Annotated in this window: 46 protein-coding genes and 3 pseudogenes (1 of these 49 running past the window's edge); 23 read left to right on the plus strand and 26 right to left on the minus strand. The window is 41.0% G+C overall.

The features are described 5' to 3' along the window. Together J2T50_RS05275 and mutY are read left to right on the plus strand one after the other, a co-directional pair. Nucleotides 1-1,622, plus strand: the 3' portion of a protein-coding gene (locus J2T50_RS05275) for an ABC transporter ATP-binding protein (RefSeq protein WP_435533067.1). It extends 151 nt beyond the left edge of the window; the window shows 1,622 of its 1,773 coding nt (coding positions 152-1,773); the start codon falls outside the window, past its left edge; it ends in the stop codon at nucleotides 1,620-1,622. A 45-nt stretch (nucleotides 1,623-1,667) separates the two neighbouring features. After that, nucleotides 1,668-2,816: an A/G-specific adenine glycosylase gene (gene mutY, locus J2T50_RS05280; RefSeq protein ID WP_253364407.1), complete on the plus strand. Its 1,149-nt coding sequence runs from the start codon at nucleotides 1,668-1,670 to the stop codon at nucleotides 2,814-2,816. A gap of 45 nt (nucleotides 2,817-2,861) precedes the next feature. Here mutY and J2T50_RS05285 read toward each other — a convergent pair whose 3' ends face one another. The 6 genes from J2T50_RS05285 to J2T50_RS05310 all read right to left on the minus strand — a co-directional run bounded on the left by J2T50_RS05285 (nucleotide 2,862) and on the right by J2T50_RS05310 (nucleotide 9,146). Beyond that, a complete protein-coding gene (locus J2T50_RS05285) occupies nucleotides 2,862-3,680 on the minus strand; it encodes a phosphate ABC transporter ATPase (RefSeq protein ID WP_253364417.1) in 819 nt (272 codons plus the stop codon). Between the two features lie 580 nt (nucleotides 3,681-4,260). Beyond that, complete coding sequence (locus J2T50_RS05290; protein ID WP_253364419.1) at nucleotides 4,261-5,976, minus strand: phospho-sugar mutase; 1,716 nt, start codon at nucleotides 5,974-5,976, stop codon at nucleotides 4,261-4,263. Nucleotides 5,977-6,065: 89 nt separating this feature from the next. Continuing rightward, nucleotides 6,066-6,635 carry an ECF transporter S component gene (locus J2T50_RS05295; protein ID WP_253364421.1) on the minus strand — a complete coding sequence of 190 codons (570 nt, stop codon included), beginning with the start codon at nucleotides 6,633-6,635 and terminating at the stop codon, nucleotides 6,066-6,068. 32 nt (nucleotides 6,636-6,667) lie between these two features. Continuing rightward, nucleotides 6,668-7,918: a threonine/serine exporter family protein gene (locus J2T50_RS05300; RefSeq protein WP_253364423.1), complete on the minus strand. Its 1,251-nt coding sequence runs from the start codon at nucleotides 7,916-7,918 to the stop codon at nucleotides 6,668-6,670. Beyond that, nucleotides 7,915-8,457, minus strand: coding sequence for a phosphopantothenoylcysteine decarboxylase (gene coaC / locus J2T50_RS05305; RefSeq protein WP_253364425.1), 543 nt, complete (start codon nucleotides 8,455-8,457; stop codon nucleotides 7,915-7,917). Before coaC ends, J2T50_RS05300 begins: the two co-directional genes overlap by 4 nt. A 2-nt stretch (nucleotides 8,458-8,459) precedes the next feature. Next, the gene (locus tag J2T50_RS05310) at nucleotides 8,460-9,146 is read right to left on the minus strand and encodes a phosphopantothenate--cysteine ligase (RefSeq protein ID WP_253364427.1); all 687 of its coding nucleotides are present in this window, start codon (nucleotides 9,144-9,146) and stop codon (nucleotides 8,460-8,462) included. 196 nt (nucleotides 9,147-9,342) lie between these two features. On the opposite strand from J2T50_RS05310, the gene J2T50_RS05315 reads away from it, so the two are divergent. The 3 genes from J2T50_RS05315 (at nucleotide 9,343) to dapA (ending at nucleotide 13,224) form a co-directional block, all read left to right on the plus strand. Next, complete coding sequence (locus J2T50_RS05315) at nucleotides 9,343-11,013, plus strand: formate--tetrahydrofolate ligase (protein WP_253364429.1); 1,671 nt, start codon at nucleotides 9,343-9,345, stop codon at nucleotides 11,011-11,013. 172 nt (nucleotides 11,014-11,185) lie between these two features. Next, the gene (locus J2T50_RS05320; RefSeq protein ID WP_253364434.1) at nucleotides 11,186-12,262 is read left to right on the plus strand and encodes an aspartate-semialdehyde dehydrogenase; all 1,077 of its coding nucleotides are present in this window, start codon (nucleotides 11,186-11,188) and stop codon (nucleotides 12,260-12,262) included. A 26-nt stretch (nucleotides 12,263-12,288) separates the two neighbouring features. Next, nucleotides 12,289-13,224, plus strand: coding sequence for a 4-hydroxy-tetrahydrodipicolinate synthase (dapA, locus tag J2T50_RS05325; protein WP_253364436.1), 936 nt, complete (start codon nucleotides 12,289-12,291; stop codon nucleotides 13,222-13,224). A 45-nt stretch (nucleotides 13,225-13,269) separates the two neighbouring features. Here the strand turns inward: dapA and pepF are convergent, their stop codons facing one another. Continuing rightward, the gene (gene pepF, locus J2T50_RS05330) at nucleotides 13,270-15,063 is read right to left on the minus strand and encodes an oligoendopeptidase F (protein ID WP_253364438.1); all 1,794 of its coding nucleotides are present in this window, start codon (nucleotides 15,061-15,063) and stop codon (nucleotides 13,270-13,272) included. A gap of 126 nt (nucleotides 15,064-15,189) precedes the next feature. On the opposite strand from pepF, the gene J2T50_RS05335 reads away from it, so the two are divergent. The 12 genes from J2T50_RS05335 (at nucleotide 15,190) to J2T50_RS05390 (ending at nucleotide 23,746) form a co-directional block, all read left to right on the plus strand. Beyond that, the gene (locus J2T50_RS05335) at nucleotides 15,190-15,528 is read left to right on the plus strand and encodes an ATP cone domain-containing protein (RefSeq protein ID WP_253364440.1); all 339 of its coding nucleotides are present in this window, start codon (nucleotides 15,190-15,192) and stop codon (nucleotides 15,526-15,528) included. 151 nt (nucleotides 15,529-15,679) lie between these two features. Next, on the plus strand, nucleotides 15,680-16,759 hold the full coding sequence (gene prfA, locus J2T50_RS05340; RefSeq protein ID WP_253364441.1) for a peptide chain release factor 1: 1,080 nt from the start codon (nucleotides 15,680-15,682) through the stop codon (nucleotides 16,757-16,759). Nucleotide 16,760: 1 nt separating this feature from the next. Further along, the gene (prmC, locus tag J2T50_RS05345) at nucleotides 16,761-17,594 is read left to right on the plus strand and encodes a peptide chain release factor N(5)-glutamine methyltransferase (protein WP_253364443.1); all 834 of its coding nucleotides are present in this window, start codon (nucleotides 16,761-16,763) and stop codon (nucleotides 17,592-17,594) included. Then, a complete protein-coding gene (locus J2T50_RS05350) occupies nucleotides 17,581-18,183 on the plus strand; it encodes an L-threonylcarbamoyladenylate synthase (protein ID WP_253364445.1) in 603 nt (200 codons plus the stop codon). Before prmC ends, J2T50_RS05350 begins: the two co-directional genes overlap by 14 nt. A 3-nt stretch (nucleotides 18,184-18,186) precedes the next feature. Beyond that, nucleotides 18,187-18,621: a GNAT family N-acetyltransferase gene (locus J2T50_RS05355; protein WP_253364448.1), complete on the plus strand. Its 435-nt coding sequence runs from the start codon at nucleotides 18,187-18,189 to the stop codon at nucleotides 18,619-18,621. Nucleotides 18,622-18,624: 3 nt separating this feature from the next. Continuing rightward, nucleotides 18,625-19,881 carry a serine hydroxymethyltransferase gene (gene glyA / locus J2T50_RS05360; RefSeq protein WP_253364450.1) on the plus strand — a complete coding sequence of 419 codons (1,257 nt, stop codon included), beginning with the start codon at nucleotides 18,625-18,627 and terminating at the stop codon, nucleotides 19,879-19,881. A gap of 3 nt (nucleotides 19,882-19,884) precedes the next feature. Continuing rightward, nucleotides 19,885-20,859: a nucleoid-associated protein gene (locus tag J2T50_RS05365; protein ID WP_253364452.1), complete on the plus strand. Its 975-nt coding sequence runs from the start codon at nucleotides 19,885-19,887 to the stop codon at nucleotides 20,857-20,859. After that, nucleotides 20,856-21,479 (plus strand): lysozyme family protein, encoded by a 624-nt coding sequence (locus J2T50_RS05370; protein ID WP_253364454.1) that lies wholly within the window; start codon nucleotides 20,856-20,858, stop codon nucleotides 21,477-21,479. Before J2T50_RS05365 ends, J2T50_RS05370 begins: the two co-directional genes overlap by 4 nt. Before the next feature lie 64 nt (nucleotides 21,480-21,543). Further along, nucleotides 21,544-21,765, plus strand: a complete 222-nt coding sequence (gene relB / locus J2T50_RS05375) for a type II toxin-antitoxin system RelB family antitoxin (protein ID WP_253364456.1) — start codon at nucleotides 21,544-21,546, stop codon at nucleotides 21,763-21,765. A 1-nt stretch (nucleotide 21,766) separates the two neighbouring features. Beyond that, the gene (locus J2T50_RS05380; RefSeq protein WP_253364458.1) at nucleotides 21,767-22,033 is read left to right on the plus strand and encodes a type II toxin-antitoxin system RelE family toxin; all 267 of its coding nucleotides are present in this window, start codon (nucleotides 21,767-21,769) and stop codon (nucleotides 22,031-22,033) included. Between the two features lie 90 nt (nucleotides 22,034-22,123). Beyond that, a complete protein-coding gene (locus J2T50_RS05385) occupies nucleotides 22,124-22,888 on the plus strand; it encodes an SDR family NAD(P)-dependent oxidoreductase (protein ID WP_253364459.1) in 765 nt (254 codons plus the stop codon). 81 nt (nucleotides 22,889-22,969) lie between these two features. After that, nucleotides 22,970-23,746, plus strand: a complete 777-nt coding sequence (locus tag J2T50_RS05390) for a DUF6287 domain-containing protein (RefSeq protein WP_253364460.1) — start codon at nucleotides 22,970-22,972, stop codon at nucleotides 23,744-23,746. A 120-nt stretch (nucleotides 23,747-23,866) separates the two neighbouring features. Here the strand turns inward: J2T50_RS05390 and guaA are convergent, their stop codons facing one another. Then, the gene (gene guaA / locus J2T50_RS05395; protein ID WP_253364461.1) at nucleotides 23,867-25,417 is read right to left on the minus strand and encodes a glutamine-hydrolyzing GMP synthase; all 1,551 of its coding nucleotides are present in this window, start codon (nucleotides 25,415-25,417) and stop codon (nucleotides 23,867-23,869) included. A gap of 133 nt (nucleotides 25,418-25,550) precedes the next feature. On the opposite strand from guaA, the gene J2T50_RS05400 reads away from it, so the two are divergent. The 4 genes from J2T50_RS05400 (at nucleotide 25,551) to xerS (ending at nucleotide 29,500) form a co-directional block, all read left to right on the plus strand. Beyond that, nucleotides 25,551-26,249, plus strand: a complete 699-nt coding sequence (locus J2T50_RS05400) for a GntR family transcriptional regulator (RefSeq protein ID WP_253364462.1) — start codon at nucleotides 25,551-25,553, stop codon at nucleotides 26,247-26,249. A gap of 93 nt (nucleotides 26,250-26,342) precedes the next feature. Beyond that, the gene (locus tag J2T50_RS05405; RefSeq protein WP_253364463.1) at nucleotides 26,343-26,675 is read left to right on the plus strand and encodes a putative DNA-binding protein; all 333 of its coding nucleotides are present in this window, start codon (nucleotides 26,343-26,345) and stop codon (nucleotides 26,673-26,675) included. A 17-nt stretch (nucleotides 26,676-26,692) separates the two neighbouring features. Next, on the plus strand, nucleotides 26,693-28,240 hold the full coding sequence (ffh, locus tag J2T50_RS05410) for a signal recognition particle protein (protein ID WP_253364464.1): 1,548 nt from the start codon (nucleotides 26,693-26,695) through the stop codon (nucleotides 28,238-28,240). Between the two features lie 189 nt (nucleotides 28,241-28,429). Then, nucleotides 28,430-29,500 carry a tyrosine recombinase XerS gene (xerS, locus tag J2T50_RS05415; RefSeq protein ID WP_253364472.1) on the plus strand — a complete coding sequence of 357 codons (1,071 nt, stop codon included), beginning with the start codon at nucleotides 28,430-28,432 and terminating at the stop codon, nucleotides 29,498-29,500. A gap of 61 nt (nucleotides 29,501-29,561) precedes the next feature. On the opposite strand, the gene J2T50_RS05420 is transcribed toward xerS, so the two are convergent. The 17 genes and pseudogenes from J2T50_RS05420 to J2T50_RS05500 all read right to left on the minus strand — a co-directional run. Next, nucleotides 29,562-30,590 carry a YeiH family protein gene (locus J2T50_RS05420; RefSeq protein WP_253364474.1) on the minus strand — a complete coding sequence of 343 codons (1,029 nt, stop codon included), beginning with the start codon at nucleotides 30,588-30,590 and terminating at the stop codon, nucleotides 29,562-29,564. Nucleotides 30,591-30,676: 86 nt separating this feature from the next. Continuing rightward, complete coding sequence (locus J2T50_RS05425) at nucleotides 30,677-31,282, minus strand: SP0191 family lipoprotein (protein WP_253364476.1); 606 nt, start codon at nucleotides 31,280-31,282, stop codon at nucleotides 30,677-30,679. Nucleotides 31,283-31,348: 66 nt separating this feature from the next. Then, a complete protein-coding gene (locus J2T50_RS05430) occupies nucleotides 31,349-32,518 on the minus strand; it encodes an ATP-grasp domain-containing protein (protein ID WP_253364478.1) in 1,170 nt (389 codons plus the stop codon). A 22-nt stretch (nucleotides 32,519-32,540) separates the two neighbouring features. Beyond that, complete coding sequence (locus J2T50_RS05435) at nucleotides 32,541-33,284, minus strand: esterase family protein (RefSeq protein WP_253364480.1); 744 nt, start codon at nucleotides 33,282-33,284, stop codon at nucleotides 32,541-32,543. Nucleotides 33,285-33,295: 11 nt separating this feature from the next. Beyond that, a complete protein-coding gene (locus tag J2T50_RS05440) occupies nucleotides 33,296-34,120 on the minus strand; it encodes an alpha/beta hydrolase (protein WP_253364482.1) in 825 nt (274 codons plus the stop codon). A gap of 114 nt (nucleotides 34,121-34,234) precedes the next feature. Next, nucleotides 34,235-35,575, minus strand: a complete 1,341-nt coding sequence (gene trmFO / locus J2T50_RS05445) for a methylenetetrahydrofolate--tRNA-(uracil(54)-C(5))-methyltransferase (FADH(2)-oxidizing) TrmFO (protein ID WP_253364484.1) — start codon at nucleotides 35,573-35,575, stop codon at nucleotides 34,235-34,237. A 101-nt stretch (nucleotides 35,576-35,676) separates the two neighbouring features. Beyond that, a complete protein-coding gene (locus J2T50_RS05450; protein WP_253364486.1) occupies nucleotides 35,677-36,162 on the minus strand; it encodes a hypothetical protein in 486 nt (161 codons plus the stop codon). 293 nt (nucleotides 36,163-36,455) lie between these two features. Then, the gene (topA, locus tag J2T50_RS05455; RefSeq protein ID WP_253364488.1) at nucleotides 36,456-38,549 is read right to left on the minus strand and encodes a type I DNA topoisomerase; all 2,094 of its coding nucleotides are present in this window, start codon (nucleotides 38,547-38,549) and stop codon (nucleotides 36,456-36,458) included. Between the two features lie 91 nt (nucleotides 38,550-38,640). Next, entirely contained in the window at nucleotides 38,641-39,483 is an 843-nt protein-coding gene (gene dprA, locus J2T50_RS05460) for a DNA-processing protein DprA (protein WP_253364490.1), read from the minus strand. 53 nt (nucleotides 39,484-39,536) lie between these two features. Next, nucleotides 39,537-40,304: a ribonuclease HII gene (gene rnhB / locus J2T50_RS05465; protein WP_253364492.1), complete on the minus strand. Its 768-nt coding sequence runs from the start codon at nucleotides 40,302-40,304 to the stop codon at nucleotides 39,537-39,539. Beyond that, complete coding sequence (gene ylqF, locus J2T50_RS05470; RefSeq protein WP_253364494.1) at nucleotides 40,291-41,139, minus strand: ribosome biogenesis GTPase YlqF; 849 nt, start codon at nucleotides 41,137-41,139, stop codon at nucleotides 40,291-40,293. The genes rnhB and ylqF overlap by 14 nt, the downstream gene beginning before the upstream one ends. A gap of 94 nt (nucleotides 41,140-41,233) precedes the next feature. Then, a complete protein-coding gene (locus J2T50_RS05475) occupies nucleotides 41,234-41,674 on the minus strand; it encodes a hypothetical protein (protein ID WP_253364496.1) in 441 nt (146 codons plus the stop codon). Nucleotides 41,675-41,741: 67 nt separating this feature from the next. Beyond that, a complete protein-coding gene (locus J2T50_RS05480) occupies nucleotides 41,742-41,975 on the minus strand; it encodes a DNA-binding protein (RefSeq protein WP_253364499.1) in 234 nt (77 codons plus the stop codon). Between the two features lie 267 nt (nucleotides 41,976-42,242). Then, the gene (locus J2T50_RS05485; RefSeq protein WP_253364501.1) at nucleotides 42,243-42,467 is read right to left on the minus strand and encodes a helix-turn-helix domain-containing protein; all 225 of its coding nucleotides are present in this window, start codon (nucleotides 42,465-42,467) and stop codon (nucleotides 42,243-42,245) included. 138 nt (nucleotides 42,468-42,605) lie between these two features. After that, nucleotides 42,606-43,445 carry an aldose 1-epimerase family protein gene (locus J2T50_RS05490; RefSeq protein ID WP_253364503.1) on the minus strand — a complete coding sequence of 280 codons (840 nt, stop codon included), beginning with the start codon at nucleotides 43,443-43,445 and terminating at the stop codon, nucleotides 42,606-42,608. Further along, a pseudogene (gene lacG / locus J2T50_RS05495) lies at nucleotides 43,375-44,685 on the minus strand (6-phospho-beta-galactosidase); the annotation flags it as partial. The pseudogene lacG and the gene J2T50_RS05490, both read right to left, overlap by 71 nt. A gap of 71 nt (nucleotides 44,686-44,756) precedes the next feature. Then, nucleotides 44,757-45,158: pseudogene (locus J2T50_RS05500) on the minus strand (lactose/cellobiose PTS transporter subunit IIB); the annotation flags it as partial. Nucleotides 45,159-45,488: 330 nt separating this feature from the next. Here J2T50_RS05500 and J2T50_RS05505 point away from each other — a divergent pair. Both J2T50_RS05505 and J2T50_RS05510 read left to right on the plus strand, forming a co-directional pair. Beyond that, nucleotides 45,489-46,079: a type IV toxin-antitoxin system AbiEi family antitoxin domain-containing protein gene (locus tag J2T50_RS05505; protein WP_253364505.1), complete on the plus strand. Its 591-nt coding sequence runs from the start codon at nucleotides 45,489-45,491 to the stop codon at nucleotides 46,077-46,079. Further along, entirely contained in the window at nucleotides 46,076-46,921 is an 846-nt protein-coding gene (locus J2T50_RS05510; protein ID WP_253364508.1) for a nucleotidyl transferase AbiEii/AbiGii toxin family protein, read from the plus strand. Before J2T50_RS05505 ends, J2T50_RS05510 begins: the two co-directional genes overlap by 4 nt. A gap of 62 nt (nucleotides 46,922-46,983) precedes the next feature. Here the strand turns inward: J2T50_RS05510 and J2T50_RS10595 are convergent. Then, a pseudogene (locus J2T50_RS10595) lies at nucleotides 46,984-47,078 on the minus strand (CHAP domain-containing protein); the annotation flags it as partial.

The following is a 47,078-nucleotide window of genomic DNA, read 5'->3' on the forward strand; positions in this document are numbered from 1 at the left end:
CCATATTGGCCGGTCAAGGACTAGCTCCTGTTATGGTTATTCTATGGAAAATGCTAGCAGTAGTAGCCGGCAATACTCTTATCCAGTGGGTAATCCCTCTACTGACCAATCAAATTATCTACGCCGTCATGGCAGACTTACGCCAGCAAGTTTTTGAGAAACTACACCAATTACCACTTAGCTACCTAGACCGTCAAAGTATTGGCGATATAGTTGCTCGGATTTCTTCAGACAGTGAACAGCTGACAAATGGTTTGGTCATGATTTTTAATCAATTTTTAGTTGGCATTTTAACCATTCTCTTTACCATTATCACAATGGCCCAGCTGGATAGCTTGATGATGCTTATCGTTGTAGCTCTGACTCCGCTCTCTCTCTTTATGGCTCGATTTATTGCCAAAAAAAGTTACCTTTATTATCGTCAGCAAACTCAGTCGCGTGGGGAGCAAACGACTTATCTGGAAGAAAGCATGGGAAATCTTTCCTTGATTCAGGCTTTCAATGCGCAAGAGCAATCTACAGCTGATTTTGAAGTTGTAAATCAACAGTATGCACAGCATTCCCAACGAGCGATCTTTGCCTCATCGACTATTAATCCAACGACTCGATTTGTCAATGCGACAATTTATGCCTTATTGACGGGTCTGGGGGCATGGCGGATTATGCAGGGGACTTTTACGGTCGGTTCTTTGACGACCTTCCTCAACTACGTCAATCAGTACACCAAGCCTTTTAATGACATTTCCTCGGTTTTATCCGAGTTACAAAGTGCCATGGCTTGTGCAGAACGCCTGTTTGATATTTTGGAGCAGCCTTCCATTCAGGAAAATAATGTCAAGGAACTGCAATTTTCAGATGTAGAGGGAGCTTTTGATTTTGAAAATGTCGCCTTTTCATACGATGCTAAAAAATCCTTGATTGAAGACCTCAACCTCACTATCCCTTCTGGGAGCACAGTAGCCATCGTAGGACCAACGGGCGCAGGTAAATCAACCTTGATTAACCTCCTCATGCGATTTTATGATACCAATCAAGGGAGAATCTTGATAGATGGCAATTCAATTACAGACTATAGTCGGGACTCGCTTCGCCGTCAAATTGGTATGGTGCTCCAAGAAACGTGGCTTAAAACAGCTACCATTCATGAAAATATCGCCTACGGTTATCCAAATGCAACCCGAGAATTAGTCGTGGAAGCAGCCAAAGCAGCCAATGCTGATTTCTTTATTCGCCAATTACCAAACGGATATGACACCTATCTAGCCGATGCAGGCGAGTCGCTCTCTCAAGGGCAACGACAATTGCTGGCTATTGCACGTATCTTTGTCAAAGTGCCGAAAATTCTAATCCTAGATGAAGCGACGTCTTCCATTGATACACGGACGGAAGTCTACATCCAAGAAGCCTTTGATAAACTGATGGACGGGCGGACTAGTTTCATCATTGCTCACCGTCTGTCAACCATTCAGTCAGCTGACATCATTTTGGTTATGGTCGACGGCAAGATTGTTGAACAAGGCAATCACGATAGCCTGATGGCAAGCAAGGGATTCTATTACCAAATGGTCCAAAGTCAGGGAACAATTCAACTGTGCGGGGGTGGGAAGACGAACTCTTTCTGATTAGTCAGAGTTCTTTCCCACTCCCTTTTATGATATACTGGATATATGTTAGATTTGAATGAGTATGGAATTGAGATGTGGCCGAATGAGAAGATTCGAGCTTTTCGTAAGGCTTTGTTGGACTGGTATGATGCCAATAAGCGTGACCTACCTTGGCGTAGAACTTCAGATCCCTATGCGATTTGGGTATCAGAAATAATGCTGCAACAGACGCGTGTAGATATTGTCATTCCCTATTACGAAAGTTTTTTGTATCGCTTGCCGACCATTTCGGACTTGGCAGCAGCAGATGAAGAAACCCTCCTCAAAGTCTGGGAGGGACTGGGATACTATTCTCGCGTGCGCAATATGCGGACAGCGGCTCAACAGATGATGGAGCATTTTGATGGACAATTTCCCACTACCTACCAAGAAATTACAAGCTTAAAAGGAATTGGTCCCTACACTGCGGGAGCTATTTCCAGTATTGCTTTTAATTTACCTGAGCCTGCGGTGGATGGCAATGTTATGCGGGTGCTAAGTCGTCTTTTTGAGGTCAATTATGATATCGGTGTTCCTAGCAATCGAAAAATTTTCCAAGCTATGATGGAGATTTTGATTGACCCTGAACGTCCGGGAGACTTTAATCAGGCTCTGATGGACTTAGGTTCTGACATTGAATCACCTGTTAATCCACGTCCAGAGGATAGCCCGGTTAAGGAGTTTAGCGCAGCTTATTTGCACGGAACCATGGACAAATATCCGATCAAAGCTCCTAAGAAGAAGCCGACGCCCGTCTATTATCAGGCCTATATCATCCGCAATCAGGCTAACCAATTTTTACTTGAAAAAAATACAGATGCAGGCCTCTTATCTGGTTTTTGGTCTTTTCCCTTGATTGAAAAATCTTCTTCCAGCACAAAAGAAATCAATCTTTTTGAAGTCGTAGAAGTAGTGGATGTCTTGGGTTTATTTGAAAAAAATTACGGACAGAAAGTTCAATGGCTGGAGCAAGAATTTCAACCGGTTCAACATATTTTTAGTCACCGAAAATGGCAAGTTGACTTGGTTGAAGGCATTGTGGAAGAAGACAAGGTGGATAAGGACCGCGAGTTACGTTGGGTTTCCGTCGAAGATTTTCATGCCTACCCCTTTGCCAAACCCCAGCAAAAAATGTGGGATTCCTATCTCAAGGGCAAAGCAAAACACAAATAAAATAAAAACAGCAGAATTGTGATAGACAAACTGCTGTTTTCTTGTTTATAAATCATTCCACTCAGTGACGGTTTGATAAACTTTTTTAGTCCAATTTTTTAATCCATCCCCATCATACTTCAGATATACTACTCTTGATTTGAGTGAATTTGGAACTATATTTTCAAATTCTGATCTATTTTGCTCTGGAATCACACAGATAAATAATAAGCCATCTAAGTCCACCTTATCTTTGATTTTAACAAGATGGTAACCATCAAAGATAAAGTTGGGCTCCTTCGCTAAATTTTCATAGAGAAAATGAAAGCTGACTCCCGGCACAAACAACTCATTGAGCTCGTTTTCCGTAGGTGCTCGATGGAGTAAGCGTTCCATTGCAAGCCTGTATCCAGATGTTACATTTGACCAGGCAAACATAATATAGTCAAAGTAATCTGCAGGATCGCTGGCTGCATTCCGAGAATCCATTACCAAATCAGTACTAGATTTTTTCAACGCTTGCACCGCAGACAATAGCTTGCCATCAGTAAAAATCTGTTTAGCTGTATCGATAGTAGTTGTGTGACTGACAAAATCCGATACTAAACAAAGGCTTTCCTCAGTATAAATCGCACTTGATTCTTTGGAGAATGGGAAAAAGGGATATTCAGGAGTATCCTGCGCGACATAGTCGGTTATCTTCTCCAAAAGTAATTTATTATTGCAAATAATCTCGGTCTTTCGATGATAGTACTTTTCATAGGCAATAAATTTACTTATCCGATCAAGTTCTGCCGGATGAATCGTCGGATAATCCTGTAAAGCTATAAAATAAGTCCCGCCCCACTGGATTGTGTAGTTTCCATTTGTAATTTCGATTTTCATGTCTTGTCTCTCATATGATTATTTTTACCTGATATTAGTTTATTATTTTTTACCAAAATTGCACACAAAAACTTGAAAGCGTTTTAAAAAAGAGATATAATGTAAGCGAAATGAGGGAGGTGCCCTCATAGGTATTACTTTTCACTCCTTGGTTTTCTGGTCGGTGCTCATCATTGTAGATTTTGGAGGAAAATATCTAGAGTAGATGATGATAGGCGAGAAAACCTTTGCTTTAAAGGAAGGTTTGTTCTCTAGTGCTCAACTAAAATTCATTTATCTATTGTTTATCATCACTTTATTAGCCTTGCTACCCTACTACATCATAAGAAAGGCTAATGCGCTCAAGTAGGCTTTACTAGGTCTATTGTTGGTATTCAAAAAAATTTGATCGACAGTTACGACTTATTTTAATCATTCATATTTTAGAGTAGGAAAGTTAGATTAGGGGTAGCTAAATACAATTTTAATTATTTATCTTGTTATAGAGAATGAACCTTCCCATTTAGAAATCCCAAAGAGGCGAAAGCCTCTTTTTTTGTGACTTATCCACCAAAAAAACCACCAAGTGGTGGTTTTCATTTTATCCAACAAATTCGTTGATTTCTTTTTCAATAGTTGCGATTTTTGTTTCAGCTTCCTCAAGTGTATCGCCAACCGTTGCAATGTAGAATTTGATTTTTGGTTCTGTACCTGAAGGGCGGACTGCAAACCAAGAATCATCTGAAAGTGTGTACTTGAGAACGTTACTTGGTGGTGTAGTAAGGCTAGTCACGCCTTGAGCAGAAGTAGCAGTTTGTTCCAAGAAGTCTTCTGTCAATGCAATTTCAGTTTGGTTAAATTGTTTTGGTGCATTACCACGGAATTTATCCATGATTTTCTTGATTTCAGCTGCACCGTCCATACCTGAAAGGGTCACAGAAATTGTCTTTTCAGCAAAGTAGCCGTATTCTTTGAAGATTTCGTCAATACCATCAGCCAATGTCAAACCACGAGAACGGTAGTAAGCAGCAATTTCAGCTACTAAGAGAACAGCTTGGATGGCATCTTTGTCACGGACAAATGGTTTAATCAGGTAGCCAAAGCTTTCTTCAAAACCAAACATGTAGGTGTGACTATTTGTATCTTCAAACTCTTGAATTTTTTCAGCGATAAATTTGAAGCCAGTCAAGACGTTAAACATGGTTGCGCCGTAACTTTCAGCAATCTTCGTCACTAATTCAGTTGAAACGATAGATTTGCAGACAGCTGCATTTTCTGGAAGAGTACCTGCTTGTTTGTGGGCTTCTAAAATGTATTTGGCCAAGAGTGCACCGATTTGGTTACCAGAGAGGTTCCAGTAAGAACCGTCTGCTTGGCGGATTTCAACACCGACACGGTCAGCATCAGGGTCAGTTGCTAGAAGGACATCGGCGTCTACTTGACGGCCAAGTTCTTCTGCCATTGCAAATGCTGCCTGGCTTTCTGGGTTTGGAGAAGCAACAGTTGAGAAATCTGGGTCAGCAGTAGCTTGCGCTTCAACCATTTGAACAGATTCAAAGCCAGCTTGTGCCAAAGCACGACGAGTCAACATTTCGCCTGTACCATGAAGTGGTGTGTAGACAATCTTCATATCACGGCCAAATTCTTTAATCAAGTCAGGATTGATGGTGATAGATTTGAGTTCTTCTAAGTAGAGGGCGTCAGTTTCTTCGCCCAAGACTTTGATAAGGCCAGATTCTTTTGCAGTTTCAAGGTCAGCTAAAACAACTTCAAATGGATTGTCAATCGCACGAATGTAGTCTGTCAAGGCATCTGCATCTGCTGGCGGCATTTGTCCACCGTCTTCACCGTAGACCTTGTAGCCGTTAAACTCTTTTGGATTGTGACTTGCAGTAACCATGATACCTGCAACAGCATTGTAGTGACGCACTGCAAATGATAATTCAGGTGTTGGACGTAGGCTTTCAAAGACATAGGATTGGATGCCGTGAGCTGCCAAGACTTGAGCAGATTCAAATGCAAACTCTGGTGAGAAGTGACGTGAGTCGTAGGCAATAGCCACACCACGTTTTTTAGCTTCCTCACCTTTAGACTCAACTAATTTTGCCAAGCCTTCTGTTGCTTGACGAACGACGTAAATATTGATGCGGTTGGTACCAGTACCGATATAGCCACGCATACCTGCTGTACCAAATTCAAGATTTGTGTAGAAGGCATCTTCTTTTGTCTTTTCGTCCATAGCCAGTAAGTCCTCGCGGAGGTAATCTGGTAAATCTGCGACGTCAAGCCATTTTTGGTAATTTTCTGTATAGGTCATGTATTTCTCCTTTTTGAAAATATCTTGTTAATCGCTTTCATTATAACATTTTCAAAAGAAAAAAGCACGCTCTCACGTGACTTATTTCCTTATTTTTTTAGTTTTAACATATTTGGCACGATGGCAAGGGTCAAAGCTGCTGAAATCACCATTTCTGCAATAGCATTTGTGCCGATAATTCCTGCCAACATCAGTTGGATATTGCCATTGTAGACGGATGAAAAGAGGATAAAAATTCCACCGAGTACAAAAACAGTATTGGTCATAGAACCAATGGCACCTGCAAGAAGAAGTCCACCTTTATTTTTAAGCATTTTATAGGTGAAGTAAGGGGTAATCCCAATTAAAACGCGAGGCACAACTGCAATAACGAGTGACCAGAAATTCCCATTTGGAACAAAAGGGGTGAAAAGATAGCTCGTCGGTAAAAACAAGATTGTATTTGTGACCATACTAATCACTCCCATAAGTCCACCCAATGTAGCGCCGATACGCGGTCCATAAAGAATAGAAGCAATAATCACCGGTACATGCACCAGGGTTGGCTTGATAGGAAATGGTAGTAGGTTAAAAATAACCGAGCTCAACAGATGGATAACCAACATAACTGCAAAGAAAATGGCAATAGTAGCTACTTGATTTGATTTATTTTGTTTCACAATATACTCCTTAAAATGAAGATAAACAGGTCTTACCCTTGTTTTTGGGCAAAAAAGCGGGGATAATTTGTCGAAAATTGCTGCACAATGCCGATAGCAATAGCGATTGTAAAGGCTGTGATGAAGCTGATGCGCAAATATTCTACAGCCAAAGTATCTGCACCAGTCAATACGAAATAAACAGCCCGGTAGAAGCTCAATCCAGGAATAAGCGGAAAAATGCTAGTAGATAAAAATAAAGTCATCGGGCATTTTTTACGCACAGCCAACCAACGGGAACAAAAGGCCACCATCAGACTGGAAAAAAAGACGGCCAGGGCATCTATGTGATGGTACTCAAAGATAAGCAAATAGACCAGCCAAGAAAGACCGCTTAAGATACCGATGTAGACTAGATAACGCTTGGGAACGTGGTAAAGTAGGGCAAATGCGACTGTACCAACTGCAGCTGTTAGGGCACGAATCACAAAATCCATTGGAGTTGCAATCGTGCTAGTAAATGCTGCGGTCATCTGCTCAGCAAAAGGAAGAGCTTCAAGCACGGTCACCACACCAACGGAAAGTGAAATACAAGATAACAAGGCAGACATGAGTAAGGTCAACCCTGTCGAATAATTGTTTTGAGAAAATTCACGGATAGAATTGACAAAAAATGCTCCTGGTATCAAGGTCATCAGTGCACCTAGTACAATTGGTCCCAAGTGCTGTCCGACATGCAAATAAAGCAATAAACTGGCAGAAAGCGTGATAACCGCACTTCCGATAATGGTATGAATAAATCCAGCATGAATTTTGGGAGAGATGAGATGATAGACAAGCCCTAAAATCAATCCTGTCATGGCAGATGCAAGTGCGTCGAGAAAACCACTTCCAAGCGCCATTGAAAATCCACCTGCACCCAAGAAATAGGCAAATAAAGTCAGTAACAAAGACTGTTTTGGAAAATGTTCAATCCTGTCTAACCGCTGTGAAATATCCTCTAAGTCAGATACCTCTCCTTTGACGATTTGGCGTGATAGAGCATTAACCGCTTCTAATTTCCCCATATGGATGGATACGTCTTTTGTAGTATAGGCCTTACCTAGATGATTGTCTTCCTTGTCCAAACCAGAAGTGATGATTCCTTGATTGACCACATAAGTTTCAAAATTTTGGATGCCAAGTCGAGCCGCAATCCGTTTCATGGTATCTTCGATACGGTAGATTTCAGCGCCGCTTTCCATGAGCAATTCTCCTACCCAAACGACAACTTCCATCGCAGTGGTTTCGGTTTTAATTCTCATTTTTGACATCGTTGTTGAACCTCGTCTAGGATGGTATCGATTGTCGCTAAAGCTCCCGTCCCAAAGTCGCCACAAGCCAGCAAGGATTCGCGTGGCTTAATTTCTTCAAAGCCATAAGAACGAAGTAGCTGTAGATTGTGTTGACTTGCAGGATTAAGGTACATGTTGGTGTTCATGGCAGGTGCAATTAATTTTGGGACACCCATTGGCAAAGCCAAGGCGACCGCCGTCACAATGTTATCTGCCATCCCATGGGCCAATTTGGCTAAGGTATTGGCAGACAAAGGTGCAACTAAAAACAAATCTGTATTTTTTGCTAAGTCAATATGCTTGATAGAAGACGGGTCTTCTTCTTGCATGATATCAGTATGAACTGGATTTTTTGTTAAAGACTGTAGAGTAAGTGGGCTGATAAATTGTGTGGCTGACCGGCTCATCAGTACAGTAACCTCATGCCCTAACTTGGTCAATTCATTACTTAAATCAGCTGCCTTATAGGCCGAAATCGATCCCGTTACAGCTAGTGTGATACGTGCCATGATTACCTCTTTTCTAAGACGAGCTTGAGGAGGAGTTGAGCGATTTCTTCTTTTGTTGAAGCCAGCTGCTCAGTTTCTTTATCAACTAAAAATGCCTTGTGACCTTCCGAATTGATGTCTCGTAAATCATTAGCAACGATATAGTCAGCCTTATTTTTCGCCAGACTCTCACGCGTCACAGCAAATAATTCTTCTTTGCTGACATCCACTAGTAACTTGAAACCAATCAGCTGAATGGCTGGATTCCATTCCTTGACTTTCGAGATGACCTTTGGTGTTTTTTTGAGAAACAGAACTTGATAGTCGTTTTGAGAAGAAATCTTGGTTTCTGTATTGGATTTGGTCAGTAAATCACGAATCTTGTTCGTCTGCTCGACTTCATCCAGACCAGTCATGTAGACTGGTGTGTAGTCAGATACAGCCATGCTATGAATGAGCACATCATGTTCTTTGACAAGTGGCTCGAGACTACTTTGTAGACTTTCCACATTGGAGATTTCTACTATATGAAGAAGTGGGTGTGGCTGCGGTTTGACGGCATGCTTGGTAGTGACCAAGGTGACAGGGAAATTTGCCTCTAGAAATGTCTCAGCAATGATCTTCCCAAGCTGGCCTGTTGAATGATTTGTAATGGCGCGAACCTGGTCGATGGATTCGTTTGTTCCGCCTGAAGTAATCAAAATTTTCATGTTCTTATTGTACAAGAATTTATGATTTTCGTAAAGTTTTAGCAACCTCTTACAAAGGCGAATAAAACAGTATGATATTTTCTTAACTTTTTACAAAAATAGGTAAAAAGCGGACGTTTTATTTTTTATATACAAAATACGTGCAATAAAAACGAATATCTGTTATGATAAGACTATCTTATTGTGAGGTGATAGAATGAAAACGGATATTGAAATCGCACAAAGTGTTCCCTTAAAGCCGATTACAGAGGTTGTAGCACCATTAGGTATTGCCTTTGATGATATTGAGCTTTACGGTAAGTACAAAGCAAAATTAACCTTTGATAAAATTAAAGCTGTTCAAAAAAATCCTGTTGGAAAACTGATTTTAGTCACAGCTATCAATCCAACGCCTGCCGGTGAAGGTAAATCTACCATGAGTATCGGCTTGGCGGACGCCCTCAATAAAATTGGCAAGAAAACCATGATTGCCCTACGGGAACCATCACTCGGTCCTGTCATGGGGATTAAGGGAGGCGCAGCTGGTGGCGGCTATGCACAAGTTCTTCCGATGGAAGACATCAATCTCCACTTTACAGGAGACATGCATGCTATCACGACAGCTCATAACGCTTTGTCAGCCTTGATTGACAATCATCTCCACCAAGGAAATGAACTTGGTATCGATCAACGACGGATTATCTGGAAACGAGTAGTTGATTTGAATGACCGCGCTCTGCGTCATGTGACCGTAGGACTTGGCGGTCCGCTAAACGGTATTCCACGTGAAGACGGTTTTGATATTACAGTGGCTTCAGAAATTATGGCCATCCTTTGCTTAGCAACGGATTTAGCTGATTTGAAGAAACGCTTGGCTAACATTGTCATTGGCTATCGTTATGACCGCAGTCCAGTTTATGTCCGAGATTTGCAAGTAGAAGGAGCCCTGACACTCATTCTAAAAGACGCTATCAAGCCAAACTTGGTGCAAACTATCTATGGAACGCCAGCATTTGTTCACGGTGGTCCTTTTGCCAATATTGCCCATGGATGTAACTCTGTCTTGGCAACTGCAACAGCTCTTCGTTTAGCAGACTATGTGGTGACAGAGGCTGGATTTGGAGCGGATCTTGGTGCAGAGAAATTCTTGGATATCAAAACACCAAATCTACCAACCACACCAGATGCCATTGTCGTAGTGGCAACCCTTCGTGCACTGAAAATGAATGGCGGTATCGTTAAGGAAGATTTGAGTCTAGAAAATGTTGCGGCTGTAAAAGAAGGTTTTGCCAACTTGGCTCAGCACGTGGAAAATATGCGCAAATACGGTGTTCCCGTTGTCGTGGCTATCAATGAATTTGTAGCAGATACCCAAGCAGAAATTGCCCAACTTCGTGAACTGTGTGCGGCTATCGATGTCCCTGTTGAATTAGCTAGCGTTTGGGCCGACGGCGCTGAAGGTGGTGTGGCGTTAGCCCAAACGGTTGTAAAAACAATTGATGCGACACCGTCAGACTACAAGCGTCTCTATGACGACTCTCAGTCAATCGAGGAAAAAATTGCGACAGTAGCGCGTGAAATCTATCGTGCTGACAAGGTCGTTTTCGAAAAGAAAGCTAAGACACAAATTGCACAAATCGTGAAAAATGGTTGGGACAACTTACCAGTTTGTATGGCTAAAACCCAATACAGTTTCTCAGACGACCCAACTCTTCTCGGTGCACCAAGAGGATTTGAAGTTACGATTCGTGAGGTCGTACCGAAGCTGGGAGCGGGCTTCATCGTTGCTCTTACTGGAGATGTCATGACCATGCCAGGACTTCCTAAAAAACCAGCCGCTCTCAATATGGATGTGGCAGAAGACGGCACAGCGCTCGGTTTATTCTAAATCAGATACAGCAAAGTTGGTTTATTCCAGCTTTGTTTTTTTATACTAAATCTAATCTGCCGAGCTATCCTCTATAAATTATAGAAATGCAGGAATTTTCTGAAAAATCCCTTTTGTTTTGAAAAAAAATATAGTATAATTGTATAAATTTAATTTTGAAAGAGGTAACCTTATGGCTTATACAGTTGCAGTTGTTGGTGCTACAGGCGCAGTTGGCGCACAGATGATTAAAATGTTGGAAGAATCAACACTTCCTATCGAAAAAGTACGTTTTTTGGCGTCTTCTCGCTCAGCTGGTAAGACATTGCAATTTAAAGGACAAGATATTGTCATCGAAGAAACGACAGAAGATACTTTTGGCGGGGTCGATATCGCGCTTTTCTCTGCTGGTGGCTCTACCTCTGCAAAATACGCTCCATATGCGGTCAAAGCAGGAGCAGTTGTCGTGGATAATACTTCTTATTTCCGTCAAAATCCTGATGTCCCTTTGGTTGTGCCTGAAGTCAACGCCCATGCACTCGATGCCCATAATGGCATTATCGCTTGTCCAAACTGTTCAACGATTCAAATGATGGTAGCTTTGGAGCCAGTTCGTCAAAAATGGGGCTTGGACCGTATCATCGTATCGACTTATCAAGCCGTATCAGGTGCTGGTATGGGTGCTATCTTGGAAACACAAGCTCAACTCCGCTCAGTCTTAAATGACGGTGTCAATCCAAAAGATGTTGAAGCAACTATTCTCCCATCAGGCGGCGACAAAAAACATTATCCAATCGCCTTCAATGCTCTTCCACAAATCGACGTCTTCACTGACAACGACTACACTTACGAAGAAATGAAAATGACAAAAGAAACCAAGAAAATTATGGAAGACGACAGCATTGCTGTATCAGCAACCTGTGTCCGCATTCCAGTTTTGTCTGCCCATTCTGAGTCTGTTTATATCGAAACAAAAGAAGTGGCACCAATTGAGGAAGTCAAAGCGGCCATTGCGGCCTTCCCAGGTGCAGTACTAGAGGACGACGTCGCTCACCAAATCTACCCTCAGGCTATCAATGCTGTTGGAAGTCGTGATACTTTTGTTGGTCGTATCCGTAAAGACCTTGATGCAGAAAAAGGAATCCACATGTGGGTCGTTTCCGACAACTTGCTAAAAGGCGCTGCTTGGAATTCTGTTCAAATCGCAGAAACTCTTCACGAACGTGGCTTAGTCCGCCCAACTACTGACTTAAAATTTGAATTAAAATAAGCGAAAGCTATTTGGAAAGGATGCCTATGTCTATCCAAGATTTACGCAATGTCAATATCATTACCGCGATGGTGACTCCCTTCAAAGCTGATGGCTCCATCAACTTTGAAGCACTGCCTAAGCTGATTGAAGAATTACTTGCCCATCATACAGAAGGCTTATTATTGGCAGGAACAACTGCTGAAAGTCCAACTTTGACCCACGAAGAAGAGTTGGAACTCTTTGATGCAGTGCAAAAAATTGTCAATGGTCGCGTTCCCCTGATTGCAGGTATCGGGACAAATGACACGCGCGACTCCGTGGAATTTGCCAAAGAAGTTGCCGAATTTGGCGGATTTGCTGCAGGTTTGGCCATTGTTCCCTACTATAATAAACCAAATCAAAAAGGTCTGTATCAGCATTTTAAAGCCATTGCAGATGCTTCTGATTTACCGATTATCATTTACAATATCCCTGGGCGCGTGGTTGTAGAAGTAGACCCTGATACCATGTTGCGTCTGGCTGAACATCCAAACATTATCGGTGTAAAAGAATGTACAACTTTGGATAATATGGCCTACCTCATCGAGCACAAACCAGACGATTTCTTGATTTTTTCTGGTGAAGATGGCGAAGCCTTTCATGCCATGAATTTGGGAGCAGATGGGCTGATTAGCGTTGCTTCTCACGTTTGTGGGGATGAAATTTTTGATATGTTCCAAGCTATCAAAGCCAGTGATATTCAAAAGGCAGCTAAAATTCAGCGTCAGTTCTTACCCAAAGTACATGCTCTCTTTTCTGTGGTTAGTCCAGCGCCTGTTAAAGCCTTGCTCAATCATCTTGGTTTTGAAGTTGGGCCATTACGTTTGCCGCTTGTTCCATGTACACCTGAAGAGTCAAAACGCATTGTCAAGGTAGTCCTAGAAGAAGACATCGAAGCGACTCGTGAGACGGTGACAGGGGTTATTCGACCTGATTATTAGAAAATAAAAACTGTGATTCAATTTCGAATCACAGTTTTTATTATGCTATTTTGTTAAGGTTTCCAACTGGTCAACCAGTGAGCCGACATAGGCAATGGTGTCTTTCAATGGTTTGTCAGTAGAGACATCCACACCAGCATGCTGTGCCAATTCTTGGGCAGAGAGGCTAGCACCGAGTGACAAGGTTTCAAACCATTTTTCAACAATTTCGGTGGGATTTTCTTCTAATTGCTTGGCCATGGCAGTACCAATCGTCAATCCAGCAGAGTAGGTGTATGGATATAGTCCCATGTAGTAGTGCGGTTGGCGCATCCAGATAAGTCCAGCGTCCTCTCCGATTTCAAACTCATCTCCCCAGAATTCTTTCATGATAGAGAGCTTGATTTTGCAGAGGATATCGCCGTTGAGGTATTCATCGTTATCCATACGCGTGTAAACTTCGCGTTGGAAGGCAGCTTCTAGAAGGTGAGTCACCATATTATGGAAATAAGTCCGGCTAATCAATTCACTAATCAAGTAGGCCTTGAAGTTAGGGTCTTCATTTTGCTTGAGAAGAGTATTACATGTCAAGACTTCGTTGGCAGTAGATGGTGCTTCAATGAAATACAGCGATGGATCATAGTTCAGAATGCTCTGTTTTTTGGCTAATTGGAAATGACCAGCATGTCCGAGTTCGTGAGCAAGAACCAGAACTTCATTCATGAGACCGGTCCAATTGAGGAGAATGTAAGATGGTCCGTCATAAAGTGTAGCACAGTATCCGCCTGTAGCCTTGCCTTCATTTTGCGCAAAGTCAATCCAGCGCTCATCAAAGGCTTGCTCAATCATCTTCACATAATCTTCACCGAGGAAACCAAGGCAATCAACTAAGAATTGTTTCGATTCTTCTGGTGTGATGCGTTGATTGAATTCAGATGGCAAACTAATCTTCAAGTCAGCATGTGTAATCTTATCCAAGCCGTGCGAAGCCGCCATCAATTTGATAAAACGACGCATGTGAGGAGCCAATTCTTTCATGATGACGTCAATTTGACGGTCAAAAAGGTCTCGAGAGATATCTTGTTGGAAAAGAAGGTAGTCGATGGTTGAGTCAAATCCGCGTAATTTGGCTTCGATTTGCTCGTTTTTCACATGAGCCAGGTAAGTTGCGGCAGTCGTGTTTTTGTATTTACGAAGAGTAGCGTAAAAACTTTCAGCTGACTTGCGACGAAGCTCAGTATCGTGGCTGATTTCATAGTCATTTTCGTAGAGGACATAACTATTTCCGTAGGATGTACCATTGGCCTCAAAGTTGTCAAAGGTCATATCTTCAAACTTGGTCGTTTCATAGTTGCTGTATGCTTGTGAGAAGGTTGGGGCAAATTTCGCCAAGAGTTCTTCTTGAAGTGGGTCTAAATTATGTGGTTTCCAACGGATGATGTGGTTGATGAAGCTCGTCCATTCAGGATGTTGAGCAATGACTTCTTCCAACAATGCTGTTTCTTGGAGACCAAGTTCAGTTGACAAGAAGGCAAGTGCTGGATAAGTTTCTGCATGAACGAGTTCAAATTCATTGGCTTGACTTGCCAATTCGGCATTCATCTTGTCCACGTCTAGATTTAAGAAGGCGTAGTGGGATAGCTTGCTTTGAACGGTTAAAATAGTTTCGTATTCTGCCAAGGCTGCAACGATAGTTTCTACCGTGTTTAACTGGTTTTTATAATTTTTTTCAAAATTTTTCGCGGTTTCTTTGAAAGCAGTCAAAGCTGTTTTGAAAGTTTGGTCATTTTCATAGATTAGGGATGTGTCCCAGGTGTCTTTGACGTCAACTTCTTGACGTTTTAGCATTGCATTTGTCATAAGAACTCCTTTTTTATTTTTCCTAAAAATCATTATACCACAGTCGTATCAAAAACTTGACAAAAGTCCTATTTCCTTAGATAATAGAAGTAATAAAAGCCTGTAAGAATGCGAAAAGGAGCTAGTATGCAAGTTATTAAAAGAAGCGGTGAAGTTGTCGAATTTGACCCTGAAAAAATTTATCAAGCCATTATCAAAGCGGCACAGACTGTCTACGTGATTGACGACACATGGAGAAAAAATCTTGCTGAAGTGACAAAAAAAGTTGTTATTGACTTAGAAGAGGCGCAGACAGAACGTCCAACTATCAGCATGGTTCAATCTCAGGTGGAGCACCGTCTCATTGATGCGGGCTATATCGCTATTGCGGAGCACTATATCTCCTACCGTCTTCAACGAGACTTGGAGCGTAACGGATACTCTGACCAAATTATTGTGCATTTACGTTTTGAGCAAACGCGTTAAGTGAAAACTAGAGCAGCCGAAAGGCTGTTTTTGTTTTTTTAAAAATTTGGATAAGAGGTGAGTTCTAGACTTTCCTTTCTCCAAATTCTTCTCATTTTATGGTATAATAGTAGGCAGAAATTTTGAAAAAGTATGAGGTTACCTTTTAGATATGAATATCTATGATCAATTACAAACAGTTGAAGATCGCTATGAAGAATTAGGCGAATTGCTCAGTGACCCAGATGTGGTTTCTGACACCAAACGTTTTATGGAATTGTCTCGTGAAGAGGCGAATACACGCGATACTGTCACAGCTTATCGTGAGTACAAGCAAGTCATTCAAAACATTGCTGACGCTGAAGAAATGATTAAAGACGCAGCGGGCGATGCCGAATTAGAGGAAATGGCTAAGGAAGAGTTAAAAGAGTCCAAAGCTGCAAAAGAAGCCTATGAAGAAAAATTAAAAATCTTGCTTCTTCCAAAAGACCCCAACGACGACAAGAACATTCTCTTGGAAATTCGTGGTGCTGCAGGCGGGGACGAGGCTGCTCTCTTTGCCGGCGATTTGTTGCAAATGTACCAAAAATTTGCTGAAGGACAAGGCTGGCGCTTTGAAGTCATGGAAGCTTCTTATAACGGCGTAGGCGGTATCAAAGAAGTGGTTGCCATGGTTTCAGGTCAAGCAGTTTATTCTAAGTTGAAGTATGAATCAGGTGCTCATCGTGTCCAACGTGTCCCTGTAACGGAAAGTCAAGGGCGTGTTCATACTTCGACAGCCACTGTTTTGGTTATGCCAGAAGTGGAAGAAGTGGAATACGATATTGATCCAAAAGACCTTCGTGTCGATATCTATCACGCATCTGGTGCGGGTGGACAGAACGTCAATAAGGTAGCAACAGCCGTACGTATCGTTCACTTGCCAACCAATATCAAAGTCGAAATGCAAGAAGAACGTACGCAGCAGAAAAACCGTGACAAGGCCATGAAAATTATTCGCGCGCGTGTGGCTGACCACTTTGCACAAATTGCCCAAGATGAGCAAGATGCTGAACGTAAGTCAACCATCGGTACTGGTGATCGTTCAGAGCGTATCCGGACCTACAATTTCCCTCAAAACCGTGTGACAGATCACCGTATTGGATTGACACTTCAAAAATTGGACACAATCTTATCTGGGAAATTAGACGAGGTTGTCGATGCCTTGGTGCTCTATGACCAAACGCAAAAACTGGAAAAGTTGAACAAGTAATATGACCTATGGACAACTCATTAGCCAGCTAGAAAGTGAATTAGAAGTATTAGGAGAGGAAAAAGAAAGCCTCTCTTATGTCTTTAAGGAGCTGAAAAGTTGGACTTTGACGGATTTGATTCTTCATTTTCCGAGAGAGATTTCAGTGGAAGACCAGTCGCTGTTAGAAGAGATTTTTGGGCAGTTGGCACAACACATTCCTGCACAGCATATTACGGGACGGGCTTATTTTAGAGATTTGACCTTGAAAGTCAGCCCTGATGTTCTCATCCCTCGACCAGAAACGGGAGAGTTAGTGGACTTGGTTTTGTCACAAAATGAGTCTGAAAATCTTCGAGTTTTGGACATTGGCACAGGAAGTGGGGCGATCGCCTTGGCCTTGAAAAGTGCTCGACCTCATTGGGAGGTTCTGGCTTCTGACATTTCGCAGGAAGCGTTGATGATTGCGCGTGAAAATGCTGAGCTTAACAAACTTGACGTTCAATTCCTGCAGTCAGATGTCTACGAGAATATCCAAGGTCAGTTTGATATCATTATTTCAAATCCTCCTTATATTGCTTTTGAGGATACGGCTGAAGTTGCGACAAATGTCTACATGCATGAGCCGCACTCGGCGCTTTTTGCAGAGGAAAATGGTCTGGCTATCTATCGTACCATTTTGAGTGATGCTACGTCATTTTCAAATGAGAATGGGAAAATCTATTTGGAAATCGGCTACAAGCAAGGGCAAGATTTGCAGGATTTGGCAAAAACATATCTTCCGCATAAGCAGTGCCAGGTTTTAAAAGACCTTTTTGGCAAAGAACGAATGGTGGCTATCTATGGAAAATCGTAATATACGAACAATTATCCAATCTGGTGGAGCAGTTGTTTTACCGACGGAAACGGTCTATGGCCTATTTGCAGAGGCTTTAAACGAAGATGCTGTCGAAAGGGTTTATCAATTAAAACATAGACCAAAAGACAAAGCCATGAACTTAAATGTGTTAAATCTGAACGATGTCTTAAAATACAGTCGAAATGTTCCTGATTTTGTAAAAAAAGTGTATAATAGTTTTATGCCTGGTCCCTTGACCATTATTCTAGAGGCCAATGATCAAGTTCCACACTGGATTAACTCAGGACTTCCTACAGTTGGATTCCGCACCCCAAATCACCCACAAACGCTCCAAATTATTGCCGAAACTGGTCCCTTGATTGGTCCATCTGCAAATATTTCAGGGCAGGAAAGTGGCAAGAAATTCTCTGATATCATCAAGGATTTCAATCAGCAAGTGATAGGGATTGCGGATGATGAAGCGATTACTGGTCAGGATTCGACTATTCTTGATTTGTCTGGGAAAACAGCTCGTATTCTTCGCCAAGGTGCGATTACCAAGGAGGAATTACTGGCTAAAGTTCCTGAAATTCCATTTGAGGAGTAGAATATGATTCGAGCCCTAGTTGTCGAGGATATGGAGGCCATTCGTGATATTAACGAATACGCACTTGGCTATCCCAATTCGATAGAGAAAACAATGCAGCAATTTAGACGATTAACAGCCGATTCTCACCATTTCTTTCTAGGATTTGAAGATGAGGATAGTGGCTCTATAGTCGGCTATATCCATGCTGAGGTCTATGAAAGCCTCTACTCAGAGGCTGGATTTAATCTTCTAGCACTAGCTGTTCTAGAGGAATTTCAAGGAAAAGGTATTGGTAGACAACTCCTAGAAGCCATCGAAAAGGAGGCTAGGGAGCGGCAATTTCACTTTATTCGCCTAAATTCTGGTAGTCATCGTAAAAAAGCACATGCTTTTTATGAACATGCTGGTTATGACAGCGATAAAGTCCAAAAACGATTTATAAAATATGTGAGGTAAGCCATGATTTTTGACAAAGAAGATTACAAAGCATTTGACGTAGAACTATGGGATGCGATTGCAGCAGAAGAAGCACGTCAACAGGGAAATATCGAATTGATTGCTTCAGAAAATGTTGTTTCGAAAGCAGTGATGGCCGCTCAAGGTTCTATTTTGACCAATAAATATGCGGAAGGCTATCCTGGGAAACGCTATTATGGTGGTACCGAAGTCGTCGATGTCGTTGAAACTCTTGCGATTGAGCGTGCAAAAGAAATCTTTGGCGCAAAATTTGCCAATGTTCAACCACATTCGGGTAGTCAAGCCAATGCGGCGGCCTATATGGCTTTGATCCAACCGGGAGATACTGTACTCGGAATGGATTTGTCAGCTGGTGGTCACCTGACGCATGGTTCGCCAGTGAATTTCTCTGGAAAAACCTACAACTTCGTGGCCTACGGTGTCAACAAAGAAACCGAAGAACTTGATTACCAAGAAATTTTATCACGCGCTCAAGAAGTACAGCCAAGACTCATTGTTGCAGGTGCCTCAGCCTATTCACGTATCATCGATTTTGCGAAATTCCGTGAAATTGCGGATGCTGTTGGGGCTAAGCTCATGGTGGATATGGCGCATATTGCTGGTTTAGTAGCAGCTGGCTTGCATCCAAGTCCAGTACCTTATGCGGATATCACGACAACTACAACTCATAAAACACTTCGTGGTCCTCGTGGCGGACTTATTTTGACAAACGACGAAGAGCTTGCTAAGAAAATCAATTCTGCAGTCTTTCCAGGTATGCAAGGTGGACCATTGGAACACATTATTGCTGCCAAAGCCGTAGCCTTCAAAGAAAACTTGGATCCTGCTTTTAAAGAATATGCACAAAATGTCATCACAAACTGTCAAGCGATGGCTGAGGTATTTAACAAAGATGAAAACTTCCGCGTCATCTCTGGCGGAACAGACAATCATGTTTTCCTTGTAGACGTAACCAAAGTTATTGAAAACGGAAAAGAAGCACAAAACCTCTTGGACGAAGTGCACATCACTCTCAACAAAAATTCAATCCCATTTGAAACCTTGTCTCCATTTAAGACATCAGGAATTCGTCTGGGTACAGCTGCAGTGACAGCTCGTGGATTTGGTGTAGCAGAATGCCAACAAGTAGCTCATTTGATCATTAAAGCACTGAAAAATGCTGATAACGAAGCTGTTCTTGAAGAAGTTCGCCAAGAAGTCAAAGCTCTGACAGACCGTTTCCCACTTTACGAAAACTAATTTATGGATATTTATATTAAACAAGCAATTATACATCAATTTTCAGCTGATGATACCGAGTTAGTCTTATCAGACAGTCTTCTGACGATTACACCCAAGATTGAAGAATACCTTCGCAAAAAAATCGAGCGTGTTTACTCCGACGAGGCTAAAACAGGTCAACTGCCTGCTGATCATTCATTTCTCGAACTCATCTCTGATCAACTCATCGATTCTTCATGCCAGATTGCCAAAATTTGGCATGAAGAATTTTCTGTGTCTGAAAATCTCAAAACCAATGATTTAATCTTTGTACATTTTGAAAAAAATGGCATCGAGCAATTTGCCTTTCTACGAATCTCATTGCGGGAAAATCTGGCCCATGTTGGATTAGACAGCGATAGTCCTTTGAAGTTGACGCAGAACAATCTTCCAAGCGCTGGATCTGCTCCGGATGAGGCCTTTATTCTCAATTTGCAAACTCACCAGTATCTCTTGATTGAAAAGCGTATCAAGTACAATGGGGCTTTTTTAAATTATTTTTCGGACAATATTCTCAAAGAAAAACCTGCTATCTCGGCTAAAAAGTCTATCAAAGAAGTCGAGAAAACAGCTCAGAAAATCGCTGAAAATTTCAACAGAGATGATTTCCAATTTCAGACTAAGGTTAAATCAGCCATCTTTAATAATCTTGAAGAAGATAATGAGATTTCCCCTGAAAAACTAGCAGACCAGTTGTTTGAGGACAATCTGACTGCGCGGTTAACCTTTGTGGACCAGTTGAAAGAAGTCATTCCTGATAAGATTTCTTTCTCAGAAATTGACAGCAGCCGCCAACTCAAGAAATTCGAGAATCAAAAACTCTCGCTTTCTAATGGAATTGAACTCATCGTCCCAAATAATGTCTACGAAGATGCAGAGTCGGTCGAGTTTATTCAAAACGAGAATGGAACCTATTCGATTCTCATCAAAAATATAGAAGATATTCAAAATAAATGAAAAAATTAACAAGAACGATTCTCTTGGTCGTCCTTGTTTTTCTGGCTTATAAAGCGTATCAAATGCATGTAGCTGTTCAGCAAGTGATGACATACCAGCCATTGGTGGAAGAAGTTCTTGCTGAAAATGATACAACCGCTAATGAAGAGTTAGTTCTAGCCATGATTTACACGGAAACCAAGGGAAAGCAAACTGATGTCATGCAGTCTAGCGAATCTGCAACTGGCTATACAAACACCATAACGGATAGTAAAGAAAGCATTCGTCAGGGTGTCAGTTATTTGAGCCACAATCTCGAAACTGCAGAAGAAGCAAAAGTAGATGTCTGGACAGCTGTTCAAGCCTATAATTTCGGTCCGGCCTACATTCCTTACGTCGCTAAAAACGGCGGTGAAAATACGATTGCACTGTCCAAAAAATATTCTCGCGATGTCGTTGCTCCTAGTCTGGGGAATACAACTGGAGCAGAATATACCTATTATCACCCCATTGCGCTATTTTACGGCGGAAAACTCTATGTCAACGGCGGAAATATCTATTACTCGCGCCAAGTTCAGTTCAACCTATATCTGATGAAATTCTTCAACTTCCTTGATTCGGCAATTGACTCCTTTAAATAAGGAAAACTTGCCATTTAAAATAAATTGTGTTACAATGTATTACACAATTAAGGAGGAGCGGATTATGAGTACAGTATCGTTGCGCTTGAATGCGACAGAAGAAGAGTTTTTCAAAAGCTATGCCGTGTTGACAGGAAAACCCTTGTCTGAACTATTTAAGAAAGCTCTGGCAGAGCAAATCGAAGATGAGTATGACTTAAATATCTACCAGCAAGCCTACAAAGAATATGAAAAAGATACAGAAACCATTTCTCACGCTGATTTTAAGAAGGAACTAGGTTTCTAAGATGTATCGATTGGAGTATTCTAAGCAAGCTCAAAAGCAAATCAAAAAGCTGGATTGCCAGATTCAACGTCTATTATTTGCTTGGATTGATAAGAATCTGGAGGGGACGATGGACCCTCGGCAACACGGGAAAGGCTTGACTGGAGACCGTTCGAGAGAATGGCGTTACCGAATCGGTGATTATCGACTCATTTGTGATATTCAGGATGACAAGATGATTATCCTGGCCTTAGAATTTGGACACCGAAGAGACATTTACAAAAAATAAAATAGTGAAACCGTCTGAATGGCGGTTTTTTGCTACTCATATGCAGGCTTAGGGCGAAAGTGGTATAATATAAAGAAAAAGGAGGCTGTTATGACAAGAAATGTTCTTATTACAGGTGCGACAAGCGGAATCGGAAAAGCGATTGCCTATGCTTTTGCAAAATCAGGTGATAATGTCATTTTGACAGGACGTCGTTTACACTTACTGGAAGAAATTAAAGAAGACCTATATCGTCACTATCCTATTCAAGTTTGGATTTATCAAGTGGATGTGACGAAGCTGGAAGAAGTAGAAATAGTTTGTTCTCAGCTACTGCACGATGTGCCACAAATTGATATCTTGGTCAACAATGCTGGATTGGCTTTGGGGTTGGAGAAATTCCAAGAGTACGATATGGTGGACATGATGACCATGATTGATACCAATATCAAAGGGCTACTGGCTGTGACGCGCTGTATTTTACCGAATATGGTAGAAAAAAATACTGGTCATGTAATCAATATCGGCTCGACTGCTGGGATTTATGCCTATGCTGGTGCGGCAGTTTATGCAGCAACAAAGGCTGCAGTTAAGGTGTTGAGTGACGGGATTCGTATTGATACCATTGATAAAAATATCAAGGTTACGACAGTACAACCTGGTATTGTAGAAACTGATTTTAGCCAAGTACGTTTCCACGGGGATCGCGATCGTGCTGCCTCTGTCTATCAAGGAATCGATGCCTTACAAGCTGAAGATATTGCTGACATTACTCTTTATATCGCCAATCAACCGGCACATGTGCAAATTTCAGATATTACCATTATGGCAACCAAGCAAGCCACAGGCTTTATGGTACAAAAAGAAAACAACTAAACATGACATAAATGACATGTTCACCTAAGCAGGAACAGTGTATACTAGCCTTACAAAAACATTTTCTAAAGGAGAAAAGATATGAAAAAGTCAATTTACACCTCCCTAATTCTTCTCAGCACCGCTAGCCTTCTAGTTGCTTGTTCTAGTAAGGAAACAACTAAAACAAGTCAGACTCCTAAAACGAGCCAAGTCAGCAAAGCATCATCATCCACTAAGGTAGATTCCTCCACGGTTTCATCGAGCAGCAGTACTGAAGCTCCAGTTCAAACAGGGATGAATATTCAAGCAATTCAAAACGGTGATTATTCTAGCATCGCAGGTACCTGGCAAAATGCAAGCGGTGATAAGCTTGTCTTTGACCAAAGTGGCTTGATTTCAACTGGTGTGACGATGGTTAATCCTCCCAAAGAAGACCAGGGTATTCTCCAAGGCGGGATTACCTACCAATCAAGCGGAGGAGGCTTTGTACTACTGTTTGTACCTAAAAATGTTGTCATTCCACAAAGTCATTTTCATGAAGGGAAGGATAGTACGGATGGCACTCGAGACCGTCTAGTAGGAACACAGGTTGCCCTGTCAGAAACGATTTTGAATTCGGGAACTTTTTACAAGGTTTCAGATAGTACAGAAGTGGCACCTGCAAATCAAACGATCTCCTTAACGCAGGGTCAGGAAACGATCAACTATGCGACACGAATTTTAGGTGATCTAGGTTGGAAAATTATCGAAGATAACTATAACCGGGCGGAGGTCAATCCATTCAGTACCATCCAAGGAAATGATAACAGTATCTACCTTGTCTACCAAAATGGAACCATTACAACTGAAGATGGCACTGTTGTACATCAGCCATAACAATAGTAATAAGAAAACTGCTGAAATCAGTGATTTCGGCAGTTTTTATGATGATTTGAAGGCATAATGAAAACAAGCCCTCTAAAGGACTTGTTTGCTAAAATGGTCTGGGAGACTTTTTTATTCCCACTCGACCGTTGCTGGTGGTTTACTTGTAATGTCGTAGACGATGCGGTTGACGTGGTCAACTTCATTTACGATACGAGTTGAGATTTTCTTAAGTACATCCCATGGGAGTTGTGCAAAATCAGCTGTCATACCGTCGATAGAAGTGATGGCGCGAATAGCGATAGTGTAGTCGTAGGTACGACCGTCACCCATAACCCCAACAGAACGAACACCAGTATTAACTGTGAAATATTGCCATACATCACGGTCAAGCCCTGCTTTAGCGATTTCCTCACGAAGGATGGCATCAGACTCACGGACAGTTTCTAGTTTTTCCTCAGTAATTTCGCCCATAACTCGGATGGCAAGTCCTGGACCTGGGAATGGCTGGCGCCATACGACTTCATCAGGCATGCCAAGTGCAGTACCAAGCGCACGAACTTCATCTTTGAAGAGAGTATTGAGCGGCTCAATCAATTCAAACTGCATGTCTTCAGGAAGTCCCCCAACGTTGTGGTGAGATTTGATGGTTTGAGCAGTTTCAGTACCTGACTCGATGATATCAGTATAGAGAGTTCCTTGTGCGAGGAAGTCAACTCCTTTTAATTTGCTAGCTTCGTCGTCAAAGACGTAGACAAATTCATTCCCAATAATCTTACGTTTTTTCTCTGGATCGTCAACTCCGGCAAGCAGGTCTAGGAAACGTTTTGAAGCATCAACACGGATGATGTTAAGGCCAAATTTACCACCAAGCATGTCCATTACTTGGTCACCTTCATTTTTACGAAGAAGACCGTGGTCAACGAAGATACATGTCAATTGGTTACCGATGGCGCGTTGGAGCAAGACACCAACAACAGATGAGTCCACACCGCCTGAAAGACCAAGAAGAACTTTGCGATCACCAACCGTTTGGCGAATTTTGGCAATTTCCATTTCGATAAAGTTATCCATTGACCAGTCGCCGCGTCCTCCACAGATATTGATTGCGAAGTTTTTCAGCATATCATTTCCGTAGACTGAGTGACGTACTTCTGGGTGGAATTGAATACCGTAGAATTTTTTCTCTGTATTTTCCATAGCAGCAAATGGACAGTCAGCAGAATCTCCGACAAGGTGGAAACCTTCTGGAATTTCAGTTACGGCATCTCCATGGCTCATGAGAACGAGTTGTTCCTCAGGAGTTCCTGCAAAGAGAGCTGATTCTGTACGAAGTCGAAGCGTTGACTGACCGTATTCACGATTTCCAGCTTCACCAGCAGGCACAACCTTACCACCGAGCTTATGTGTAATCAATTGCATACCGTAGCAGATACCGAGAATTGGGATACCAAGTTCGAAAATTTCTTCATCAATACCGAATGCATTATCAGCATAAACTGAATTTGGGCCACCTGAAAGAACGATACCAATCGGATTGATAGCACGAATTTCTTCAGCGCTAATCTTGTGGCTCTTTAATTCAGAAAATACACCAAACTCACGGATACGACGGGCAATCAATTGGTTGTACTGGCTACCATAATCCAGAACAATAATCTTTTGAATGTCTTGAGTTGTCATTGTTTTTCCTTTCATTCTGAAAAAAAATCAGATATTACACTATATTTTAACATAAAAGCGAACATTTTGCAGTAGGAATAGTCTAAAATCTAAAATTTTGGTAGAATAGAAAGAGAACAAATGGAGTACGACAATGAAAGCAGCCTATATAACGATACACGACAAAATAAAAGAAGAAATTGATGATCAGATTTGGAAGATTGGGGAACGTCTGCCAAGTGAACGAGATTTGGCAGAGCGATTCAATGTCAGCCGAATGACTCTCCGTCAAGCTATTACCATGCTGGTAGAAGAAGGAGTGCTGGAACGAAAAGTTGGTTCTGGAACCTATGTTGCTAGCACGCGTGTACAAGAAAAAATGCGCGGGACAACCTCCTTTACAGAAATCGTTCATTCCCAAGGAAAGTCTCCATCCACCAAACTAATTTCTTATCAGAAAAAGTTGGCCAGTGAAACGGAGCGCCAGCGTCTTCAATTAGGTGCGAATGATTTGGTGATTCGGATGGAACGGATTCGCTATGCTGACAATGTTCCCTTGGTATTTGAAGTGGCATCTATCCCCGAAAAGTTAATCCGAAATTTCAATAAAACAGACATTACCAATCATTTTTTCAAAACATTGGCGGTGAATGGCTACGAAATTGGAAAAAGCCAACAGACAATCTATGCCAAAACAGCAAGCGACCGTGTAGCAGAATACTTAGAGGTGGCAAAAGGGCATGCGATTTTAGCACTGACTCAAGTTTCTTACTTTACGGATGGCCAAGCATTCGAATATGTCCGTAGTCAGTACGTAGGAGACCGTTTTGAGTTTTACTTAGAAAATAATTAACCAAAAGTTGCATAATATATATTACGCAACTTTTGGTTTTTCTTCAAAAACTTTTCCTACTAAAAATCGCTCAGATATGGTAAAATAAAGTTTATGGAAATTGAAAAAACCAATCGAATGAATGCCCTGTTTGAATTTTATGCTGCGCTTTTGACAGACAAGCAAATGAACTATATTGAGCTTTATTATGCAGATGATTATAGTTTGGCTGAAATTGCTGAAGAATTTCATGTCAGTCGTCAAGCGGTCTACGATAACATCAAGCGGACAGAAAAGATTTTAGAAGATTATGAGATGAAATTGCACATGTATTCTGATTATATTGTGCGGGGGCAAATTTTTGACCAAATTTCAGAAAAATACGCTGATGATGGCTTTTTGCAGGAAAAAATTGCTATCTTGACCAGCATTGATAACCGAGATTAAAAAGAAAAGAGAAGATTATGGCTTTTGAAAGTTTAACAGAACGTCTCCAGAGCGTTTTCAAAAATCTACGTCGCAAGGGAAAATTATCCGGAAAAGAAGTACAGGAAGTCACGAAAGAAATTCGTATGGCCCTTCTTGAGGCCGATGTTGCACTTCCAGTTGTAAAAACCTTTATCAAACGTGTTCGTGAGCGCGCTGTTGGTCATGAAATCATCGAAACACTTGATGCTTCTCAACAAATCATCAAGATTGTCAATGAAGAATTGACAGAGATTTTGGGTTCTGAGACGGCAGAAATCGAGAAATCACCTAAAATTCCAACTATTATCATGATGGTTGGTCTTCAAGGTGCAGGTAAAACGACTTTTGCAGGCAAATTAGCCAATAAATTGATTGCGGAAGAAAAGGCGCGTCCTATGATGATTGCGGCGGATATCTACCGTCCAGCAGCCATTGACCAATTAAAAACACTTGGTCAGCAAATCAATGTTCCGGTTTTTGATCTTGGAACAGAAGTTGCTGCTGTGGACATTGTCCGTCAAGGTCTTGAACTCGCCCAACAAAATAAGCATGATTATGTCTTGATCGATACAGCTGGTCGTCTGCAAATCGATGAAAAACTCATGCAAGAATTGCGAGATGTCAAAGCACTGGCTCAGCCAACTGAAATCCTCCTTGTGGTTGATTCTATGATTGGTCAGGAAGCCGCCAACGTTGCTCGTGAATTCAACGCACAACTGGATATTACCGGTGTTGTTCTCACGAAAATCGATGGGGATACCCGTGGTGGTGCGGCGCTTTCTATCCGTGAAATCACTGGCAAACCAATCAAATTCACTGGTACTGGTGAAAAAATCACTGACATTGAAACTTTCCATCCAGACCGTATGGCTAGCCGTATCTTGGGAATGGGTGACTTGCTGACTTTGATTGAGAAGGCTTCTAAGGATTACGATGAGCAAAAATCTTTGGAACTTGCTGAAAAAATGCGAGAAAGCACCTTTGATTTCAACGATTTCATTGACCAACTAGACCAGGTACAAAGCATGGGGCCAATGGAAGAACTGCTTAAAATGATCCCAGGAATGGCTGGAAATCCCGCCTTGGCAAATATTAAAGTTGACCAGAAAGAAATTGCCCGCAAACGAGCGATTGTCTCTTCAATGACCCCTGCCGAACGTGAAAATCCAGACTTGCTGACACCAAGTCGTCGTCGTCGCATCGCGACAGGCTCTGGAAATAGCTTTGTGGACGTCAATAAATTTATCAAAGACTTTAACCAAGCCAAATCTCTGATGCAGGGCGTTATGTCTGGTGATATGTCTAAAATGATGAAGCAGATGGGACTTACTCCAAATAATCTCCCTAAAAATATGCCAGGAATGCCCGATATGAGCGGTATGGACATGTCAGCATTAGAAGGAATGATGGGAGCCAATGGCATGCCTGATATGTCATCTATGCTTGGTGGCGGATTAAAAGGTAAAATTGGTGAATTCGCCATGAAGTCAGCCATGAAGCGCCAAGCCAATAAAATCAAAAAAGCTAAGAAAAAACGCAAATAAACAACTCAATTATGAGTTGTTTATTTTATACATAACATATATTACGTAAATTTATTTTATATAAATAGGATATTCAGCAATATGAGCATTCTATATGTTCTACCTAACCTCTTTCCGAAAAACTATAATTTTCTTGAAAAACAAAGATATAAATGATATACTACTAATATCAAGAAACAGGAGAGAAATATGCGTCGTGAATTATTGCTTGAAAAAATTGAAGAATTAAAATCTATCATGCCTTGGTATGTGCTGGATTATTACCAATCAAAATTGGCTGTTCCCTATAGTTTTACAACTTTATACGAATATCTTAAAGAATACCGTCGATTTTTTGAATGGCTTATAGATGCTGGGATTGTTGATTGTCGGCAGATTTCGGATATTTCATTGGATACTTTGGAAAATTTGACCAAGAAAGATATGGAGGCCTTTATCCTGTATTTGCGTGAGCGACCTTTGCTGAATACCAATACGACGCAAAATGGTGTATCGCAGACCACCATTAACCGTACTCTGTCTGCCTTGTCTAGTCTCTATAAGTATCTGACTGAGGAGGTTGAAAACGAGCTAGGTGAGCCGTATTTTTACCGAAATGTCATGAAAAAAGTTTCTACCAAAAAGAAAAAAGAGACCCTTGCTGCCAGAGCTGAGAACATCAAGCAAAAGCTCTTTTTGGGCGACGAAACCATGGAATTTCTAGAATATGTGGATGTCGAGTATGAGGCCAAGCTCTCTAATCGGGCCAAATCATCTTTCCGAAAAAATAAGGAGCGCGATTTAGCGATTTTAGCACTTCTCTTAGCTTCTGGAGTTCGTTTATCAGAGGCAGTGAATTTGGATCTTCGTGATGTCAATCTCAAGATGATGATTATTGATGTCACCCGCAAGGGTGGCAAGCGCGACTCGGTCAATGTTGCTGGGTTTGCTAAGCCTTATCTAGAAGCCTATGCTGCTATCCGCCAACAACGCTACAAGGCTGAAAAAACGGATACGGCCTTCTTCTTATCCGAATACCGTGGCAAGCCCAATCGGATGGATGCTTCCAGTATAGAAAAAATGGTCGCAAAATACTCAGCTGACTTCAAAATCCGCGTGACCCCCCACAAATTGCGCCATACACTGGCCACTCGACTTTACGATGCTACAAAATCACAAGTCCTTGTCAGCCACCAGCTCGGCCATGCCAATACACAAGTCACTGACCTCTATACCCATATCGTCAGTGACGAGCAAAAAAATGCCTTGGATAATCTATAGAAATTACATAATATAATATACGTAAAAAAGTTATTGATTTTGCAATCAATAACTTTTTATTTTAAATATATCCCATCAAAAATTGCATCATGAGAGAAACGAGAATAATTCCAACCCAGCAAGATAGCCCCAGTAAAATTGGTTTACCACCTTTTTTAATCAGCTGAACGATATTGGTTTTAAGTCCTACTGCTGCCATTGCCATAATGATGAAAAATTTTGAGACTTCCTTTATTGGGCTAAAAAATGTCGCAGGTACTCCCGCTGCAAGAGCCAAAGTCGTCACGATACTAGCTAGGACAAAATAGAGGATGAAGACCGGAAAGACTCGCTTGAGAGACACTGATTTTTCCGCTGCTTTTGCTTGTCTAGCCCGCCAGTAAGACAGTCCTAATGTGATTGGGATAATGGCCAGTGTTCTCGTAAGTTTCACGGTAACGGCCTTATTCAAAGTTTGGGCCCCCAAGTGGTAAAGACTATCCCAGGTTGCTGCAGCCGCTGTTACCGATGAAGTATCATTCACAGCTGTTCCGGCAAAAATCCCAAATGCCTGACCTGAAGTAGTAGAAAAACCGAGCAAACTCCCCAGAGTCGGGAAAATGAGCGCAGCCAAAATGTTAAAGAGAAAAATAACCGAAATAGCTTGCGCCACTTCTTCATCATTAGCATCAATCACAGGTGCCGTTGCTGCAATTGCAGACCCTCCGCAAATGGAAGAACCCACTCCAATCAAAGTTGCCATGTTAGTCGATAAACCTAGCTTTTTCTGCAAAACATAAGCAATCAGCAATGACGTTGCTATGGTCGTTAGGATAATGGGAAGTGACTGCTGACCAGTCTGCAAAATGACCTGCAAATTCAAGCCAAATCCAAGCAAGATCACGGCATACTGCAAAATTTTCTTAGAAGTATAGGTGATTCCCGGCTGAAAAATTTCCATTTTGCTAATAGTGGGACTAAGCAGCATACCGATTAAAATAGCAAAAACCGCACCTCCAACAATTGTAAATTCTTTTCCTAGAAAATGGCTCACACCGGCAATCAAGATACAAATCCCTAACCCGTAAGAGCGCTCCTGAATAGTTTTCATATTCTCCCCTTTCTTTGTCTCATTATAAACCTAATTTTCAAAAAAATAAAGAGAAACCAAGCTCATCCAACAGCCTGGCTTACGTATTATTTGATTTCTGTTGCGCCTAAGAACTCAAGTCCCTTGATAAAGTCTGTCGGAGACATGTTTTTCAATCCAGAAAACATTGGGCCGAAACTAGTGATTTTTGAAGCTGCATCAATGTCCAGTTGCTGCATATCCATGTCAAAAGCAATGACTGGTTGGTTTTGTTCGTTTAAATTAACCGTAGCCGTCATGCCCTGCACTCCTTCTGCTTCTTTGATACCTGGTGCTTCGCGTAGGATACGAAGATACTCTTCGCGGTTGGAATCATTGAGTGCTGCTGCTTGTTCAGCGGGAAGTGGCTGAGTTAAGGTCAACAGAAGGCGTTGGAACTGGGCCCCGTTATAGGTCACTTCGTAGACCTGAGTCTGTGTAACACCATTTGCTTGTAATTGGTACTGGTATTTTTTTGTCGTCTCACCATTCGCTTCAGACGAGCTCGCTGTTGTGCTAGACGATTGCTCTGTTTGACTGCTGCTGAATAATTTATTCTCAATTTTGGCAATGCTTGATGAGGGAGTTGTCAACTTTTTCTCAGATTTTTGTGCGCTACATGCCCCTAAAACCAAGACACTCGCTAGGGCAAGTAGATAGTATTTCTTTTTCATATATTCCTCCTAATGCGTGACTACAACCTCATTATATCAAAGATTGAAAGGCTTGTCATGGACTAGTCAGAAAACGGGCCGCCCAATCTCTGCCACCATCTGCTGCACTTCCTCTTCACTATCAGCAGTCAGCATATAAAGCACATCCCCTTGTAAGGCCGCAAAGGCTTCTGGCATGAGTTTGACAGCCTTAAGTTGCTGGGCAAATTTTTCACAAATCTCTTCGTGGCTATAATGGTACTGTGTCTGATTTCTCCGCGTCGTCGCAAGACAATAACGCGTTTCAAAAATCCGCTCCGCGACTGGCTCACCGGCAACAACCTGAGCGTAATCTCTGTACAAATCAATGGAATGCGCAAAATTATAGACATCCACAGTAAAGCCACCTGCTGGGCGGTTATTGTATTCTAATGCGATATAATCATCTGCAGTTCTGAAAAATTCGATGTGGAAAAAGCGCTCTTTCATGGCAAATGCTTGTATAATGGCTCGGCCGTAAGCTTGTAATTTTGGATCTATTTCTTTGACCACATAATAAGCATTGTCTTTTTGCTCTGTGATCAGGGTTAATGGCGTGTAGACGTAGTTAAAGCTCGTTTCAAATACGATATTGCCTTGGTGGTCAATCAAGCCGTCATAGGTGCAAAGTTGGTTAGAATTGACAAATTCTTCGAAGAAATAAGTAGTACTCTGATCCCATTCTGCCAAAAATCGTTCTAAATCTTCTTGATTACTCAATTTGTAGGTCGCCGCTGCTCCCACACCATTGTCGGGCTTGGCAATCATAGGAAAACCAATTTTCTTGACAGCACGTTGACTATCTTTGACAGAGCGAACGACAATTCCAAGAACAACTGGTGCACCTGCTTTTTGGAAATATTTTTTCATTTCTGATTTGAATTTTGTCTTTTTCAAATCACGTGGTTTGGCACCAAAAACATGAAATTGCTCCCGCAAGATAGCATCTTGTTCTAGCCAATATTCATTGTGAGATTCAATCCGGTCAATTGGACCGTGTTTGTAAAATAGAAAGGCAAGGGCGCGCTTGACTTCATCAATATCTTCTAGGTTTTCAACCCGAAAATACTCTGTCAAAGCTTGCTGCAAGTCAGAACCCAATTGTTCATAGGGTTCTTGACCAATTCCAAGAACAGTAATTCCCTCTTTTTGGGCTAATTCGATGGTAAATTGCTGGAAATTTTCTGGATAGTAAGGAGAAATAATAAGATAGTTCATCAGTTTTGTCCTTTCTGAGAAATCATAAAATGTGCTGGAGGAAATAAGGCATCTGACGGCGCCACCATTCCCAGTCATGGGCGACATCTCCACCCCACTCATCAAACCAAGCTGGAATTTGCTTGTGCTCGAAAGCCTCTTTCATTTTGTAAAAACTTGGAAGTCCATCTGCTTCCCAAGTTCCCTGACCCGTGCAGACAATAATATCCGATTGGCGATAACGGTCAATAAACCAGCCATCATTTTGTAGCCAAATGGCGTCTACTGGAGAATTTTGAAAGACAAGGTCATCTTGCCCATAATCCGCTTGCTGATTGAAAAAGCGCGCATCGTAAATGCCAGATAAGGCAATAACCTTATTAAAAACATCCGGATGCTGGAGAAAAATATTGAGCGCGTGATAGGCTCCCATAGAGCACCCTGTCGTCATCATGGAGTCAAACCAGCCTGTTAGATGCTTGATAAAAGGAATAGCCTCTTGAATCACATAATTTTCGTAAGCAGCATGCACCAAAGCACGGTCGTGAATGGACTTCCATTCAGCCAACCAGGACTCGCTATCAATACTAGTCAAGGTGAAAAATTGAACTCTTCCAGCTTCGATGAAATCTTTGCAGGCTTCAATCATTCCAAAATCCGCATATTCATCAATAGAACCACCTGATGACGGAAAGACAACAACTGGGACTCCCGCATGTCCATAGCGATTTAAAGTCATTTCTCGGCCGAGATTTCCTGACCAATGATGTAAATGTTCAAAATGCATCTATTTTCCTCCTACCACTTCTCACTTAAAAATCGGATACAAGCCGGCAAATACAGCGACCAAGCCTCTTCGTTATGAATCGCCCCTGAAATCACTTCTAGGGAAATATTATCCAAAGGAAGTCCTCCCGCAATCAAGCGACGATAATAAGAAAGGGATGAGTCGATGTAGGCCTGCTTGATATTTCCAGCCATCAGCGTCTTATCTGTATCATCCGCCTCCTCCGTTCCGACATAGATATAGACTCGTTGCTGGCTATCTAGCTCCATTCGCTCCATATAGCGGTCAAAAGCCTCTTGATGTAACCAATTGGCTGACGAGAAAACGCCCAAACAACCGATTTGGTCCTGATAGGCCAAACCCATAAACTGTGTGATGTTACCTCCCAGAGAAGAACCAATCATAGCGGTGTGCGCTTTGTCAGGCTTAGTCCGATAATGCTCGTCGATGAACGGTTTGACTACTTCCATAACAAAATCCGCATACTCTCTGCCCTGCCCTCCAAACTGCATGCCAGGAATAGTGGACTCCTGGTACTTCCAAGCTGAATATTCGTTCATTCGTTGGAAACCATCGTTATCAATTACAACGATAATCATAGGAGCAATGTCTGGATTCCGCTTCAGAGTCGGAATAATTTTCCAAGAATGTCCAGAAAAAGCTTCCTTGCTATAGAGGACATTTTGACCATCATGGAAATAAACAACCGGATAGTCTTGCTCGGTCTTCTGGTCATAATTTTTCGGTAACAGTACTCGTATGCGGCGCTTGGAATTGCTGTAGGGCACAGGCAATTCATGCGTTTTCATGTCAAGGTAAAAATAAGATTTGTTCATGGTCAGCTCATTTCTTTAATAGATATCTATATATTATGGCATATTATAACAAAAGTTGTCAGAATATTCAATAACTTTTGCAAAAAAGAAAACAAGCGATAAACGCCTGTTTTTTTAATAATTCAAATACGCTTCCAAATCTGTCAAGGCACGTTGAGCAATCGTCTCATAGCGCTCTTTCTTATCTCGGATACGTGGTCCTTCCAACTCTTTGATAATACCAAAGTTGACATTCATTGGCTGGAAGTGCTTGCTTTCAGTGTGAGTGATGTAGTGCGGTAATGAACCGATAGCAGTTGTCTGCGGGAAGACCACCTCTTCTTCTCCACGAAAACGACGAACTGCATTGATACCAGCTACAAGTCCGCTGGCAGCTGATTCTACGTAACCTTCCACACCAGTCATTTGACCTGCAAAGAAAAGATTTGGGTTCTTACGCGTCGCAAATGTTGGATTGAGGAGATTTGGTGAGTCCATGTATGAATTGCGATGCATAACGCCATAACGGACAAACTCTGCATTTTCAAGACCTGGAATCATTTGGAAAACACGCTTCTGCTCGCCCCATTTTAAGTGCGTTTGGAAACCAACGATATTGTAGAGCGAACCAGCAGCATTATCTTGGCGCAATTGCACAACCGCATAAGGAGTTTTGAACTCGCCATCACGTGGACCGTTGTAGTCTTCTGGATATTCCAAACCAACTGGTTTCATTGGACCGTACAACATAGTTTTGACACCACGCTTAGCCATGACCTCGATTGGCATACAACCTTCGAAATATTTCTCTTTTTCAAATGAATTCAGCGGAGCTTCCTCAGCATTGATAAGGGCTTCTTGGAAGGCTAAAAACTCCTCTTTCGTCATTGGGCAGTTGAGGTAAGCCGCTTCCCCCTTATCGTAACGAGACTTGAGGTAGACCTTATCCATATCAATCGTATTCACGTCAACAATAGGAGCTGCCGCATCGTAGAAATAAAATCCATCTCCACCATTGAGTTCGTGAATTTTCGCAGCCAAGCTATCGCTGGTCAATGGACCAGTCGCAATAACCGTTACAGCATCTTCTGGAATTTCCGTAATTTCACCGCGTACCACTTCAATCAGTGGGTGATTGTGCAATTCAGCAGTCACTGCTTCCGCGTATCCCTCGCGGTCAACAGCCATCGCCCCACCAGCAGGCACACGGTGTTCTTCACCGTTACGCATGATAATGGAGTCCAAACGACGCATTTCTTCTTTCAAGAGACCAACTGCATTTGTCAATGAATCTCCACGGAAAGAGTTGGAACAAACTAGCTCGGCAAAATTAGCTGTTTTGTGTTGTGGCGTTGGTTTGACCCCACGCATTTCGTAAAGCTTAACCTTGATGCCACGTTTAGCGATTTGGTAAGCTGCTTCGGAACCGGCCAAACCAGCTCCGACGACATTGATATAATCAACAGATTGAGACATGAAACTAATACCTCTTTGGGACAGAGTCCCTCAAATCTTTCTAAAATAGTTAACTTTAGTAGTATATCAAAAAAATCCCATTCAAGCGAATGGGAGAGTGTTTACTTTTCAGAAAGGGATTCAAAGAACTCTTGGGCGTCGACTACTTTGCCTAGATCTGCGATACTGGTCGTGGATTGGATTTTATCTCCTTTCATCCAAACCATGCCGATTATAGAGGATTTTCCCTTGACTTGCCCCTCAACCTCTGTCTCAATTGAAACTAAGATTTGATAAACTGCATCATATGAGCCATCTTCAGCAGCTTTTTGCGTAGTATCTTTGAAAATGCCTAGCTCTAGCAATTTTGTGCCACCTTGACTAGGTTTAAAACCTGTTAAAGTATCAGCTAGTGATACTAGCGTCGCCTTATCTTCTTCATTTGCTACGCCAGAGGTATTGAGACTAGCAAGCTCGGCAATGCGTTCTTGAGCCATTTCAGGTGTGAAATTCGTATAATCAAAGACTGACGTCAATTCTGCATAACGCTGCATTATTTTTGCTTGCACAACATCTGCTCCATTGAAAAGCACAGTTGTTTTTGCCAAAGAAGCATCTTGTTTTGGACTATAGGTGGTCTTCTTCTCACTTGATTTAGTAGAAGACGTGCTTGATTTTTCTATTTTTATAGTATGACTTTTTTCAGAATGCGCGCTACTGCTTCATATAATCCATCCTTTTGATGACGTGTGCTTTAGAGAGGGGATTCCCTCATCAACTACAATTAGTATTATAGCATATTTCCTATTGTTCTCGCAGAAAGGAAAATTTATAAAAACACCCCACCTCTTTGAAATTACAATAGTTTCAGAGAGGTGGGGTTTACATAATGTATTTTATGTTATTTCACTTTTTCTTCTTCATAGTCTCCATTTGGACAGATGACTTGCTTGCCACCGCCGCGGACCTTCTTTTCTACCAAATAATGGTCACATTTTGGACATGCGCGCCCAACTGGCTTATCCCAAGAAGTGAATTCACACTCTGGATAGCGGTCGCATCCGTAGAAAATGCGATTTCGCTTACTTTTACGCTCAATCACTTGGCCTTTTTGACAGTCAGGACAGACGACACCGATTTCCTTGGTAATTTGCTTGGTGTTGCGGCAATCTGGGAAATTGCTACATGCATAGAATTTTCCGAAACGGCCCAATTTGATGACCATAGAATGACCACACACGTCACAATCAAATCCAGCAGGCTCATCCTTGATTTGGATTTTTTCCATTTCCGTTTCAGCCTTGCTCAATTCAACTTGGAAAGGCTTGTAAAACTCGTCGATAACTTTCTGCCACTCTTCTTTACCAATCTCGACATCATCCAGCTTCTGCTCCATTTCGGCCGTAAAAGCGACGTTTACGATGTCTGGGAAGAACTCTACAATCAGCTTGTTGACAATTTCGCCAAGCTCTGTTGGCTCAAACCGTTTTGCTGCCAATTTTACGTAATAGCGTTTTTGGATGGTTTCGATAGTCGGAGCGTAAGTCGATGGACGTCCTACACCATTTTCCTCCAAAGTCTTAATCAAGGTCGCCTCAGAATAACGAGCAGGTGGCTGAGTAAAGTGCTGTTCAGGATTGGTCATCGAACGGACAACTGTATCGCCAATGGCCATATCTGGCAACATTTTATTCTTATCTGCATCGTTGTAAACCGCCATGTAACCATCGAATTTCACTTGGCTACCGTTGGCTGAGAATTGGACTCCATTTTGACCTAGAGCTACTTTCATCGTATCAAAGATTGCTGCTGTCATCTGACTTGCAACAAATCGATTCCAGATGAGAGTATAGAGTTTTAGTTGGTCTTTGTCCAAGTGACGGGCAATCGACTCAGGCGTCAGGAAGACATTTGATGGACGAATGGCTTCGTGGGCATCCTGTGCACCAGCCGCATTTTTGACACGGTTGCCGTGCTTAGAATACTTTTCACCAAAGCGATCCGTTATGAATTCGGCTGCTTGTGCTTGAGCAACTGGACTAATACGAGTAGAGTCTGTACGCATATAGGTAATCAGACCTTGTGTCCCGCCAGAACCAACATTAATCCCTTCATAGAGTTGCTGGGCTACCATCATGGTTTTTCGCGTACGGAAATTGATTTTATTAGCAGCATCCATCTGCATGGTTGAAGTCGTGTATGGCAGGGGAGCATTGCGTTTGCGTTCTTTCCGCTCCACTTGTTCTACAACAAAGTCATCGCCCTTAAGACGAGCCAATACTTCTTTGACCTGCTCATTATTTTCCAACTTCATCTTCTTGCCATCAAGGCCATAGAATAAAGCTTGGAACTTTTTCGTCCCTTTTTTGAAGGTCGCATCAATGGTCCAATATTCTTCTGGTTGGAACTGATTGATTTCATTTTCCCGGTCAATAATCAGCTTGAGGGCAACGGATTGCACCCGACCAGCTGACAGGCCTTTCTTGACCTTTTTCCAAAGAATAGGGGAGATTGAATACCCCACAATCCGGTCCAAGACACGGCGAGCTTGCTGGGCATCTACCAAGTCACGGTTAATGGCACGTGGTTCCTTGAAGGCATTTTTGACCGCATCTTTTGTAATCTCGTTGAAAACCACACGATTGGCATCTTTTTCATCCAAATCAAGGATGTGTGATAAATGCCAAGAAATCGCTTCTCCCTCACGGTCCGGGTCACTCGCCAGATAAACTTTTTTGGCATTCTTAGCTTCCTTTTTCAAGGAGTTAATGAGCGGACCTTTGCCACGAATATTGATATACTGCGGCTCGTAATTATTGTCAAAATCAATCGACATAGTTGATTTCTTCAAGTCACGAATATGACCAACTGAGGCCATTACCTTGTAATTTCTCCCCAGATATTTTTCAATTGTCTTGGCTTTGGCTGGAGACTCCACGATCACCAAGTTTTTCTTCGTAGTTGATTTTTTCTTACTAGCTGTTTTTGTAGCCATTTTTCTACCTTCAAATAAATTTAACTTCACAAAGAATAAACTATTTTTAGGTGTGTGTCAAGATTTTTATTTTTCTATAGGAAAACTTCATTTAAAAAGAATACTCAGAAAGAACGTCAAAACCTGTTGTAATACACTTTGCGCCTTCTTGGATTAAATGATGACAGCCGTCCGATTTTCCGTCCAAAATAGACCCCGGAATAGCAAATACTTCCCGCCCTTCTTCCAGAGCACGTTCGCAGGTAATCAAGCTCCCTGAGCGCATCTTGGCTTCTGCTACGACAATCCCTTGGCTGAGACCGGCGATAATCCGATTTCGCTCTGGAAAATGAAATTTCTTAGGCTCTGCCTGCGTCGGATATTCTGATAAAATCAAGTGATGCTTGGCAATATAATCCTGAAGTTCCCGATTTTCCTTGGGATAATAGACGTCCAACCCACACCCAATCACGGCAATGGTTTTTCCACCATTTTTCAAACTGGCAATATGGGCCGCTGTATCAATGCCACGAGCCAAGCCGCTAACAACTACGAAGCGATTCTGTAACTCTTGAACTATTTTTTTGACTGATGCAACACCTGTCTTGCTAGCATCACGCGCACCTACAATGGCTAACTTGGGCTGCTCAAGCAGTTCTAAATCTCCTTGATAAAAGAGCAAAACGGGTGGATTGTAAATTTCTTTTAACTCCATCGGATAGACATCATCCAAGATTGAAAATGACGGAAATTGATTAAATTCCTCTCGGCACTGCTGAACGTCCAAATTTTTATAACTCTCTATGAAAAGTATCGGATTCTTGCAGGCTGACACCACCGCCATATCTCGGACGCTAAGCTTCTTATCGGTCCTTTGTCGGTATTCTAAAATCTTGTGGATATTGAGATTAGTCAATCCAGCCTTTTTTAATTTAAATAATTCAAAATTGTTCATATTCTTCCTCCACCTAAACTATTCGAAAAAAATCCCGCATTTCTGCGAGATTTCTATTTATTTAGCATGGATTTGATTGGTTCAAATGTCTGACGATGAATGGGACTGACGCCCAATTTTTCCAGTCCTTCCAGATGAGACTTTGTCCCATAGCCAGCATTTTGCGCAAAATCATAACCTGGAAATTCTTTGTCATAGTCTGCCATCATCTGATCTCGTGTAACCTTAGCCACAATAGATGCAGCTGCGATAGAAAGGCTATTGGCATCTCCCTTGATGATGGATTGCTGAGCGATTGGAATGTCCAGTTTCATGGCATCAATCAGCAAGGCTTGGGGCTGCGGACTCAGCTGCGAAATGGCATCCAACATGGCTAATTTTGTAGCCTCGTAGATATTAACCTGATCAATGACCGTCTGGTCCTTAATCCCTATCTCAACTGCCAAAGCTTCTGCCATCACCTGTTCATAAATGAGCTGGTGCTTCTTCTTAGGAATCTTTTTGGAGTCATTTAACCCTTTAATTTTACAATTTTGAGGCAAAATAACCGCTGCAGCGACTACGGGACCCGCCAAGGGGCCACGACCAACCTCATCAATCCCCGCAATAAGCGTCACTCCATCTTGATAAAGTGCCTTTTCATAGCGCAGCATTTCATCGAGACGGATTTCCTCATCAAGTTCCGCTTGAATCTCTTTTTTCCGCTTGGTGATCGCCTTTTGAACACCAGCCCGGCTATCATCTGCAAACTGGTCAAATCGAGCATCATTCAAGTCTCTAGCCTCTGCTAAAATGGCTATAATTTCTTTAATCGTTTGCATCGGTTGCCACACGATCTAGGGTATAGAGTCCTAATTTTCCATCACGAATTTCCTTGACAAATAGCGTATAAAAACGGTCATAATCATCGCGGAAACCGAGTTTTTGAGTCATATCCATGATAATCTCGGGCGCCTCATCTTCAAGATTCATTTGTTTGAAACGCTCTTTGAGACGATTAGGGTAATAGGTTTTAAAATAATTTAGTCCAAAAATAGTGACCTCGTCCATTGGCAAAAGTTGGTCTTTAATAGCACCAGTTAAGGCAAGCTTCATGGCTACTTCTTGATCTTCGAATTTTGGCCATAAAATACCTGGCGTGTCCAAAATTTCCAAATCTTTGTTGGACTTCAACCACTGCTGTCCCTTAGTCACACCGGGTTTATTGCCGACAACAGCAATTTTTTTCCCAGCAAGGCGGTTCATCAGAGTGGATTTTCCTGCGTTTGGAATACCGATAATCATGGTGCGCAAGGTTTCAATTTGAATCCCGCGTTCGCGTTGACGAGCAATTTTATCAGCCATTAGCGACTTAGCGGCATCCGTAACTTTCTTGACAGTGGACTGCTCTTTTGAGTTGATGCAGAGAGTTTTTACACCCTGTTTTTCATAAAATTGTTGCCATTCTTTTGTGAGAATGGGGTCCGCCAAATCAGATTTATTCAAAATCATAAGCTTGGGCTTGTCCCCAACAATTTTCGTCAACATTGGATTTTGACTAGAAAGAGGCAGACGAGCATCTACCAAAATCGTCACAAAATCCACAAATTTAATATTTTCTTGTACTTGGCGCCGGGCCTTCGACATGTGCCCTGGAAACCATTGAATAATAGCCATGTGTGTATAATTCCTTTCGTATCAAGGGTTTGACGGTGGTAAACTTGTCTAAATTCTATCAGGTCACCAAAAAGTCACCAAATTTAGACTGATTTTACCAAACCATTTCATACCCAATAATTTTTTGCTTTCCTTCTCGAATACATTTAATATCAAAATTTGAATGATATTTCTTAATATCTTTTAATAACTTTGGTAGGATATTAACATTAATATGCCTTGGAAGATAACTTTCTTTAATTCCAATTATATTTCGGAATTCGTCTAAATTTAAATTTGATTTTCTGCTTTCATATCGGAATTCGTCTAAATTTAAATTTGATTTTCTGCTTTCATAGTGGTTTTCAATCCAATCGTTTATTGGTTGAGAATACTTACAGGACCAAGACTTTAAAGCAGTGAACGAAATTTGATTTTTATCAATAAAATTATTTAATGCATTCACTGCTTTTTCTTGAGAGTTAGTTTGTCTATGAGTATAGCCGATTGTAGTTTCATAATTAGCATGACCTACACGCTCCATAATATCTCTCATAGCTAAATCAGTACCTTCACTTTGCAGAATAGAAAAATTGATAATGTCTATTATACCACGATTTTCTTTATTTTACCGCCCTTTGTTTCCATCTTAAGAACTCTTCAAATCCTTCTAAATTAATAAAGACTAATTTATAAGTTGGATTGATTACATGTTCTTTAAACTGTTTACTTTCTCTCATTTCACTTAACCATCTATTCAAAGTATATTGATTTAATCCTTCCCATCTTCTCATTAGTGCTTTTTTATCTGCCCATTCAGCGATACTATTTTCAACAGATACAAACTTTATTTTCATATTTACTTCTTTCTCTTATATTTTTATCCATTGTGGGTATGACTGGTTATATCACTCATGGGAATTTCACCCGCTGTCCTTTTACGCTGGCAGCCTAAACGGTCAGAAGTATCATTATCATTATTTGTGTCATGGCAGATAGGTTACCATCCTATTTTTGAATAAATGATTTTCGCTCATTTCCTGGCGCATTACATTTTATTGCTCAACAAATAAATAAAGTCCCACCTAGAATTATTCAATTGTCAACGAACAAATCAGGAGGGACTATTTTATATTATTCTTTATTCGGTGGGGAAAGTCAGTTTGCCCCAACAAATAATCAGTACTGACATCATATAGATTTGAAAGTTTTATTATCACATCTGCCGATAAAATACGTTCCCCTCGCTCAATTTTTGCATAAGCAGAGTGGGTAAACGAAAGTTTTTCGGCAACGTATTTTTGAGTGAAATCATTGTCTTCTCTCAAATCCCTTATACGTTGGTACATATAGCTTTCTCCTAAGAAAAGTATAGAGGTTAACTAGGAGAAACTTGATATATTGTTCTAATAAATAAAACTCCCAAACCGTTCATTTCTTTACAAATTAGACGGTTTGAGAGTAGCTTCATTATCTGAATTTTAAGTTTAATCTATGTCGATAATAATATCAAAATGTTTTTTATCAACTTCTTTTGGAGCGACGTAACTAATATTTCGTTTGGCATTGAATATGTCAGATTCTTCTAGTGATGTAGAGAGTCCGCTCCAAGGCTCTAGTGCGATAAAGGGACTCTGATTTGTAGTTGACCAAATCACTAAATATGGAAAATCATCAAATGCAATCGAAAGTTTTTTCTGATGATTTTTGGATTTCAAGGTTACCTTTCGAGATGCTAATTGATCCAATGTTATGGCATCATGCTCAAAGAGTTGATAGGACAAGTTCAAGGTCTTTTGATTTTCCAAGAATGGCCGGCGATCTCGCAGATCAAGTAAGCCAGTTTCTGGAAAACTTCTAGGTACTGTACAAGATTCTACTTTTTCAAATTCTAAATAATAGTCTTCATAACTCTCACCATCCAACAAGGGACAATTAAAACCTGGATGACCCCCAATAAAGTAAGGTAGCTTTCTATGTCCATCAAGATTTTTCACACGATATTCAGTCCGAATTGTATTGCCATGTAGTGAGTAGTTAATGGAAAGTTCAAATTCAAATGGGTAATTTTTTACGGTTTCCTCATTTGATGAAATAGAAAATTCCAAAGAATTTTCAGTTCTTCTTACATTTTTGAACATCATTTTTCGTACAAGTCCATGCCTTGGAATTGTGCCTGTAAATGTCGGTCTTTCTGCAGGTTCATAGATAGCCCAATCATTTCGTAAACTTCCACAAATCGGAAATAGAACTGGTGCTTGACCACTCCAATAGGTCGGATCTCCTTGCCAAAGATACTCGACACCAGATGAAATAACCTTTAACATTGGCACCATCTGATATAGCATCCGAAATCACTTCTAAATGCTTTTTCACATAATCAATTCGACTATCGTCACAAACTGTGCCATCTACAAATTCATCTTTATAGCCTAGACCATTTTCAGTGATGTAGATTTTCTTATAGTTTGGATAGTCATTTTTCACACGCATAATTTGGTCATAAAGACCTTGTGGATAGATAATCCAATCCCAGTCCGTTTTTGGAATATCAACTGGGGACTCTCTACGACTAACTCCTTTGATTTGATACTTAGAACTTCCCTTTTCACCTTTACCATTATGGATAATTTCAGTTTCTCCATCATGAGCTCTCATCCAATCACTCATATAGTAATTGATGCCCAAGAAGTCGTTCAAATCTTTTGCAGCATCTAAGGCAGCAAAGTCTTCATCACGAAGGTCTAATTCCCCACCATTTACTTTCAGAATATGGCGAACACCTTCAAGTGTTTTTTCAGAATAGTAACCCAAGTATGTAGCATCTAGGATAAATTTATTGTGAATAATATCTTCGAGTTCCGCTGCACGGACATCGTCAGGATTGGTTGGATCATAAGGATATTTCGTCGGCAGTGCATGTACAACCCCAATTTCTCCGCTATAACCAGCATCCTTGTAGAGCTTAACTGCCTTAGCATGTGAAACCATCATATTGTGATGAGATTGGAATACTTTAGAAAGATCATATTGAATCCCTGGTGAGAACTTCCCAACAAGATACTGATCGTCACCAATTGGACCGATTTCATTAAAGGTTGTCCAGTAATTAACTTCAGGGAATTCTTTGAAGCAAAATGCTGCGTAATTGACAAAGTGTTCAATGTTATCTCGATTTAGAAAATCACCATTAGAATGGAGTGTTTCTGGAGTATCAAAATGGTGAAGCGTTACAAATGGTTCTACGTGACGTTTATGACATTCCGCAAATAATTTATGGTAAAACTCTACTCCCTTTGGATTCACTTCTCCAAAGCCTGTTGGGAAGATACGAGACCACGCAATTGAAATACGAATGCCGTTTACCCCAAATTGTTCACTTAGTTCTAAATCAACTGGGTAACGATTATAAAAATCAGAAGCTGGTTCCGCAGTGTACCAGTAATTATCTTCCAGATACTTATCCCATGCAACACGACCTTTTCCATCTGACTTTGTGGCACCCTCTGCTTGATATGCAGCAGTTGCTCCACCAAATATAAAATCTTTCGGTAATGTTTTAACCATATGCCTACCTTCTTCTATCAAAAATAAATAAAGGGGTAGGAGTTGGAGATTATAACTCCCTCCCCCTTTGATTAAAACTGTTGTTTGACAAAGTCAAGTGCACCCTGACCATCACGTGTGAGCTTAATGTATTGAGCCCCTTCAGTTTTGGCAAGTTTAATGCCCAATGCATCAGTTTCTTGTTTAATGTCATCGTAGTTCGATGCTACTTGAGGTGCAAGGATGACTAATTGATACTCAGGCAAAATTTCACGGTGAGCACCATAGCTTCCTGCTGTCGCTGTGACTGGAACACCGTATTCTTTTGCAGCTTTAGTTAAAGCGTTGGCAAGCAATCCACTTGTACCGCCTCCTGCACAAAGTACCAGAACGTTGGTTTGTTCAGAAATTTCGGTATCAACTGCAGCTTTTTCAAGAATAGCATCTGCTTTGGCAGTATTGAAGTTAGCTGCCACTTTCTCTTTCAAGCTATTTTCTACTTTATCTGATTGACAAGAAAGTGATGATTACATGTTTTGGTCATAAATAGTCCTTCTTTTCTTTTTTCCGTAGCAACAAACTGTCACTCTTTATTAGATACGAGGGCGTTAAGCGAGCACGACAAAAATAGGAGTTTTGACGAAGAACTTTCCGTTCTAGGAGAAACTCTCTTTTTTGTACAGCTCGTAGCCCAAGTTCAATACCATCATAAAAAAGAAGGTTTGATTTTGTTATCACATTAAGTTCGGGGAAAAGAAAATGTTGCTTTTACACTACAAATGTTGTAAAATTGTAGTGTAAAAGCAACATAGAAAGGAGTAAGCATGTCAAAAAAAGAGATTCTACTTGAATTTATAGAAAACCACAATGGCATTATCACCTATAAAGATTGTAAAGCTCTAAATATTCCAACAATATATTTGACAAGACTAGAAAAAGAAGGAATTCTATACCGCATCGAAAAAGGAATTTTTCTAACCCAGAATGGAGACTACGACGAATACTTCTTCTTTCAGTACCGATATCCCAAGGCTGTTTTCTCTTATATCTCAGCACTTTATCTGCAACAATTTACAGATGAAATTCCTCAATATTTTGACGTAACCATTCCTAGAGGTTACCGTTTTAATACTCCTCCAGCTAATCTGAACATTCATTCCGTTTCTAAGGAATATAGCGAACTAGGAACTACTCTTGTAAAAACCCCTATGGGAAACGAGGTAAGAGTCCATGATTTCGAACGTATTATCTGTGATTTTGTGATTCATCGAGAAAAAATAGATACTGAGCTTTTTATCAAAACACTTCAACATTATGGAAACTATCCTAAAAAAAATCTTACAAAACTCTATGAATATGCGACAAAAATGAACACCTTGGACAAGGTCAAACAAACTCTGGAGGTCCTAGTATGAATAAAGCTAAGCTAACAGCACTCTGTCATAAAATATCAAAGAATACTGGATTAACCTTTAATTCCGTGATGACCTATTACTTTCTAGAAGTGATTTTGAAAAAATTAAGTCAAAGTAGCTATTCAAATCACTATATCTTCAAAGGAGGATTCCTACTGTCAAATGTTATTGGAGTTGAATCTCGTAGCACAGTTGATATTGATTTTTTGTTCCATCAAATGACACTTTCAGAAGATACTGTGAAGCAGCAACTCAAGGAAATTTTAGCAGATTCAGAAGAAGGTATTTCTTTTGTGATTCAATCCATCACAGCTATTAAAGAAAGTGATGACTATGGTGGCTATCGAGCAACCATTTTGTGCCAACTTGAGAATATTAAACAAGTTATCCATTTGGATATTGCGACAGGTGATGTTGTAACTCCTCAGCCGATTACATACGACTATAAAGCTATTTTTGATGAAGATAATTTTCCAATCATTGCTTATACAATTGAAACAATCCTAGCTGAGAAACTTCAAACCATCTATTCACGTAACTTCTTGAACAGCAGAAGCAAAGATTTTTACGATGTTTATATACTTTCAAAACTGAAGAAAGAAGACATTGACTTCATTCAGTTGAAAAATGCCTGTCAGAGAACATTTTCATATCGCGAAACAGAGCTCGATTTTGAAAAGATTATTGACCTACTCGAGAGTTTCAAATCTGACCCTATTCAGAATAAACAATGGCAAAATTATTCGAAAAAATATAGCTATACAAAGGGGATTTCCCTTGCAGATGTTCTTGATGAGATGATTCGTCTCATAACAGTTCTCATTTCTATAAATTCTGATTAATCGTGACCAAAAAATTAAAAAGGATATGCTAACATTTATACATTTTGTTAGCATATCCTTTTTTATTTCGTCGTATAAGCAAAACTCAAGCTACTATCCACTCCAGATAATTTACGGAAGGTGTAGTTTGGATTGCCATTGTAGTTGGTTTCGGAGA

It is taken from the genome of Streptococcus gallinaceus (assembly GCF_024170225.1).
In the GTDB taxonomy this organism is placed as follows: Bacteria; Bacillota; Bacilli; order Lactobacillales; family Streptococcaceae; genus Streptococcus; species Streptococcus gallinaceus.

What these genes read in the sequence shown, in the direction of transcription:
- mutY (WP_253364407.1), top strand. Translation starts at nt 1,668, where the DNA reads ATGTTAGATTTGAATGAGTATGGAATTGAGATGTGGCCGAATGAGAAG.
- J2T50_RS05285 (WP_253364417.1), bottom strand. Translation starts at nt 3,680, where the DNA reads ATGAAAATCGAAATTACAAATGGAAACTACACAATCCAGTGGGGCGGG.
- J2T50_RS05290 (WP_253364419.1), bottom strand. Translation starts at nt 5,976, where the DNA reads ATGACCTATACAGAAAATTACCAAAAATGGCTTGACGTCGCAGATTTA.
- J2T50_RS05300 (WP_253364423.1), bottom strand. Translation starts at nt 7,918, where the DNA reads ATGAGAATTAAAACCGAAACCACTGCGATGGAAGTTGTCGTTTGGGTA.
- coaC (WP_253364425.1), bottom strand. Translation starts at nt 8,457, where the DNA reads ATGGCACGTATCACACTAGCTGTAACGGGATCGATTTCGGCCTATAAG.
- J2T50_RS05310 (WP_253364427.1), bottom strand. Translation starts at nt 9,146, where the DNA reads ATGAAAATTTTGATTACTTCAGGCGGAACAAACGAATCCATCGACCAG.
- J2T50_RS05315 (WP_253364429.1), top strand. Translation starts at nt 9,343, where the DNA reads ATGAAAACGGATATTGAAATCGCACAAAGTGTTCCCTTAAAGCCGATT.
- J2T50_RS05320 (WP_253364434.1), top strand. Translation starts at nt 11,186, where the DNA reads ATGGCTTATACAGTTGCAGTTGTTGGTGCTACAGGCGCAGTTGGCGCA.
- dapA (WP_253364436.1), top strand. Translation starts at nt 12,289, where the DNA reads ATGTCTATCCAAGATTTACGCAATGTCAATATCATTACCGCGATGGTG.
- pepF (WP_253364438.1), bottom strand. Translation starts at nt 15,063, where the DNA reads ATGACAAATGCAATGCTAAAACGTCAAGAAGTTGACGTCAAAGACACC.
- J2T50_RS05335 (WP_253364440.1), top strand. Translation starts at nt 15,190, where the DNA reads ATGCAAGTTATTAAAAGAAGCGGTGAAGTTGTCGAATTTGACCCTGAA.
- prfA (WP_253364441.1), top strand. Translation starts at nt 15,680, where the DNA reads ATGAATATCTATGATCAATTACAAACAGTTGAAGATCGCTATGAAGAA.
- prmC (WP_253364443.1), top strand. Translation starts at nt 16,761, where the DNA reads ATGACCTATGGACAACTCATTAGCCAGCTAGAAAGTGAATTAGAAGTA.
- J2T50_RS05350 (WP_253364445.1), top strand. Translation starts at nt 17,581, where the DNA reads ATGGAAAATCGTAATATACGAACAATTATCCAATCTGGTGGAGCAGTT.
- J2T50_RS05355 (WP_253364448.1), top strand. Translation starts at nt 18,187, where the DNA reads ATGATTCGAGCCCTAGTTGTCGAGGATATGGAGGCCATTCGTGATATT.
- glyA (WP_253364450.1), top strand. Translation starts at nt 18,625, where the DNA reads ATGATTTTTGACAAAGAAGATTACAAAGCATTTGACGTAGAACTATGG.
- J2T50_RS05365 (WP_253364452.1), top strand. Translation starts at nt 19,885, where the DNA reads ATGGATATTTATATTAAACAAGCAATTATACATCAATTTTCAGCTGAT.
- J2T50_RS05370 (WP_253364454.1), top strand. Translation starts at nt 20,856, where the DNA reads ATGAAAAAATTAACAAGAACGATTCTCTTGGTCGTCCTTGTTTTTCTG.
- relB (WP_253364456.1), top strand. Translation starts at nt 21,544, where the DNA reads ATGAGTACAGTATCGTTGCGCTTGAATGCGACAGAAGAAGAGTTTTTC.
- J2T50_RS05380 (WP_253364458.1), top strand. Translation starts at nt 21,767, where the DNA reads ATGTATCGATTGGAGTATTCTAAGCAAGCTCAAAAGCAAATCAAAAAG.
- J2T50_RS05385 (WP_253364459.1), top strand. Translation starts at nt 22,124, where the DNA reads ATGACAAGAAATGTTCTTATTACAGGTGCGACAAGCGGAATCGGAAAA.
- J2T50_RS05390 (WP_253364460.1), top strand. Translation starts at nt 22,970, where the DNA reads ATGAAAAAGTCAATTTACACCTCCCTAATTCTTCTCAGCACCGCTAGC.
- guaA (WP_253364461.1), bottom strand. Translation starts at nt 25,417, where the DNA reads ATGACAACTCAAGACATTCAAAAGATTATTGTTCTGGATTATGGTAGC.
- J2T50_RS05400 (WP_253364462.1), top strand. Translation starts at nt 25,551, where the DNA reads ATGAAAGCAGCCTATATAACGATACACGACAAAATAAAAGAAGAAATT.
- J2T50_RS05405 (WP_253364463.1), top strand. Translation starts at nt 26,343, where the DNA reads ATGGAAATTGAAAAAACCAATCGAATGAATGCCCTGTTTGAATTTTAT.
- ffh (WP_253364464.1), top strand. Translation starts at nt 26,693, where the DNA reads ATGGCTTTTGAAAGTTTAACAGAACGTCTCCAGAGCGTTTTCAAAAAT.
- xerS (WP_253364472.1), top strand. Translation starts at nt 28,430, where the DNA reads ATGCGTCGTGAATTATTGCTTGAAAAAATTGAAGAATTAAAATCTATC.
- J2T50_RS05420 (WP_253364474.1), bottom strand. Translation starts at nt 30,590, where the DNA reads ATGAAAACTATTCAGGAGCGCTCTTACGGGTTAGGGATTTGTATCTTG.
- J2T50_RS05425 (WP_253364476.1), bottom strand. Translation starts at nt 31,282, where the DNA reads ATGAAAAAGAAATACTATCTACTTGCCCTAGCGAGTGTCTTGGTTTTA.
- J2T50_RS05430 (WP_253364478.1), bottom strand. Translation starts at nt 32,518, where the DNA reads ATGAACTATCTTATTATTTCTCCTTACTATCCAGAAAATTTCCAGCAA.
- J2T50_RS05435 (WP_253364480.1), bottom strand. Translation starts at nt 33,284, where the DNA reads ATGCATTTTGAACATTTACATCATTGGTCAGGAAATCTCGGCCGAGAA.
- J2T50_RS05440 (WP_253364482.1), bottom strand. Translation starts at nt 34,120, where the DNA reads ATGAACAAATCTTATTTTTACCTTGACATGAAAACGCATGAATTGCCT.
- trmFO (WP_253364484.1), bottom strand. Translation starts at nt 35,575, where the DNA reads ATGTCTCAATCTGTTGATTATATCAATGTCGTCGGAGCTGGTTTGGCC.
- topA (WP_253364488.1), bottom strand. Translation starts at nt 38,549, where the DNA reads ATGGCTACAAAAACAGCTAGTAAGAAAAAATCAACTACGAAGAAAAAC.
- dprA (WP_253364490.1), bottom strand. Translation starts at nt 39,483, where the DNA reads ATGAACAATTTTGAATTATTTAAATTAAAAAAGGCTGGATTGACTAAT.
- rnhB (WP_253364492.1), bottom strand. Translation starts at nt 40,304, where the DNA reads ATGCAAACGATTAAAGAAATTATAGCCATTTTAGCAGAGGCTAGAGAC.
- ylqF (WP_253364494.1), bottom strand. Translation starts at nt 41,139, where the DNA reads ATGGCTATTATTCAATGGTTTCCAGGGCACATGTCGAAGGCCCGGCGC.
- J2T50_RS05475 (WP_253364496.1), bottom strand. Translation starts at nt 41,674, where the DNA reads ATGAGAGATATTATGGAGCGTGTAGGTCATGCTAATTATGAAACTACA.
- J2T50_RS05480 (WP_253364499.1), bottom strand. Translation starts at nt 41,975, where the DNA reads ATGAAAATAAAGTTTGTATCTGTTGAAAATAGTATCGCTGAATGGGCA.
- J2T50_RS05485 (WP_253364501.1), bottom strand. Translation starts at nt 42,467, where the DNA reads ATGTACCAACGTATAAGGGATTTGAGAGAAGACAATGATTTCACTCAA.
- J2T50_RS05490 (WP_253364503.1), bottom strand. Translation starts at nt 43,445, where the DNA reads ATGTTAAAGGTTATTTCATCTGGTGTCGAGTATCTTTGGCAAGGAGAT.
- J2T50_RS05505 (WP_253364505.1), top strand. Translation starts at nt 45,489, where the DNA reads ATGTCAAAAAAAGAGATTCTACTTGAATTTATAGAAAACCACAATGGC.
- J2T50_RS05510 (WP_253364508.1), top strand. Translation starts at nt 46,076, where the DNA reads ATGAATAAAGCTAAGCTAACAGCACTCTGTCATAAAATATCAAAGAAT.